51 protein-coding genes, 1 pseudogene and 1 riboswitch are annotated in these 57671 nt (G+C 63.2%); of the genes and pseudogenes, 30 read left to right on the forward strand and 22 right to left on the reverse strand.

Features of this window, described 5'->3' with window-relative positions:
• Positions 1–120: pseudogene (locus tag EET67_RS15900) on the forward strand (IS5 family transposase); the annotation flags it as partial.
• Here the strand turns inward: EET67_RS15900 and EET67_RS15905 are convergent.
• A complete protein-coding gene (locus tag EET67_RS15905) occupies positions 117–710 on the reverse strand; it encodes a D-glucuronyl C5-epimerase family protein (protein WP_165899925.1) in 594 nt (197 codons plus the stop codon). The pseudogene EET67_RS15900 and the gene EET67_RS15905 sit on opposite strands and share 4 nt — an antisense overlap.
• 558 nt (positions 711–1268) lie before the next feature.
• Here EET67_RS15905 and EET67_RS15910 point away from each other — a divergent pair.
• The 14 genes from EET67_RS15910 (at position 1269) to EET67_RS15975 (ending at position 13841) form a co-directional block, all read left to right on the forward strand.
• Positions 1269–3503, forward strand: a complete 2235-nt coding sequence (locus EET67_RS15910; RefSeq protein ID WP_128627186.1) for a transglycosylase domain-containing protein — start codon at positions 1269–1271, stop codon at positions 3501–3503.
• Positions 3504–3584: 81 nt separating this feature from the next.
• Entirely contained in the window at positions 3585–4334 is a 750-nt protein-coding gene (locus EET67_RS15915; RefSeq protein ID WP_128627187.1) for an SDR family NAD(P)-dependent oxidoreductase, read from the forward strand.
• A gap of 73 nt (positions 4335–4407) precedes the next feature.
• On the forward strand, positions 4408–5076 hold the full coding sequence (locus EET67_RS15920; protein WP_128627188.1) for a MarR family winged helix-turn-helix transcriptional regulator: 669 nt from the start codon (positions 4408–4410) through the stop codon (positions 5074–5076).
• 54 nt (positions 5077–5130) lie between these two features.
• Complete coding sequence (locus EET67_RS15925; RefSeq protein WP_128627189.1) at positions 5131–5376, forward strand: thioredoxin domain-containing protein; 246 nt, start codon at positions 5131–5133, stop codon at positions 5374–5376.
• Positions 5376–6125 carry a hypothetical protein gene (locus EET67_RS15930; RefSeq protein ID WP_128627190.1) on the forward strand — a complete coding sequence of 250 codons (750 nt, stop codon included), beginning with the start codon at positions 5376–5378 and terminating at the stop codon, positions 6123–6125. The genes EET67_RS15925 and EET67_RS15930 overlap by 1 nt, the downstream gene beginning before the upstream one ends.
• A gap of 318 nt (positions 6126–6443) precedes the next feature.
• A complete protein-coding gene (gene cysG, locus EET67_RS15935) occupies positions 6444–7871 on the forward strand; it encodes a siroheme synthase CysG (RefSeq protein WP_128627191.1) in 1428 nt (475 codons plus the stop codon).
• Positions 7868–8617, forward strand: a complete 750-nt coding sequence (locus tag EET67_RS15940) for a phosphoadenylyl-sulfate reductase (protein WP_128627192.1) — start codon at positions 7868–7870, stop codon at positions 8615–8617. Before cysG ends, EET67_RS15940 begins: the two co-directional genes overlap by 4 nt.
• A gap of 30 nt (positions 8618–8647) precedes the next feature.
• Complete coding sequence (locus EET67_RS25670) at positions 8648–8926, forward strand: hypothetical protein (protein WP_165899926.1); 279 nt, start codon at positions 8648–8650, stop codon at positions 8924–8926.
• Positions 8927–9079: 153 nt separating this feature from the next.
• Positions 9080–9718 (forward strand): nucleotide exchange factor GrpE, encoded by a 639-nt coding sequence (grpE, locus tag EET67_RS15950; protein ID WP_128627194.1) that lies wholly within the window; start codon positions 9080–9082, stop codon positions 9716–9718.
• Between the two features lie 116 nt (positions 9719–9834).
• On the forward strand, positions 9835–10467 hold the full coding sequence (locus tag EET67_RS15955) for a trimeric intracellular cation channel family protein (protein ID WP_128627195.1): 633 nt from the start codon (positions 9835–9837) through the stop codon (positions 10465–10467).
• A gap of 68 nt (positions 10468–10535) precedes the next feature.
• Positions 10536–10649, forward strand: a riboswitch (TPP riboswitch).
• On the forward strand, positions 10640–11248 hold the full coding sequence (locus EET67_RS15960; RefSeq protein WP_128627196.1) for a YkoF family thiamine/hydroxymethylpyrimidine-binding protein: 609 nt from the start codon (positions 10640–10642) through the stop codon (positions 11246–11248). (Overlaps the previous riboswitch by 10 nt.)
• A 30-nt stretch (positions 11249–11278) precedes the next feature.
• On the forward strand, positions 11279–12079 hold the full coding sequence (locus EET67_RS15965) for an ABC transporter permease (protein WP_165899927.1): 801 nt from the start codon (positions 11279–11281) through the stop codon (positions 12077–12079).
• Positions 12076–12825, forward strand: coding sequence for an ABC transporter ATP-binding protein (locus EET67_RS15970; RefSeq protein WP_128627197.1), 750 nt, complete (start codon positions 12076–12078; stop codon positions 12823–12825). Before EET67_RS15965 ends, EET67_RS15970 begins: the two co-directional genes overlap by 4 nt.
• Positions 12826–12833: 8 nt before the next feature.
• Entirely contained in the window at positions 12834–13841 is a 1008-nt protein-coding gene (locus EET67_RS15975; protein WP_128627198.1) for an ABC transporter substrate-binding protein, read from the forward strand.
• Positions 13842–13995: 154 nt separating this feature from the next.
• Here the strand turns inward: EET67_RS15975 and EET67_RS15980 are convergent, their stop codons facing one another.
• The 3 genes from EET67_RS15980 to EET67_RS15990 form a co-directional block, all read right to left on the reverse strand.
• Positions 13996–14598, reverse strand: coding sequence for a DUF922 domain-containing Zn-dependent protease (locus EET67_RS15980; RefSeq protein ID WP_128627199.1), 603 nt, complete (start codon positions 14596–14598; stop codon positions 13996–13998).
• Between the two features lie 232 nt (positions 14599–14830).
• Complete coding sequence (locus EET67_RS15985) at positions 14831–16156, reverse strand: MFS transporter (protein WP_245450948.1); 1326 nt, start codon at positions 16154–16156, stop codon at positions 14831–14833.
• A 300-nt stretch (positions 16157–16456) separates the two neighbouring features.
• Positions 16457–17389 carry a LysR family transcriptional regulator gene (locus EET67_RS15990; protein WP_128627201.1) on the reverse strand — a complete coding sequence of 311 codons (933 nt, stop codon included), beginning with the start codon at positions 17387–17389 and terminating at the stop codon, positions 16457–16459.
• A 257-nt stretch (positions 17390–17646) separates the two neighbouring features.
• Here EET67_RS15990 and EET67_RS15995 point away from each other — a divergent pair, with 257 nt between their 5' ends.
• The 10 genes from EET67_RS15995 (at position 17647) to EET67_RS16040 (ending at position 28415) form a co-directional block, all read left to right on the forward strand.
• Entirely contained in the window at positions 17647–18339 is a 693-nt protein-coding gene (locus EET67_RS15995) for a hypothetical protein (RefSeq protein WP_128627202.1), read from the forward strand.
• A gap of 83 nt (positions 18340–18422) precedes the next feature.
• The gene (locus EET67_RS16000) at positions 18423–19403 is read left to right on the forward strand and encodes a PDR/VanB family oxidoreductase (RefSeq protein WP_128627203.1); all 981 of its coding nucleotides are present in this window, start codon (positions 18423–18425) and stop codon (positions 19401–19403) included.
• Between the two features lie 167 nt (positions 19404–19570).
• Positions 19571–20563 (forward strand): Bug family tripartite tricarboxylate transporter substrate binding protein, encoded by a 993-nt coding sequence (locus tag EET67_RS16005; RefSeq protein WP_128627204.1) that lies wholly within the window; start codon positions 19571–19573, stop codon positions 20561–20563.
• 95 nt (positions 20564–20658) lie between these two features.
• Positions 20659–21675 carry a proline racemase family protein gene (locus EET67_RS16010; RefSeq protein WP_128627205.1) on the forward strand — a complete coding sequence of 339 codons (1017 nt, stop codon included), beginning with the start codon at positions 20659–20661 and terminating at the stop codon, positions 21673–21675.
• Between the two features lie 25 nt (positions 21676–21700).
• Positions 21701–22882 carry an alpha-hydroxy acid oxidase gene (locus EET67_RS16015; RefSeq protein WP_128627206.1) on the forward strand — a complete coding sequence of 394 codons (1182 nt, stop codon included), beginning with the start codon at positions 21701–21703 and terminating at the stop codon, positions 22880–22882.
• Positions 22852–23373 carry a tripartite tricarboxylate transporter TctB family protein gene (locus tag EET67_RS16020; protein WP_128627207.1) on the forward strand — a complete coding sequence of 174 codons (522 nt, stop codon included), beginning with the start codon at positions 22852–22854 and terminating at the stop codon, positions 23371–23373. The genes EET67_RS16015 and EET67_RS16020 overlap by 31 nt, the downstream gene beginning before the upstream one ends.
• A gap of 4 nt (positions 23374–23377) precedes the next feature.
• On the forward strand, positions 23378–24871 hold the full coding sequence (locus EET67_RS16025; RefSeq protein WP_128627208.1) for a tripartite tricarboxylate transporter permease: 1494 nt from the start codon (positions 23378–23380) through the stop codon (positions 24869–24871).
• Positions 24872–25199: 328 nt separating this feature from the next.
• The gene (locus EET67_RS16030; protein ID WP_128627209.1) at positions 25200–26303 is read left to right on the forward strand and encodes a TRAP transporter substrate-binding protein; all 1104 of its coding nucleotides are present in this window, start codon (positions 25200–25202) and stop codon (positions 26301–26303) included.
• Between the two features lie 188 nt (positions 26304–26491).
• Positions 26492–27040, forward strand: coding sequence for a TRAP transporter small permease subunit (locus EET67_RS16035; protein ID WP_128627210.1), 549 nt, complete (start codon positions 26492–26494; stop codon positions 27038–27040).
• Positions 27033–28415 carry a TRAP transporter large permease gene (locus tag EET67_RS16040; protein WP_210211131.1) on the forward strand — a complete coding sequence of 461 codons (1383 nt, stop codon included), beginning with the start codon at positions 27033–27035 and terminating at the stop codon, positions 28413–28415. The genes EET67_RS16035 and EET67_RS16040 overlap by 8 nt, the downstream gene beginning before the upstream one ends.
• A 92-nt stretch (positions 28416–28507) precedes the next feature.
• Here the strand turns inward: EET67_RS16040 and EET67_RS16045 are convergent, their stop codons facing one another.
• From EET67_RS16045 to EET67_RS16060, 4 genes are all read right to left on the reverse strand, one after another.
• Positions 28508–30883, reverse strand: a complete 2376-nt coding sequence (locus tag EET67_RS16045) for an aldehyde dehydrogenase family protein (protein WP_128627211.1) — start codon at positions 30881–30883, stop codon at positions 28508–28510.
• A 225-nt stretch (positions 30884–31108) separates the two neighbouring features.
• Complete coding sequence (deoC, locus tag EET67_RS16050) at positions 31109–32155, reverse strand: deoxyribose-phosphate aldolase (protein WP_128627212.1); 1047 nt, start codon at positions 32153–32155, stop codon at positions 31109–31111.
• A 116-nt stretch (positions 32156–32271) separates the two neighbouring features.
• Positions 32272–32559 carry a WYL domain-containing protein gene (locus EET67_RS16055; protein ID WP_128627213.1) on the reverse strand — a complete coding sequence of 96 codons (288 nt, stop codon included), beginning with the start codon at positions 32557–32559 and terminating at the stop codon, positions 32272–32274.
• Positions 32560–32661: 102 nt separating this feature from the next.
• Positions 32662–33489, reverse strand: coding sequence for a ferredoxin--NADP reductase (locus EET67_RS16060; RefSeq protein ID WP_128627214.1), 828 nt, complete (start codon positions 33487–33489; stop codon positions 32662–32664).
• Positions 33490–33676: 187 nt separating this feature from the next.
• On the opposite strand from EET67_RS16060, the gene EET67_RS16065 reads away from it, so the two are divergent.
• Positions 33677–35743 carry a hydantoinase/oxoprolinase family protein gene (locus EET67_RS16065; RefSeq protein ID WP_128627215.1) on the forward strand — a complete coding sequence of 689 codons (2067 nt, stop codon included), beginning with the start codon at positions 33677–33679 and terminating at the stop codon, positions 35741–35743.
• Entirely contained in the window at positions 35740–37485 is a 1746-nt protein-coding gene (locus EET67_RS16070) for a hydantoinase B/oxoprolinase family protein (RefSeq protein WP_128627216.1), read from the forward strand. The genes EET67_RS16065 and EET67_RS16070 overlap by 4 nt, the downstream gene beginning before the upstream one ends.
• Before the next feature lie 42 nt (positions 37486–37527).
• On the opposite strand, the gene EET67_RS16075 is transcribed toward EET67_RS16070, so the two are convergent.
• The 6 genes from EET67_RS16075 to EET67_RS16100 are packed head-to-tail and all read right to left on the reverse strand — an operon-like array spanning position 37528 to position 44613.
• Positions 37528–37992, reverse strand: a complete 465-nt coding sequence (locus EET67_RS16075) for a MarR family winged helix-turn-helix transcriptional regulator (protein ID WP_128627217.1) — start codon at positions 37990–37992, stop codon at positions 37528–37530.
• Positions 37989–38573 carry an amino acid synthesis family protein gene (locus EET67_RS16080; protein ID WP_128627218.1) on the reverse strand — a complete coding sequence of 195 codons (585 nt, stop codon included), beginning with the start codon at positions 38571–38573 and terminating at the stop codon, positions 37989–37991. The genes EET67_RS16075 and EET67_RS16080 overlap by 4 nt, the downstream gene beginning before the upstream one ends.
• Positions 38566–39477: a UPF0280 family protein gene (locus EET67_RS16085; RefSeq protein ID WP_128627219.1), complete on the reverse strand. Its 912-nt coding sequence runs from the start codon at positions 39475–39477 to the stop codon at positions 38566–38568. The genes EET67_RS16080 and EET67_RS16085 overlap by 8 nt, the downstream gene beginning before the upstream one ends.
• Positions 39474–41018: a 6-hydroxynicotinate reductase gene (locus EET67_RS16090; RefSeq protein WP_128627220.1), complete on the reverse strand. Its 1545-nt coding sequence runs from the start codon at positions 41016–41018 to the stop codon at positions 39474–39476. The genes EET67_RS16085 and EET67_RS16090 overlap by 4 nt, the downstream gene beginning before the upstream one ends.
• Positions 41015–43759 (reverse strand): molybdopterin-dependent oxidoreductase, encoded by a 2745-nt coding sequence (locus EET67_RS16095; RefSeq protein ID WP_128627221.1) that lies wholly within the window; start codon positions 43757–43759, stop codon positions 41015–41017. Before EET67_RS16095 ends, EET67_RS16090 begins: the two co-directional genes overlap by 4 nt.
• Positions 43756–44613 carry an FAD binding domain-containing protein gene (locus tag EET67_RS16100; protein ID WP_128627222.1) on the reverse strand — a complete coding sequence of 286 codons (858 nt, stop codon included), beginning with the start codon at positions 44611–44613 and terminating at the stop codon, positions 43756–43758. The genes EET67_RS16095 and EET67_RS16100 overlap by 4 nt, the downstream gene beginning before the upstream one ends.
• 277 nt (positions 44614–44890) lie before the next feature.
• On the opposite strand from EET67_RS16100, the gene pncA reads away from it, so the two are divergent.
• Positions 44891–45490, forward strand: a complete 600-nt coding sequence (pncA, locus tag EET67_RS16105) for a bifunctional nicotinamidase/pyrazinamidase (RefSeq protein ID WP_128627335.1) — start codon at positions 44891–44893, stop codon at positions 45488–45490.
• Between the two features lie 115 nt (positions 45491–45605).
• On the forward strand, positions 45606–47033 hold the full coding sequence (locus EET67_RS16110) for a sodium:proton antiporter (protein WP_128627223.1): 1428 nt from the start codon (positions 45606–45608) through the stop codon (positions 47031–47033).
• A gap of 13 nt (positions 47034–47046) precedes the next feature.
• On the opposite strand, the gene EET67_RS16115 is transcribed toward EET67_RS16110, so the two are convergent.
• The 8 genes from EET67_RS16115 to gcvA all read right to left on the reverse strand — a co-directional run bounded on the left by EET67_RS16115 (position 47047) and on the right by gcvA (position 56142).
• A complete protein-coding gene (locus EET67_RS16115) occupies positions 47047–47754 on the reverse strand; it encodes an ABC transporter ATP-binding protein (RefSeq protein ID WP_128627224.1) in 708 nt (235 codons plus the stop codon).
• Positions 47747–48478, reverse strand: a complete 732-nt coding sequence (locus EET67_RS16120) for an ABC transporter ATP-binding protein (RefSeq protein ID WP_128627225.1) — start codon at positions 48476–48478, stop codon at positions 47747–47749. Before EET67_RS16120 ends, EET67_RS16115 begins: the two co-directional genes overlap by 8 nt.
• Entirely contained in the window at positions 48475–49440 is a 966-nt protein-coding gene (locus EET67_RS16125; protein ID WP_128627226.1) for a branched-chain amino acid ABC transporter permease, read from the reverse strand. Before EET67_RS16125 ends, EET67_RS16120 begins: the two co-directional genes overlap by 4 nt.
• Entirely contained in the window at positions 49437–50318 is an 882-nt protein-coding gene (locus EET67_RS16130; RefSeq protein WP_128627227.1) for a branched-chain amino acid ABC transporter permease, read from the reverse strand. Before EET67_RS16130 ends, EET67_RS16125 begins: the two co-directional genes overlap by 4 nt.
• Before the next feature lie 182 nt (positions 50319–50500).
• Positions 50501–51805: an ABC transporter substrate-binding protein gene (locus EET67_RS16135; RefSeq protein WP_128627228.1), complete on the reverse strand. Its 1305-nt coding sequence runs from the start codon at positions 51803–51805 to the stop codon at positions 50501–50503.
• 137 nt (positions 51806–51942) lie between these two features.
• Entirely contained in the window at positions 51943–53385 is a 1443-nt protein-coding gene (locus EET67_RS16140) for a hypothetical protein (RefSeq protein ID WP_128627229.1), read from the reverse strand.
• Between the two features lie 298 nt (positions 53386–53683).
• Entirely contained in the window at positions 53684–54988 is a 1305-nt protein-coding gene (gene pncB, locus EET67_RS16145; protein ID WP_128627230.1) for a nicotinate phosphoribosyltransferase, read from the reverse strand.
• A 203-nt stretch (positions 54989–55191) separates the two neighbouring features.
• The gene (gene gcvA / locus EET67_RS16150; RefSeq protein ID WP_128627231.1) at positions 55192–56142 is read right to left on the reverse strand and encodes a transcriptional regulator GcvA; all 951 of its coding nucleotides are present in this window, start codon (positions 56140–56142) and stop codon (positions 55192–55194) included.
• 137 nt (positions 56143–56279) lie between these two features.
• Here gcvA and speB point away from each other — a divergent pair, with 137 nt between their 5' ends.
• The gene (gene speB / locus EET67_RS16155; protein ID WP_128627232.1) at positions 56280–57326 is read left to right on the forward strand and encodes an agmatinase; all 1047 of its coding nucleotides are present in this window, start codon (positions 56280–56282) and stop codon (positions 57324–57326) included.
• The last annotated feature ends 345 nt before the right edge of the window (positions 57327–57671 follow it).

Below are 57671 nucleotides of genomic sequence, written 5' to 3' on the forward strand. Positions count from 1 at the left end.
AACAAGCTCAAGAACTGGCGCCGTATAGCCACGCGCTACGACAAGACCAAGGAATCCTATCTCGGCTTCGTCGCCATCGCCGCAGTCAAATTATGGATACCCTTTGTCCACGAGCGCTAGAACGACAAAAATCCCGTATCAAACTTTTCAATATCGCGAGCGACGGCGGCCACGCCGGAATCGAAAACTGCCTTCCATTTTTTTTCACCTGTAATTTCAAAGTAGTCTAGAATCCCGCCTAGCGCGGTGACGTGCCCGTTAAGGACTTTGTAAGACGTGCCAGTCGGGTCTGCATACTCTTCGACCCACGTTACCTCGCCGTCTATGGTGGCGACGCCTCCATCCTTTGGCGAGTTGACATATGCTTCCATCGCCGCTTCGGCAGCTTCGTGGTATTTTGCTTCTCCGGTCAACGCTGAAGCTCTTTGCAGCACACCCGCAATTCGTGCTTGGCCGATACCAGAAATCCAGCCAGCTGGAATGCCATATTCCTCTATAGGAAACGGATAGGGCCACTCCGCCAATTGTCCGTGCCTTACTGCGGAGCTTAGCAGATAGTCGGCTTGCAACATAAACTGATGCAGCAGATCGACCTTGGAGCAATTCGTATCGAGATAGTCACGATAAAGCGCGTTTGCGTAATTCGTTATAAAATACGGGTTTCGAAACTTACCCACACCGCCGCCGTAGCGATTGCCGTAGTCGAACACGAGTATACCGTCCGAATCCAGACTAAACCCTTTGGAGGATGCATACTCAGCCGCCGGGGATGTTAGTGTTCTTGGAGCGGGTCCGATTTCAGGACAATTCGCAAACGCCGACGCACTGCCGAGGCCCCATGCCAAGGCCATCGTAAAGAATAATTTCATCACGCCCAGAAAACCCCATAGAAAAAGCCCAGCCTCGCCTTACTCGATCATTTTGGAATATTCAAATGATGGGAATAAAAGTGACAGTATGCCGCTGGCCGAGGCATTGCCTAAGTCTCAAACACCAACATTCCAAGGCATCGACACGATCTACCGGCCGCGAAGGCGGCCGGGGCGAGATTTGCTGGGCGGCTGGCTCGACTGATAGGATTAGTTGAAGCTTGCTGCCCGGCCTTGGGGCCGCTAGCCAGACCCAGCGAGACGCCGACCCGTGCAGAGGGCGTCCGTGGCTTAGGCGATTGATCTTCAACGCCTTTTATGAACGGGGTTTAAGCCCTCCTTAAATCGCCGTATTTACTGTCCAAGCGAGCCTTTCAAACGGGATCGACAGCGGGCGGCATGGCAAGGAAAGACAGGACACGCATCGAGCCAACCTTCGACGGGCCGGCCGACAAAAGAGAGGCGGCCGGGCTGTCGGTGACTGACGACGACCGCGTCGTGCCGTCGCGAAAGCGTGCTGTCTCCAAGCGAGCGCCGACCAAGGCGTCGCGGCAGGAGCGGCCGGCGCGCGGCCGGCAGCGGACCAGAAGCCGCGGACTGTTCAGCGGGCTGGGGCGTGTCGTCTACTGGGGTTTCGTGCTCGCGCTCTGGGCCGGCATCGCGGCCGCCGGCGTCGTGCTCTATTACGGCGCGCAGATGCCGAGCGCCACCACCTGGTCCATTCCGGACCGGCCGCCCAACGTCAAGATCGTCTCGGTTGACGGCAAGCTCCTCGCCAATCGCGGCATGACCGGCGGCGAGGCGGTGGGCTTGCACGAAATGTCGCCCTATATCCCGCAGGCGGTGATGGCGATCGAGGACCGGCGCTTCTATTCGCATTTCGGCATCGATCCGCTCGGGCTTGCCCGCGCCATGGTGGAGAATATCACCAGCGGCCGCTTCTCGCAGGGTGGCTCGACGCTCACCCAGCAGCTTGCCAAGAACCTGTTCCTCAAGCCCGACCGCACCATCGAGCGCAAGGTGCAGGAAGTGCTGCTCGCGCTTTGGCTCGAGCACAAGCACACCAAGGACCAGATCCTCGAAATGTATCTCAACCGAGTCTATTTCGGCTCGGGCGCCTATGGCGTGGAGGCGGCGTCGCGCCGCTATTTCGGCAAGTCCGCCCGCGACGTGACGCTCGCCGAGGCTGCGCTTCTGGCCGGGTTGCTCAAGGCGCCGTCGCGGCTGTCTCCGGCGCGCGACCCCAAGGCTGCGGAAGACCGCGCCCGACTCGTTCTTTCGGCCATGCGCCAGGAAGGAATGATCGGCGAAAAGGAGCTGGCCACGGCGATGAGCGCGCCGGCAACGCGCGCCGCCGCCTATTGGACCGGCTCGGAGCATTATGTCGCCGACCGCATCATGGAGGAACTGCCCGGGATCATCGGCGATGTGCGCAGCGATATCATCGTCGACGCCACGGTCGACCTGACCCTGCAGAAGCTTGCAGAAGAGTCCATCCGCCGCCTCATCGACGAGGAGGGGAAAAAGCTTGATGTCAGCCAGGGTGCGCTCGTGTCGATCGACAATTCCGGCGCGGTGCGCGCCATGGTGGGCGGCTATGACTATGCCAACAGCCAGTTCGACCGCGCTGCCGAGGCGCGCCGCCAGCCGGGTTCGGCCTTCAAGCCCTTCGTGTTCCTGGCCGCGCTCGAACAGGGCCGCACACCCGACAGCGTGCGCAACGATGCGCCGATCCGCATCGGCAAATGGAAGCCTGAAAATTATAACGGAAAATATTACGGCAAGGTCACGCTTTCGACCGCGCTTGCCAAATCGCTGAACTCGGTGGCGGCCCAACTGACCATGGAAGTCGGCCCCGCCGCGGTGATCGAGGTGGCGCAGCGCATGGGCATCGAATCGACCCTGCAGGCCAATGTCTCGCTCGCACTGGGCACCTCCGAGGTGACACCGCTGGAACTGACGGCGGCCTATGTGCCTTTCGCCAATGGCGGCTATCGCCCGGAAGTGCATTTCATCCAGCGCGTGACGACCACCTCCGGCGAAGTGCTCTATGAAAATAGCGGCGGTGCGACGCCGCGCGTGGTGCGCCCCGAAATCATCGGCATGATGAATGCGATGATGACCGGCACCGTGGAGACGGGAACCGCAAGGAAAGCGGCCTTCGCCTGGCCGGCGGCGGGCAAGACCGGTACAAGCCAGAATTCGCGCGATGCCTGGTTCGTCGGCTACACCGCCAACCTGACCACCGGTGTCTGGTTCGGCAATGATGACGGCAAGCCGATGAAGAAGGTGACAGGCGGTGCGCTGCCGGCGCAGGCTTGGCACGAATTCATGGTGGCCGCGCATGAGGGCGTGCCGGTGGCGCCGCTGCCGGGCACGTGGAAGTCCAATCCCGATGCCGAGCCTGAATATGATGATGGCGTGCCGATGGCCGGTGCCGACCGGCCCGCATTGCTTCCGGCCAATCCCGATAGGCCGACACAGGTCGATCCGGTCGATACCGCCGGCGGTTTCATGCCAGCCCCGCAGGAGGTTCCGACAGCCTCGATCAACCGTCCGGTGCCGCCGGCCGATGTCGGCGGACCGGCGGTGCGGCGCGAAACCTCGATCCTCGACGTGATCATGGGCAATTGAACCGCAGGCATAGATGCCCCTCGCAAGTACGGTCCGCATCCGCTACATAGCGCTCAAGATGAGGCGTCGGACCCCAAGATCATGACTGCGACAGATACGCGAAAGACGATTGTGCTCACCGGCGCCAGCCGGGGCATCGGCCATGCGACGGTGAAGCGCTTTTCGCGCGAGGGCTGGCGGGTGATCACCTGCTCGCGCCAGGCTTTTGCCGAGGATTGCCCCTGGCCGGCAGGACCTGAGGACCACATCAAGGTCGACCTCGCCGACCCCGAGGACGTCGGCATGGCCGTGTCCGAGATAAGGCGCCGGCTCGAGCCGCACAGCGGCCAGCTTCACGCGCTGGTCAACAATGCTGGCATCTCGCCCAAGCTGAAGGATGGCGGCCGGATGAATTCGATCGACACGCCGATGCATGTGTGGCGCGATGTCTTTCAGGTGAATTTCTTCGCCCCGATCATGCTGGCGCGCGGCTTGTTCAAGGAGCTTGCGGCCGGGCAGGGCTCGATCGTCAATGTCACCTCCATCGCCGGCACGCGCGTGCATCCTTTCGCCGGCACCTCCTACGCCACCTCCAAGGCGGCCCTTGGCTCGCTGACGCGGGAGATGGCGCATGATTTCGGCCCGCACGGCATTCGCGTCAATGCCATCGCGCCGGGCGAGATCGACACGGCGATCCTGTCGCCGGGCACGGAGAAGATGGTCGAGACGCTGCCGCTGCGCCGCCTCGGATCGACCTCGGAAGTGGCCGACATCATCTTCTTCCTGTGCTCCAGCCAGGCTTCCTATGTGACCGGCTCGGAAATCCACATCAATGGCGGCCAGCACGTCTGATCGTAGTCCAGTGCCCGGACTTTCTGGCGCGGCTTGGCTTGACTCATTTACATAGGAGTCCTATGAAAATGCAATGGAGATCGAACGAGACGATAACGCCCAGATAGCGGCGGGGCTTGTGCAACTGGTGTCCTTCCTGCGCATGTCGGGTTGGCGCGATGCCGCGCCGCTTGGCCTCACGCCGACACAAGGGGCCTGCCTGTCTCTGTTGGAAAACAGGGGGCCGAACCGGGTCACCGTGTTGGCCAAGCTTCTCGGCGTCACGCAGGCGACGGCGAGTGACGTTATCGCAGCTCTGGAGCGCAAGCGCCTCGTGATCAGGCAGGCCGATCCTGATGACGGCAGGGCAATACAAGTCCGGCTGACTCAGGAAGGCAGGGTTTTGGCCGCACGCATGTCGGCCCCGCCGGCGCCGCTTGCCAAGGCCGTGGAAGCGCTGGACGACAAGGAGAGCGCGGGGATGCGGCGCGCTTTGTCGAAGATCATCCTGGAATTGCAGGAGGCGGGCGCCATCGAGCCGCAGCGGCTGTGCCTGACCTGCCGCTTCTTCCAGCCCTACAAGCATTCCGATGCGGTGAGGCCGCATCACTGCGCCTTCGTGGACGCGGCTTTCGGGGACGCTTCGCTGCGCCTCGACTGCAACGACCACGCGGACGCCGGATCATCGGCAAGGTTGCGGGCAATCGCAACTGCGCCGAAACCGGTCCGGCGAAACGAACGAGTGCCCCGCCCACCGCAATGAGCGAGGCACTCTTTTTGCTCAAGCTCTCTTGGGAAAGAAAGGAGCCCTTCAACCATGCCACAAAAAGCTGTGTTTTACCATGCAGGCTGTTCGGTCTGCGTGGACGCCGAACAGCGTTTCGCTCACGCCCTCAACCCTTCGGCCTATAAGGTCGAGATCGTCCATCTCGGGCAATCGCCCGAGCGGATCGCCGAAGCTGCGGCTTCCGGTGTCAAATCCGTCCCAGCCTTCGTCGTAGACGGCCAGCCCTATCACATCAATTTCGGCGCGGCCTTGGCCGATCTCGGGGGAGGCGCCTGATGGCCCGGCTATCATTTGCGGCGACCGGGGCAGGCCTGTGCCTGCTCGCTGGCCTTTCTGTCCAGCCGGTTCTCGCCCATTCCGATGGGATCGAGGCCAAGGAAGGCAATGCCAAGGTGGCGGATTTCGATATCGTTCATGCGCGGATCACCACCGAGGGATCCGAGGCGGTGTTCCACATGGCGGTATCGGGCAAGGCGGGCGAGACCAAGCCGAGCGCGGTGGGAAAGCTCGCCGGTTCGGAAGTGTTCGCCTATGTCTGGCCGACCAGCATCGATCCGGCGCAGATCGGCTTCGACAAGGGGGCGGGCATTCTCGCCATGACCGTCACGGCGCATCCGGATTTCGACGACACGCCGCTCTACGACGAGAATGGCGATGGCGATCCGAAGAATGACGGCGATCTGTGGCACAGCCACTGGGTCGTGCTGGGGCCCGACGATGCCTGCGGTGCCGGCGCGCTCAAGGTGATCGACATTCCCGAAGGTGCCAAGCCGAACCTGCCGAAGACCTGGCCGGGCCTGCCGCTACTGATCGACAGTCCCGGCTGGGAGCCGGTGCTGGGCGAGGGCACGGTCGAGCTTCGCGTGAAGTTCGAGGACATGTCCGCGGTGAAGGCGACGAAATATGACGGCGTCACCGCAGGCCTGCGCGTGAATGCCGATGTCCACGCGCCGCTGCTTTGCGTGGCCGATGTCTTCGACGTGGCTTCCGGCGACCTCAGCCTGCCGGGCAAGGTCGGCGAATAGAGCATGGTGCCTCCCTGCTCGGCGCAGGGGAAGGGTGCAAGCATTGCGGACGGCGCTTCCTCTCCCCCGTCGAGCGGGGGAGAGGTGGTTTGCAAAGCAAACCGGAGTGGGGGTCGAAATATAGGCGATAGCCTTGCTGCTCGCATGGTGGGGAGGCATCGACTCGGCAGTCCGGGCAGGCATCAGAAATTATATTTTCGTGAGGCGGCAAGGGGCGCAAAAGCAATCGCCTCGCCCGGACGCAAGCGCGAGCGCATTGCTTCTGCAAGGCGTGGACACCGGCTAAAAATCAGGGACGATCTGGAAACAATGTCTGTGATGGCCGAGCCTGCCGTGAAACTCAATGCATTCCCTGTCTTCCTGCGTGTCGAGGGCCGCAAAATCGTCATCATTGGTGGCGGCGGCGAGGCCCTAGCCAAGGCGAGGCTGCTTGGCCAGTCGAGCGCCAGGCTGGTGGTCGTTTCCAACCGCATCGAGCCCGAACTGGCCGAATGGATTGCCGGCAATGGTGCCGTCCATCTCGACACAGCCTATGCGCCGGCGCATCTGGTGGGCGCGGTGATGGTGTTTGCCGCGACCGGCGATCCGGTTGCGGACCGGCAGGTTTCGGAAGATGCGCGCCGGCTGGGCATTGCCGTAAATGCGGTGGATCGCCCCGAGCTTTGCGATTTCTTCACCCCGGCACTCGTCAATCGCGCGCCGCTTGCCGTTGCCATCGGCACCGAGGGAGCGGGGCCGGTCCTGGCGCAGATGGTGCGCTCGAAGATCGACCGCATGCTTTCGCCTTCGCTCGGATCCCTTGCCTTGCTCGCAAATTCCTTCCGTGAGGCGGCGGAAAGGCTGGTTCCACGGGGTGATCCAAGGCGTCGGTTCTGGCGCGAATTCTTCACCGGGAGGCCGGCGCGCGCGATGGAAGCGGGAGATGCTGCCGCGGCTAGGAGTGCGGCCTCCGACCTTTTGTCGCGCGGTGCTTCAGGCAGGGGCCATGTCGTGCTGGTCGGCGCGGGACCGGGCGCCGAAGACCTGCTGACGCTGCGGGCCCATCGCCATCTGATGGAAGCGGATGTTATACTTTACGATGCGCTGGTGCCGGAAGCCGTGGTCACCATGGGGCGCCGCGATGCCGAACGAATTTCGGTCGGCAAGCGCAAGGGGTGCCATTCCAAGACCCAGGGTGAAATCAACGATTTGCTGGTCCGCCTCGGTCGCGAAGGCAAGCAGGTGGTGCGGCTGAAATCGGGCGATCCGCTGGTCTTCGGTCGGGCGGGCGAGGAGATGCAGGCGCTGCGCGACGCGGGAATTTCGTACGAGATCGTGCCGGGCATCAGCGCTGCCTTTGCCGCCGCCGCCGATTTCGAACTGCCGCTGACCCTGCGCGGCGTGACCTCCTCCATGGTGTTCACCACCGGCCACGACCTCAAGGGCCGCTCGCTGCCCGATTGGGCAAAGCTTGCCATTTCCGGCGCCACCGTCGCCGTCTATATGGGGCGCTCGGTTGCCGCCGATGTTGCCGGCCGCCTGATCGAGGCCGGCCTGCCATCGGATACGGCGGTGGCCGTGGTGGAGAATGCCAGCCTTGCAACCCGCCGTATGTTCCATGGCACGCTGGCCGACCTGCCTTCGCTGGAGCAGCGCACGGATATGAGCGGTCCGGTCATGACGATCATCGGCGATGCCGTTGCAGGCGCGAATTTCGACAGATCCGAGCCGCTTGCCCTGCAAAAGCGGGAGGCCGTGGCGGCATGACGCAAGTGGCGGACGCTGCAATCGAAAGGGAGACGCAGGCCGAGGCTGAGCGTCTGGATGCCCTCTATTGCGCCCTCCCGGCAGCCGAAATCATCGCGCGGACGCTGGGAGCACATGGCGAGGGCGAGATTGCCGCTGTTTCGTCTTTCGGCGCGGATTCGGCCGTGCTGCTGCATCTGATTGCCGAAATGGACCGGTCGCTTCCCATCATCTTCCTCGATACCGGCATGCATTTCGAGGAGACGCTTGCCTATCGCGATGCTCTCGCGAGCGATCTCGGCCTGAGCGACATCCGCATCGTCACGCCGGACGAGGCAGCCCTTGAGCGCGACGATCCCGATGGCAAGCTGCATCTGACCGACACCGATGCCTGCTGCGCCATTCGCAAGGTCGAGCCGATGGCGCGCGGCGTCGCGCCTTTCCGGGGCTGGTTTACCGGCCGCAAGCGCTTCCAGGCATCCACGCGCCAGGCCCTGCCGGTCTTCGAGGCCGTGGGGCCGCGTCTTCGCATCAATCCGCTCGCCCGCTGGACCACCGCCGATCAGGCCGACTATATGCGCCGGCACGAGTTGCGGGCAAATCCGCTGGTCGCCTATGGCTATCTGTCGATCGGCTGCTTTCCCTGTACCTCGGTCGTCAAACCCGGCGAGGATGCGCGCAGCGGCCGCTGGGCCGGGCAAGCCAAGACGGAATGCGGTATCCACCTGTCCGGGCTGGGCGAGACGCTGGACACTCTGACGCGTTAGGCGGTTTCAACCGCGCCGCCGCGACCCGGATTGCTGTTCCGCCTCGTCGATCCTACCAAGCAGGTCGACGAATCTCGGCGGAATCTGCGCGTCGGGCTGGAAGGCCGGCAAGGATCGGACGAAGCGTTTCAACTGCTCCAGTTCGGACTGACGCCTGACTTCATCTGCAAGTGCCCGAGAGACTATTTGATTTCTGCGGCTCATGATCCGGAAAACCTTCTTTCGGTTTCCAAACTCGTCTCAAACCCGAATGGTTCCGCCAAATGCCGCCTGCGACAACTGCTGCCGGCAAACAGGGTAAAGATTTAATTAAAGTTGAATCAATGCGATAGGCGGACCCACGGCACCCCCAAACGCGCCGCCAAGCTGCATCAGCCGCGCCTTGCCCCTTGATTTTTGCTGGTCGAAGCTCGATATCGGGCGCAACTTCCGAACCTTTTGCGAGAATAACGGTAGATGGTGATGAGCGACCAGGAAAAACACGAATACGCGCCCGAGGAGAATGAGACGGCCGAAGCGGCCGCCGATGTGAAGGAAACCGGCGCGGAAAGTGATTATGAGGTGCTGCAGCGCCTGATGAAGGAGAACGAGGAGCTCAAGGACAGGGCCCTTCGGATCGCCGCCGATATGGAGAATTTGCGCCGGCGCACCGCGCGCGACGTGCAGGATGCACGTGCCTATTCGGTGGCCAATTTCGCCCGCGACATGCTGGGCGTCGCCGACAATCTGCGCCGCGCGCTGGATGCTATCCCGGCCGAGGCCAAGGCCGGCGGCGATGCCGGCTTCAAGGCGCTGATCGAAGGCGTCGAGATGACCGAGCGAGACATGCATGTGGCGTTGGAGCGTCACGGAGTCAAAAAGCTCAATCCCGAAGGCGGCAAGTTCGACCCGCATTTCCATCAGGCGATGTTCGAAGTGCCTAATCCCGACGTGCCGGCCAATACGGTGGTGCAGGTGGTGCAGCAGGGCTATTCGATCGGCGACCGCGTGCTGCGGCCGGCAATGGTCGGCGTCGCCAAGGGCGGGCCGAAGCAAAGTGCTGCTCCTGAAACGCCGGTAGAACCCGGCCCCATCAACGAGCAGGCCGAAAAAGACGCCTGATTGCTTTCAGGCCGGCTGATCCGGCCTGAATTTCCTTCAAGCGCCGGATGTTGGGCGTTGCATGGCCCTTCGGGATCGACCATGCTCGTGCGCAAATCACCGGCGCGGCGGCTGACATGAATCCGATCCTGCTTCTCGATTATGCCGGCGTGGCGGTCTTTGCCGCCACCGGCGCGCTTGCCGCCTCGCGCAAGCAGCTCGACATCATCGGCTTCCTGTTCCTGGCCAGCGTGACCGGCATAGGCGGCGGCACCTTCCGTGATCTCATTCTCGGCGCGCCGGTGTTCTGGGTGCAAAATCCTGCTTATGTGCTGGTCTGTGCCGCCATTGCGGTGCTGGTGTTCTTCACAGCCCACAAGGTGGAATCGCGCTATAAGCTGCTTTTGTGGCTCGATGCGGTCGGGCTCTCGGCCTATTCGGTCATGGGCGCGGCCAAGGGCCTTGCCGCGACCGCCTCGCCAACGGTTGCCATCATCACCGGCATGCTGACGGCGACCTTCGGCGGCATATTGCGCGACCTGCTGGCCGGCGAGCCATCCGTATTGCTGCGACCCGAAATCTACGTCACCGCGGCGATGGCAGGTGCAGCCGCCTTCACGCTTGCCGATCTCGCCGGCCTGTCGGCAACCCTGTCGGCCGTACTTGCCTTCTCGACGGCATTCGTGGTTCGTGGCGGTGCGCTGAAATTCGGCTGGGCCTTTCCGGCCTATCGCAGCCGGCCCGGCCGCCGGCCTGAAGACATACCCTGAAGCAAAAATATATCCGCATGCCCGGCACAAAACGGCTTGCCCTTCCGATCCCGATCTGATTGATTGCGCCGCATCCACAGGGGTGCTCCGTATTGCCGGGGCTGAGACGCGGGCGCCAAGCCCTCAAACCCTAGAAGCTGATCTGGGTAATACCAGCGGAGCGAGGCGGGCGATGTTTTCCGGCGCACAGATATCCCTTTATCCCATGACCGACGATTTCGTCGGCGTCATCATGAGCGCTTTGGGCGCGCTCGACCCGTACCGCGACCGGTTGAGGATCGAGACCGACGATATCTCGACGCTTGTGGTAGGACCTCCTGAAGTGCTGTTTCCGGCGATGCGCGACCTCTTTGTCGCCGCGGCTCGTACCGGCAAGCACTGCGTGCTCTCGGCCGCGATCTCGCGCGGCTGTCCGGGCGAGCCTGACGACGCGATCTGCCAGTCGGTGCAGCTCTCCGGCCCGCGTGAGCCGTTGGGGGAGCGCAAGGCAGCCGCTCTCGCCGCAATTGCCGCCGCCCCCGACACGGCAACGCCGATCGCGGCGCAATTCTCGCTCTATGTGATGGGCACCGGCGATCACATGGACGAGATCTATGGCTGCATCGATTTTCTCAAGCGGTCAGGGGTCTTCGATCGCTCGAAGAATTTCTGCACCAAGCTGGGTGGCGACGCGGGCAAGGTATTCACTGCCGTCGAAGCCGCCTTCTGCCGCTTCGGCCCGTCAGAAGGCCATGTAACCATCGACCTGACGGTTTCCGCGAACAGCCCGACGCCGCGCTAGGCGGATTCCTCGCGTTCCGAAGGTTGCCCGATGTCCACAAGCCGCACTCGCGCGGGCGTGTTCGCGCCCGTTTTCAGCAAGATCGCTCCCGCCCTGCTGTCGGTCGGCACGCTGGTCGTGGCATGGGAACTCTATGCACGGTTTTCCGGCATATCGGCCATCATGCTGCCGGCACCCTCGCGCGTCATCGGCCAGGCGCTGGAGCACCGGCAGGCGTTGTTCGACAATACGCTGCCGACCATCCGCGCGACGGTGTTCGGCTTTGGCTGTTCGCTGACGGCCGCCTTCGTCTTCTCGGTGCTGGTCGACTTTTCCGGGCGGCTGCGTCGTGCGCTGTTTCCGGTGTTCATCATCAGCCAGACGCTACCGCTGGTGGCGATTGCTCCGCTGGTCGTGCTCTGGTTCGGTTTCGGCCTCGCGCCCAAGATCATGCTGGTGGCGCTTGTCACCTTCTTCCCGATGCTGGTGGCGCTGGTGCAGGGCTATGCGGCAACCGACGACGACATCCAGTCGCTGCTCGCCTCGATGGGGGCGTCGCGTGTGCGGGTGTTCCTGCTGGCACGGCTGCCCTCTTCGTTGCCCTATTTCTTCGCCGGCCTGCGCATCTCCATAACCTATGCCGTGGTCGGCGCGATCTTTGCCGAATATGCCGGGGCCGCCAAAGGGCTCGGCATCTATATCCTCAACGCCAAGAACAATTTCCGCCCGGGCCTGGTGCTCGCCGCCGTGCTGGTGTGCGCCACGCTGACGCTCGTGCTGTTCGGCATCACCGTGCTGATCCAGCGTGTTGCCATGCCCTGGGAGCGGCTTGATCAAGGGCGCCGGCGATGAGCGCCCCACGCCTTGAACTGCGGCAACTGCGCAAGCGCTTCGACGGGCTCGATGTTCTCGCCGATATCTCGCTCACCGTGCGGCCCGGCGAATTCGTTTCGATCCTCGGACCCTCCGGCTGCGGCAAATCCACGATCTTCAAGCTGCTGACGGGTGCGCTTCAGACCGACGGCGGCGAGGTGCTGTTCGACGGCACCCCGCTGGAGGACGGGCGGCGGCCCTTTGCCTTCATGCCGCAACGCGATGCGCTGATGCCATGGCGGCGGATCATCGACAATACGACGCTCGGCCTTGAAGTGCAGGGGCTTTCCCGCAGCCAGGCGCGCGAGAAAGTTGCGCCACTCTTCGCCGAATTCGGCCTTGATGGCTTCGAGCGCCATTATCCCGCCCAGCTTTCCGGCGGCATGCGCCAGCGCGCGGCCTTGCTTCGCACCGTGGTGCAGCAGCGCGACATGCTGCTGCTGGACGAGCCGTTTAGCGCGCTCGATGCGCTGACGCGTGCCGGCATGCAGCGCTGGCTGCAAGCGATGTGGGAACGTCACCGCTGGACGGCGCTGCTGATCACCCATGACGTGCGCGAAGCCGTGTTCCTGTCAGATCGTATCTATGTGCTGACCGAGCGCCCGGCACGTGTGCTCGATGAAATCACCGTCTCGCTGCCCCATCCGCGTACCGACCTTGCCTCGCCCGAGGCCAGCGCCATCGAGGCCCGCCTCCTCCAAACCCTCCTCAACCCGCAGCCCTAGGAAGGAAGATGACCATGCTGACCCGCCGCCAGATGATTGCCGCCACGCTTGCAACGACGCTTCTGCCGACAAGAAGTTTTGCCGGCTTAAAACCTGTGACCATCGCGCTCGACTGGACGCCCAACACCAACCATATCGGCCTGCATGTAGCGCAGGCCAAGGGCTTTTATGCCAATGCCGGCGTCGACGTGGAAATCCTGCCCTATAGCGACACCTCGGCCGGCGCGCTGGTGGCGAGCCGCGTTGCCGATTTCGGCATATTGAGTTCGCTCGGCCTGTTCACCCAGCGCACGGCAGGCGCCGATCTGGTGGCCACCTATGCCATCATGCAGACCGAGACCGGCCGCCTGGTCTTCAATGCCGACCGCACCGACATCAAGAGCCCCAGGGACCTCGACGGCCTCACCTATGGCGGCTTCGGCAGCGCCTGGGAAAATGCGCTCATCGGCAGCATCATTCGCCATGATGGCGGCAAGGGAGAATATGAGACCGTGACGCTGGGCACCTCCGCCTATGAGGCGCTGGCCAATGGCGCGGTGGATTTCACCCTGGAAGTCTACACCTGGGAGGGCGTCAAGGCCGAGCTTGACGGACGGCCGCAGCGCGCCTTCCGCTATGCCGATTTCGGCGTGCCCGACCAGCACAGCAATTTCATCGGGTCGAGCGAGGCCTATCTGAAGGAAAACCCTGAAGCGGCTTCCGGCTTCGTTACCGCGACGCGGCGCGGCTATGAGTTCGCTGTCGACCATCCCGACGAGGCCGCCGAGATTCTCATTGCCGCCAATAAAGACGTGCTGACCGACCACAAGCTTATCCGCGCCTCATTGCAGGCATTGATCGACGGTCACTATTTCCGCTCGAAGGAGGGCGCTGTCGGCCGCATCGATCCGGCCAAGATCGACGCCATCGGCACCTATCTGTTCGATGCCGGGGTGCTCAAGGACGGCGATGGCAAGAAGGTGGAGGAGCGGCCTGACTTCTCGACCTATTTTACCAACGATTTCCAGACGGCTTGACGCGATCAATAGGATTAGCGGTGGGCGCTCACCGCCCACCACATGAAATCGGCTAGAGCATGATCCCGAAAAGTTGCAGACTTTTCGGACAAGATCATGCTTCAAGAACAAAGGCTTAGATCGAGATGGCGATTCAAGGAAAAGACATCTCGATCTAATGCCCATTCACCAGCCGCAGGATGAGCTGGTGAATATTGCCGCCCTCGCTGAGCTCGTCGCGGTCGAAATCGCGGCTGCGCTGCCGCTGTTCCTGGGAGAGCCGGGACAGATGTCCGGTCAGCTCCTTTCTGATCTTCTGGCAATCGGGATCGCCGGCAACGGTGAGGCCGACGCTGACACGCTCGATCTCGCGGACCATGTCCTTGATGATGTCGCCATGCACCAGCTCGTGCCTGCGCACGCCGTCGATGAACACATCCCAGTTCTTCCGGGTGAGCGGCGGCAGCCGGTCGGCCGGTTTCGGCAGCGCATAGGTGATGATCAGTTTCGGTCGAGCCGACGCCAGCGTGCAGGTGTCGCCCTGCGCCTGGTAGTCGCGTGACCAGGTCAGCTTGAAATTGGTGTGGGCGATGGTGCGGTACTTGCTTTTGCCAACCTTAGGCCCATGCTCGCCGATGGAGGCATAGAGCTCGGCCCCCGATTTCCCCGAGATCGCATAGGCCTCGACCTTCTCGACCGCCTGCCAGTCTGCAAGGGCGGGCGTCGGCAACAAGACGAGACAGATGGTAAACAGCCTGCGCCAGCCTCTTGTCTTCATGCGATCCCCCTCCGGTCCATTTCCGAGGGGACAGACATAACGAACGAGCTCCGCCGGTAAAGTCCTTTCGGACTGCCGGGCAATCTCGCGCAATAAAAAGGGCCGCCCGGATGGTTCCGGACGGCTCGATTTCCATTCCTTCGCTGCAGCGAAGGCTACGCCAGCTATACTTGGCCTATTCTTATAAACGGACTGCGGAGGGGCAGCCTACACTTGCCGCCAGCCCCGCGTGTCAGTTGGCGGAAAAAGCGGCACGGGCGGTGCCGCCGGCTGCCGGAGACGTCTCCTCCGAACTGGCTTCCTCGCTGAAATCCTTCGGCATGCGGCGGCGCAGAATGGCCACGCAGACGATGCTGAGCAGAGCCATTGCGGCGAGATAGTAGCCGATCGAATGCGAGCCGAAATTCGCGGCAAGGTCGGTGGCGATGATCGGCGCCAGCGCACCGCCGAAGATGCCACCCAGGCTGTAGGCAAGCGCGGAACCGGTATAGCGCAGGCTCGGCTTGAACAGCTCCGGCAGGAAGGCGCCCATCGGTCCATAAATGCCGCCCATCACCGCAAGCGTGATCGACATGGCGGCGGCGATCATCAGCGAATCCTTCGTATCCAGCATCGGGAAGAAGAAGAACGACCAGATGATTGCGACGACGCCCGAGATCATGATAACGCGCGGGCGGCCGAAGCGGTCGCCGAGCATTCCGCAGATCAGGGTCGAAGCCGCCATTGCGATGACCGCCACCATGGTCAGCGAAAGCATGTGGGAGCGTTCCAGGCCGAGTGTCTTGACGCCGTAGGAGAGGCCGAAAGTGCCGGTGGTGAAGAACAGCACATAGGTGATGGCTGTCGACATGCCGCCAAGGATGACCTGCAGCGAATTGGTCTTGAGCACGCTGACGATCGGCGCGCTTGACTGGGCTTCCTTGTCGAGTACGCGCTGGAAGACCGGCGTTTCGGCGATGCTGAGCCGGATATACAGGCCGAAAATGATCAGGAGCGAACTGAGCAGGAACGGGATGCGCCAACCCCAGCTCAGGAACTGCTCGTCGCTGAGGAGCAGGCTGAGGCCGAGGAAGATGCCGTTGGACAGCAGGAAGCCCGGAGCGCTGCCGAGTTGCGGCAGGGCGCCGAACAATCCGCGTTTACCCTTGGGCGCAAATTCGGTGGCAACCAAGGCCGCGCCGCCCCACTCGCCGCCAAGGCCGATGCCCTGCATGAAGCGCAGCAGGCATAGAAGGATCGGTGCCGCAATGCCTATGGTCCCGTAGGTCGGCAGCAGGCCGATCAGCACGGTCGCCACGCCCATGGTGAGCAGCGAGGCAACCAGCATCGCCTTGCGGCCGATGCGGTCGCCGAAATGGCCGAACACGACTGCGCCGAGCGGCCGCGAGACGAAACCAACGGCAAATGTCGCGAAAGCGGCGATAGTTCCGATGACCGGGTCGAGGCTCGGAAAGAAAATACTATTGAAGACGAGAGCTGCAGCTATCCCGTAAATATAGAAATCGTAGAATTCAACAGTAGTGCCGATCAGGCTGGCGATAGCAACGCGCCTTTGCATTGCTTTTCCGATCTCTGCCATCATTTTCCTCCGATGATATGCGGTTGTCCGTTGAGCACGCCGCCGAGGTCCATTCCGCAATCGGCAGCTGCCGGAGACGTCTCCACCTGGACCCATTTCGCGCCCTTACATGCGAATTTTGGCGCATGCAATAATCAGAATTTTGTATGCAGGGTGCGGAATGCGTGTTACGCGGGCACGTGCGCGGCCGTGCAAAATTCCGGCGCCCCGTCTTGCAGGTTCAAATAAAATTTTCATGGTCGGTGGATTGTGATCCAGCCGCCTGGGGCCGGGGCCGGGTCACTGCACCGCCGGCAGAGGCTCCTTGTTCAGCGCCGCCTGACGACGCGAGATCTTGATGATCCATGCCCGCAATTCCGTGCCGAGAGGTTTTTCCAGCGCCGAGCGCTGCCATGCCAGGAAGTAGGTCTGCGACAGTTTGAGCCGCAGGTCGAAGGGCACGACCAGCCGCCCGGCGGCGAGATCGTCGTGAACCATGGCGAGCTGCGCCAGCACAAATCCGCGCCCGTTGATCGCCGCATCGATCGCCGCGCTGGAAATCGAAAACCGCAGGTCCCTTGGCGTGCTCGGCGGTGTCTCGCCGATGCTTGCCGCCCAATCGACCCAGCTTGGCGGCTGCTGGTAGCCGGAGTCCCATTCGATGCCCAGCAGCGAGCGGGTGAGGATGTCGGCCGGGCGCGCCACGGGGTTTGCGGCCAGAAAGGCCGGGGAGCAGGCTGGCACCACCCAGTCGGTAAAAAGTTCCGTGTAGTGCTCGAAGGATTTGACCCGGTCGCCGTAGGAGATGCGGAAGTCGACCGGCTCTTCCCCCTGGCGCGGCTCGGTGCCGGTGCCGACGAGGCGGACATGGGCTCCCGACTTGGCCTGCCAGTCGAAGAGCTGCGGCCCCACCCATTTGCTGGCGAGCGATGGCAGGCAGCTCACCACCAGGCTGCTTTCGGCCCGGATGGACAGCAATTCGTCCTGCGCCTCGCGAAGCTTGTCGAACGCCCGCGTGACCTTAGCGTGGTAGATGCGGCCCCAGGACGTCAGCGAGATGTTCTTGCCATGCCGCTCAAGCAGGCGCAGGCCAAGCATGTCCTCCGCCCGCTTGATCTGCTGGCTTACCGCCCCGCTGGTCACGCCGAGCTCGTCTGCGGTCGCTGCGACACTGCCATGGCGCCCGAAGGCCTCGAAGGTCTGTATCGCGCGCAAAGGCGGCAGCTTCCTCACATTCCGGCTCCAACTGAAATTTCCTTCTTTAGTAAAACTAAATCAGATCGCAATTTCAATGATTTTGATTGGGAAGGCATCGCGGCTATCATCCTGATGTCTGAAGCCGCCCGCCGGAGCGGGCCAGGAGGCGAGGTTCTCGCCCGGACAATCGAGCAAATCCGGATCTTGTGCGGATCGCGCCGGACATCGGCCGTCCGATGGCGAGGTCGTGCAAATTCATTGCCGCGGCACCGTAGCGGCCAAGGAGGAAGAAAATGGTAGACGTGCGTAGGGTCAGGGGCGGCGATGGTCTGGCGGAAATCAACGACGAACTGGATCAGATCCTCGACTCGGTGGTCGAGAATACGCGCCTTGCCACGGAGTCGTTCTTCGCCTCCTATGACAAGAACCCTGACCCGAAGGTCCTGGCTGCATGGCTGGCGCCGCGCGCCTGGCGCGAGATCGACTACGTCTTCCTGCTGAACGAACAGATCCGCCGTTATGGACTCGAGTTCGAGCGCAAGCACATCACGCTGCTTGCCAAGCAGTCCTTCCAGGAAGCCGAGCATTACGAAATCGTCGGCAGGGCGATCGAATCGCTCGGCGGCACGGTGCCGACCTCCGTTCCGCCGGAAGCCAAGCCGTGGAGCGACTTCCTGTGGGAGTGCCTCGAGCGGCACCCACTGGCAGCGATCGCAGCCTGGAACTGTTCGGAGACGTCGGCGTCCGGCAGCTTCGAGCCGACCTTCAAGGCCGGCGAACGGCATGATTTCGCCGAGGTCGTGCGGGTCTACAAGCAGATCGAGACGGACGAGAAGTTCCATGTCGGCCTCGGCCGCCAGGTTCTGGCGGCCTATGCCAAGACCGATCACGACCGCGACGAGATCCTGCGCGCCATGCGCGGCATGCGCGACATTGCGTGGAAGACCTTCACGCCCGAATCCGTCGCCCAGGCGCGCAGCGCCTGAGCATGGCTTGAAGTGACGCGGGTTCTTTCCGCGTCGCCTGCGGCAGACCGAACAAGTCGATGACACCGGCGTGGACTGAGAACATGACGACATTCGATTCCCGGTCGCTCGGACAGGCGAGCGAGTTGTTCGAACTGACCATCGCCGAACTGCGGCCTGTCGCGGAAGGTGTGGTCAGTCTCGAACTGCGCACTCCCGATGGGGCGGATCTGCCCGCATGGCAGCCCGGTGCACATATAGATGTGTTGCTGCCGAACGGCATCGTCAGGCAATACTCGCTGTGCGGGGACCCCGCGCAGCGCGACAACTGGCGGATCGGGGTGTTGCGCGAGCCCGCCAGCCGCGGCGGTTCAAGCTATGTCCACGAAGAATTGCGGCAGGGCGGCACGCTCTCGGTTGCCGGACCGCGCAACAATTTCAGCCTGGCTGAGGCGGATCGCTATCTCTTTATCGCTGGCGGTATCGGCATAACGCCGATCCTGCCGATGATCCGTGCGGTGGCGGCCCAAGGCAAGCCCTGGACTCTTCTATATGGCGGACGCAGCCGGCGCTCGATGGCCTTTCTTGAAGAGATTGGCGGACTCGCCGGCGGCGAAGCCCATATCGTGCCGCAGGACGAATTCGGCCTGCTCGATCTCCAGAAATTCCTGGGAGAGCACCTGCCTGACACACTTGTCTATTGCTGCGGCCCCGCCCCGCTGATCGATGCTGTGGAGGCCAAGTGCCAGATATGGCGCTCGGGCGCGCTGCATCTGGAGCGGTTCGCGCCGAGCGACAAGGCCGCCAATAAGGAAAAAGGCAGCTTCGAGGTCGAGCTTGCCCGGTCCGGTAAGCGTCTGGTCATTCCGCCCTATCGCAGCATCCTCGACATATTGGAGGAGAATGGCTGCAAGGTCACCAATTCCTGCCGTGCCGGCATTTGCGGCACCTGCCTGGTGAAGGTGCTTTCGGGCGTGCCCGACCATTTCGACGACGTGCTCAGCTACGAGGACCAGGAGGCGGGTGACGTCATGCTTGTCTGTGTATCACGCGCCAAGAGCGACCTGCTCGTGCTTGATTTGTGACGCGGCGAATCCGTGCGGGAGTTCGCGAGCAGAGCCAGACAAAAGGAGTTTTGAAGGGCCGCCCTGGCTGCTGAAGGCCAGGGCGGCTCAAGCCGCATTTTCCGGGAACGGGAGAGAGAAGTTCCGGAAAATCGAAAATCTGCATCAATGCAACACGGGAGGTACTCATGCATTTGAACGAACGCAAACGTGGCGCGGGCTTCTGGTCCGCAATCGCACTGGGTGTTGCGATGGTGTTCTCCGGAACGGCCGTCGCACAGGAATGGGCGCCGACCAAGCCGTTGCGCCTGATCGTTCCCTATCCGGCGGGCGGCACCAGCGACACCATTGCCCGGCTGATCGCGCCCGAACTCGGCGAGGCGCTGGGCCAGCCGGTCGTGGTTGAAAACAAGACCGGCGGCGGCGGTGTGACCGGAACCGAAGCGATCCTGCGCTCGCCAGCCGATGGACACACTTTCGGTATCATCGCCAGCTCCTACGCTTCCGCCGTCAATCTCGTTCCCGACCTGCCCTTCGATCCGATCAAGGACGCCCAGCCGCTGACCATGGTCACCCGTGTCGGCGTCGCGCTGATCACCAATCCGGATTTCCCGGCCAAGACGCTGCAGGAATTGCTGGCGATGGCCAAGGAGAAGCCGGGCACCATCCCCTATGGTTCGGCCGGCAACGGCCTGTCCGGGCATTTCTCCGGTGAGGCGATGAAGCTGTCTGCCAATGTGGACATGGTCCATGTGCCGTATCGCGGTGGCGCACCGGGTCTCAACGACGTGATTGCCGGGCAGATCCCGATGATGTTCAACGTCATCTCCTCGGTGAAATCCTCGATCGATGGCGGCAAGGTCCGTCCGCTGGTCGTCACCAGCGCCGAACGCTCCAAGGTGCTTCCCGATGTGCCGACGATGGCAGAAGCGGGTGTCGAGGACGTCGAGATCTATGAATGGTATGGCCTGGTCGCGCCTGCCGGCATTCCGCCCGAGGCCACCAAGCGCCTCCATGCCGAACTAGCAAAGGTGCTGAAGCAGCAGGCCTTTGTCGAGCGGATGGACGCGCAGGGCGTCGAAGTGGTGGCGAATTCGCCCGAGGACTTCACCGCCTTCATCTCCGGTGAGATCGAGCGCTTCGGCCAGCTCATCAAGTCGGCGAACATCACGCTCGATTGAGACCGTCCTCCCAAGGACGCGCCGCGGCTCTCGGTTCTCCGAGTGCTGCGGCGCTTACAAGACTATCCGGTAATCCGAAATTGGAGTGGAATTGCATGAAAAGAACGACGTTTGTGGACGCCGTCTACACCCAGACCGAAGGCGAGACGACCTGCATCATCAATGGTCAGTTCCTTTTTCCGGGAGGAACCACGCTTCTTGAGAAGCGCGAACATTTCAAGAAGCGCTTCGATTGGGTGCGCAAGGCCATTCTGAACGAGCCGCGCGGGCACAATGACCTCTTCGGCGCATTGCTGGTGCCGTCCTCCAGCCCCGAGGCCGATGTCGGCATCATCTGGCTGGACGGCGACGGCTATGGCGACATGTGCGGCCATGGCACCATCGCTACCTCGATGATCATGACCGCGTTCGACCTGACGCCGCAGTCGTCGAGCCCCAACCGCATCCGCATCGAAACGCCGGCCGGCATCGTCGTGTCGGAAGTCGAGGTCGAGGGTGATGAGGTAAAGTCGTGCCGCTTCGAAAACGTCCCGGCCTTCCTGGCCGAGCGTGACATTGCGGTGGAACTGCCGGAGCTCGGCACCGTCCAGGCCGACATCGCCTTTGGCGGCAATTACTTCATCACCATTCCGCTGCCGGAATCCTTCTGCCGCATCGCGCCTGAGAACGGCGCGATCCTGGCCAAGCTCGGCGTGCTCGCCAAGAAGCAGATCAACGAGAAGATAAAGCTCGTCCATCCGGAAAAGCCGCATATTACCGAAATCGACCTGGTGACCTTCTACCAGCCCTCGCAGCGGCCGGGCGCCTTCTATCGCTGCGTCCATACCTATCGCAATGGCAAGATGGACCGCTCGCCGGGCGGCACCGGCACCTCGGCCATGCTGGCCATGCTTGAAGGGCGCGGCCGCATCAAGGTGGGTGAACCGATCCAGGCGGAAGGCCTGCTCGGCTCCGGCACCTTCGAGGGCTGCATCGTGCGCGAGACGACGGTTGCCGGCAATCGCGCCGTGGTTCCCACCGTCAAGGGCCGCTCGACCATCGTCGGCTTCGCCAAATGGCACCTCGATCCCAATGACGAGAACGGCAAGGGCTACGTGATCAGCACCGTCTGATCGCAGGCGTCGGGGAGGATTGAAAATGGCAGGTGCAAGAGCCCTGGCAAGGGCGCGCAACATATCCGATCTGCGGGAACTCGCTCAAAGGCGGGTTCCACGCTTCTCGTTCGAATATGTCGATGGCGGCGCCGAGGACGAACTGACGATGGTGGCCAATCGCGCCGCCTTTGCCAACGCCCATATCCTGCCCCGGCAGCTTGCGGGCATCTCGACCGTCGATACCGGCGTCGAGGTGCTCGGCAAGCGCTCGCAATTGCCGATCGCCATCGCGCCGACCGGCTATAATGGAATGCTGGCCAGGGATGGCGACCTGGCACTTGCCAGGACCGCGCGCGCCTCCGGCTTTCCCTTCACCCAAAGCACCATGTCGAGCAGCACCATCGAGCAAGTCGCTGGTGTGATGAAGGGCGGCCGGCACTGGTTCCAGCTCTACATGCTCAAGGATATCGCCATCACCAGGCGCCTGGTCGAGCGCGCGCTTGACGCCGGCTGCGAGGCGCTGGTGCTAACCAGCGATGCGATCGTGCTCGGCAATCGCGAAGGCGACAAGCACAATTATGCCGGTCCCGGCAAGCTGACATGGCGCGCCAAGATGAATGTCGCCTCGCGCCTGTCATGGGTGCTGGATGTGGTGGTGCCAAACGGGCCGCCCGGCTTCGGCAACCTGGCTGAATTTCTTCCCAAGGGGCAGGGCAGCGCCATTGATGGCGCACGCTTCATCTCCGCGCAGATGGATGCGGCCCTGTCATGGGAAAGCGTGGAATGGCTGCGCTCGATCTGGCCGCGCAAGCTGGTGGTCAAGGGCATCATGCGGGCCGAAGACGCGGTAGCTGCAGTCGAGCGTGGCGTCGATGCGGTTGTGGTCTCGAACCATGGCGGGCGCCAGCTCGATGGCGCGGCAACCTCGCTCCATGCCCTTCCGGCCATAAGCGAGGCGCTGAACGGGCGCTGCGACATCCTTCTCGACAGCGGCATCCGGCGTGGAGGCGACGTCTTCAAGGCGCTGGCACTGGGAGCGAACGCCGTGCTGTGCGGCCGCGCGATGCTTTACGGCCTGGCGGCCGGGGGCGCGCCGGGCGCGGCGCGCTCGGTAGAGATTCTGCGAACGGAGCTGGAGCGCACCATGGTGCTCGCCGGCTGCAACTCGCTCTCACAAATCGACAGATCCGCACTTTGCGCAAGGTCGCCGATCCTTCGCTGCTGATCGGTCTGTCCCAAAGAAAAAGACACTGGAAGGGAGGTTCCATGCGCCTGGTCAAGAGTCCAAACGATATCGTCTTCGCAGCCGCGTTGTTATTGATGGCCGGCGTGCTTTACTGGCAGGTGTCCAGCCTCCGGGTCGGCACGATCCTGCGCATGGGCCCCGGCTATATGCCGACGATACTGTGCGGTCTCATTGCCCTGGCCGGGCTGGGAATCCTCGCCCGTGCGTTGTTTTTTGCCGGCGAAAAACTCCATTCATGGCCCTTTCGCCCGCTGACTTTCATATTTGCCGGCCTGCTGGCTTTCGGCCTGCTGGTGGAGAGGGGTGGTTTGCTCGTCGCAATGCCGGCGCTCGTCGTGCTGGTGAGCCTGGCCGATCGCGACAGTAGTCTGCGCGAGGTCGCGGCGCTTGCTGTCGCCCTCACTGTCTTCTCCGCACTGGTGTTCGTCACCGCGCTGCGCCTTCCCATTCCTCTCTGGCCGGCGGGTTGAGCCGATGTTCGATGCATTCTCCAATCTTTTTTCCGGCCTCTCGGTCGCGTTGCAGATCCAGAATCTGTTCTATTGCTTCAGCGGGGCGCTGATCGGAACCCTCATCGGCGTCCTGCCGGGTCTGGGGCCGGTCGCCACCATCGCGATCCTGCTGCCGGTCACCTTCTATCTGCCGCCGGTCGCGGCGCTGGTGATGCTGGCCGGCATCTATTACGGCGCCCAATATGGCGGCTCGACCACAGCCATCCTCGTCAATCTTCCCGGCGAGAGCTCGTCGGTGGTGACCTGTCTCGACGGCTACAAGATGGCCCGCAACGGGCGTGCCGGCCCGGCGCTGGCCATTGCCGCGCTGTCTTCGCTCTTTGCCGGCATCGTTGCGGTGGTGCTGATGGCGGTTTTTGCGACCGGCCTCAGTGAACTCACGATGTTCTTCGGGCCCGCCGAATATTTCTCCCTCATGATCTTCGGCCTGATCGCAGCGGTGATCCTGGCGCAGGGATCGGTGATCAGCGCGCTCGCCATGGTGTTTGTCGGTCTGCTTCTGTCGCTGGTCGGCACTGACGTTTCCAGCGGTGTCCAGCGCATGACCTTCGGCTTCTTCGATCTCAGCGACGGCATCGATTTCGTGCCTCTGGCCATGGGCCTGTTCGCTGTTGCCGAGATCCTGAAGAACCTCGAGGAGCCCGAGGAGCGCGTGGTGCTGAAGGGCAAGATCGGCCGCCTGATGCCCAGCCGCGAGGAATTCAGGAAGGTCATCCCGTCGGCCTTGCGCGGCACCTTCATCGGCTCCTTCCTCGGCCTTTTGCCCGGCGGCGGTCCGACGCTCGGCTCATTCGCCTCCTATACGGTGGAAAAGCGGATCTCGAAATACCCGCAGCGCTTCGGCACCGGCGTGGTCGAGGGCGTGGCGGGGCCGGAAGCTGCCAACAATGCGAGCGCCCAGACGGCATTCGTGCCGCTGCTCACACTCGGCATCCCCTCGAACCCGACGATCGCCATGATGGCGGGAGCCATGCTCATCCACGGTATCCAGCCTGGCCCCGAAGTCATGACCAAGAACCCTGACGTGTTCTGGGGCCTGATCGCCAGCATGGTGATCGGCAATCTGATGCTCGTCATCATCAACCTGCCGCTTATCGGCGTGTGGGTGTCGCTGCTGAAGATCCCCTACCGGCTGTTCTATCCGGCGATCCTCGTCTTCTGCTGCATTGGCGCCTACAGCGTGAACAATAATGTGTTCGACATCTATGTGATGATGTTCTTCGGCGTGCTTGGCTATGTGTTCATGAAGTGGAAGGCCGAGCCGGCCCCGTTGATTCTCGCTTTCGTGCTTGGCCCGCTGATCGAGGAACATTTCCGGCGCGCCATGCTGTTGTCGCTGGGTGACCCGACGACATTCGTCAGCCGCCCGATCAGCCTCGCATTGCTCGTCGCCGCTCTTGGCCTTATCGCGATCACCGTCGCACCGCGCCTGCGCAGCCAGCGCCAGGATGCGTGAGCGCGCCATACCTCGCCCCAGACAGGAGCATCGAACGCCGATGACGAAACAGAAGCGCTGATGTGAAGCCCCGCCCCGGGGCAAGCCCAAAGCGAAATCCAGGGCGCGCACCCAGGCAGCGCGAGCCGGTTCACCGACCCAGAATCCCGGTATGACTTCCACAATCAAGAATTGAGGAAGTCATACAGCGTATTTCCTGTGCATTCTGTATTCAATAAAACTATTACGAATACAAAACCAAATATATTGCATACACAATATTGACGTTTGTCTTAATTTGTGAGAGGTTTTTGCATTAGGGACATCTTGCTTTTAGGGAGGGAAAGGAATGGAGCGTCGTTCTTTCATCAAATCAATCGGGCTTGCGGGCGCGACGGTCGCCGGGGCTGCGCTGGCTGCGCCGGCAATCGCCCAGGATGTGCGCCATTGGCGCCTTTTGCATGCCTATCCCAAGGGCTATCCGGTCTATGGGACAGCGCCGAACGTCTTTGCCGAATTCGTCGGCAAGGCTTCGGGCGGGCGCCTGAAGGTCCAGGTCTATGGCGCGGGCGAGGTCGTGCCCGCCTTCGAGACCATGGATGCGGTCAGCAGCGGCGCTGCACAGGTGGGTTTCGGCACCTCCTATTTCTGGAAGGGCAAGGAGCCGGCGATGCAGTTCATCACCGGCCTTCCTTTCGGCATGACGGTGCAGGAGCAGAATGCCTGGTTCACGGCTGGCGGGCTTGAATTGTCGCAGAAGGTCTATGAGCGCCTCGGCTGCAAGTTCTTCGTTGCCGGTAACAGCGGCACGCAGATGGGCGGCTGGTTCAACCGCGAGATCGAATCGACGGCCAGCTTCTCCGGGCTGAAGATGCGCATGCCGGGCATGGGCGGCGAGGTGCTGAGCGCGCTCGGGGCGACCATCGTCAACCTTCCGGGCGGCGAGCTGCTGCCTTCGATGCAGTCCGGCGCCATCGATGCCTGCGAATGGATCGGGCCCTATCTCGACCAGGCCTTCGGCTTCCACAAGGTCGCCAAATACTACTACTATCCGGGCTGGCAGGAGCCGTCGGGCATCAACGACCTGTTCGTCAACATGGATGAGTGGAACAAGCTGCCCGAGGACCTGCAGGCCATCGTCGCGGCCGGTGCCGAACTGGCGAATGCCCATGTCATCAACGAGCTGACCGCCAGGAACCCGGTCGCGCAAAAGCAGCTTATGGACGAGAAGGTCGAATTCCGTCCGTTCAGCAACGAGACGCTGATCGATCTTGCCAACAAGTCCGGCGAGGTGATCAACGACCTGGCCTCCAAGGATCCGCTCAGCCGCGAAGTTGTGGATCATATCCTCAACTTCCGCGCTGCCGTCATGGGTGCCACGGCGCTCAGCGAGCAGGCGGTGCTGATGGCCAGGTCGCTGGACTACAAATATGCCAACCTGAACGGCGGTTGAGGTGGCTGCCCGGCGGGTCGGCAAAATCCGGTCCGCCGGTGCTTTCCAGATAACTGGTCAGCATTCGAGCCCGCTCCAATCATGGCAGCGGGCTCTTGTCCTCAACCTTATATCCAGCTCCCGGCAAACGCAGCTTTTGCTGCACTGCGCACCGTCTACTGGGAGCCCCTATTGCAAGGCCTCACGCCATGTCCTTCTTGATTTCCCTGGCCAACGGCATCGACCGGGTCAACAACCGGATCGGACAGGCGTTGTCCTGGCTGGTCCTCTTCACCGTCCTGGCGGCGGCTGCCGTCGCCATCCTGCGTTACGCCTTTTCTGTTGGCTGGGTGTGGATGCAGGATTCCTACGTCTGGGCAAATGCTGCCCTGATCATGCTCGGCGCCGCCTACACGCTGCTGCATGAAAAGCATGTGCGCGTAGACTTCTTCTACGCTTCCCGCGGGCCGAAATTTCGTGCCGCGGTCAATCTCTTCGGAACGCTATTTCTTCTGGTTCCGAGCGTGCTCGCCATCTTCTGGTACAGCTACCCCTATGTCCTGCATTCCTGGCAGCGGCTTGAATCCACTCAGGATGTCGGTGGCCTGCCCTGGGTCTATGCGCTCAAAACCATAATCCTTTTGTTCTGCATCCCGCTGCTGGCGCAGGGCCTGTCGCTGGCAATCCGGAACTATCTGGTGCTCGTGGGCGCCGCCGCAGAAACCGACAATACGAACGGAAACACTGACAATGATTGATGCGGCAGTCATAGGGGTACTCATGTTCCCGGCGGTGGTGGCCGCCCTGATGATGGGCTTTCCCGTCGCTTTCACCTTGAGCGGCGTGGCTCTGATATTTGCCGGCATCGGCGCGATATTCGGCCTGATCCAGTCCGAGATGCTGCCGGTCATACCGGGCCGCATCTATGGCATCATGACCAACCAGGTCTATGTCGCGATCCCGCTCTTCGTCTTCATGGGCGTGGTGCTGGAGCGCTCGCGCATCGCCGAAGATCTGCTCGAGACGCTCGGCCTTCTGTTCGGCCGCATGCGGGGCGGGCTTGGCCTGTCGGTGATCTTCGTCGGCGCGCTGCTGGCCGCCTCGACCGGGGTCGTCGGCGCAACCGTGGTGACGATGGGCCTGCTCAGCCTGCCCGCCATGATGCGAGCCGGCTATGATCCCAAGCTTGCAAGCGGCATCATCTGCGCCTCCGGCACGCTCGGCCAGATCATCCCGCCTTCGACGGTCCTCATCCTGCTGGCCGATATACTGCAGGGCGCCTATGCGCAGGCGCAGACCGCCAAGGGCAATTTCGCACCCGAGCCGGTGTCGGTGGTCGATTTGTTTGCCGGTGCCTTCTTCCCCGGCCTGGTTCTGGTGGGGCTTTATGCGTCCTGGGTGATCTTCCTTGCCGTAACACGCAAGGACGCCTGCCCGGCGCTGGTCAAGGAAGGCGAAGTGGTCAGCGGATTAGGGTTCAAGGTCGTCAAGGCCTTGATCCCGCCGCTGGCTCTTATCATTGCGGTGCTGGGCTCCATCATCGCCGGCCTTGCAACCCCAACGGAATCTGCTGCCATCGGCTCGCTCGGCGCCATGCTGCTTGCCGCTATGCAGGGCGGTCTCAATCTGAAGATCCTGCGCTCTGCCATGCGTTCGACCTTGCAGATCTCGTCGATGATCTTCCTCATCCTCATCGGCGCGACGCTGTTTTCGCTGGTGTTCCGCCTGTTCGAAGGCGACGTGCTGGTCGAACATTTCCTGACCAACATGCCCGGCGGCGTGTTCACCTCGATCCTGTTCGTTATGGTGGTGATCTTCCTGCTCGGTTTCGTGCTCGACTTCATCGAGATCATGTTCCTGGTGCTGCCGATCGTAGCCCCAATCATCCTCATGCACGATATTTCGCCAATCTGGTTCGGCGTGCTGATCGCGGTCAACCTGCAAACAAGCTTCCTGACGCCGCCCTTCGGGTTCTCGCTGTTCTACCTGCGCAGCGTGGCGCCGCCCTCGGTGACGACCGCCCATATCTACAAGGGCATTATTCCCTTCGTCTGCCTGCAGGTCATCGGGCTGGCGATCGTGTGGTACTTCACCGGACTCAGCACCTGGCTGCCACAGGTGTTGTTCAAATAGCAGCTCCTTCGGGAGCTTGATCAGGCGCCGTGCGGTCCGGTCGGGACGCACGGTGCCCGATTTCTTTGGAGCGCCTGAAAGCCGGTCTTGTATCAATCCCCGTAAGGCACCCAGACATTCTTGATCTCGACGGCGCGGCGCAGGAATGTATCGCCGGCGACGAGATCGGAGCGCCAATCGACCTTGCGCCCGCCGCTGGTCCAGACCCGCTTGAGATTGCCGGCCGATTCCGCTTCCGCCTGCTTGCAGCTGTCGGCATCGGCCACGCACCACAAGCCGTCGACGTCATCATGCCTGGCTAGAACGGCGGCCAGTTCGGCGGATTTGCCGGTGACGATGTTGATGGCGCCGGCCGGCAGGTCGGAGGTTTCGATAACCTGATAGAGATCGGTCGCCAGCAGCGGATGGCGTTCCGACGGCACCAGCACCACGCGATTGCCCATGGCAAGCGCCGGTGCGCAAAGCGAGATCAGCCCAAGCAGCGGGGCGTCGTCGCCACAAACAATGCCCAGCACGCCGACCGGTTCGTTCAATGCCAGCGTCACGGTGCGCGAAGGCGGGGCATGCACGCGGCCCTCATATTTGTCGGCCATGCCGGCAAAGTAGAACAGCCGCTCGATGGAAAGTTCCACCTCCTCAGCCGCCGCCTTGGCGTTGCTGCCGGTCAGACGCGCCAGCCGCCGGGTGAATTCGTCCGCGCGCGCCGCCAAATTCTCGGCAAGATAATAGAGCACCTGCGAGCGGTTGTAGCCGGTCGCTTCGCTCCAGGCAGTGCCCTTGCGGGCTGCCGCGACCGCATCGCGAATGTCCTTGCGGTTGCCCAGACCGACCTCGCCTGCAAGCCGGGCCTTGGCATCGGCGACGGCAAGCGAATAATTGCCGTCCGGCCGCACCTGCTTGCCGCCGATGAACAGCTTGGCCGTGCGGTCGATGGCCGGGCTTTCAGTGTCGCCGTCGCCAGCAATTTTCGGTCTGCTCGTCGGCTTGATCGTCGCGCCAAGCGGCAGGTCTTCGACCAGATATTCCAGCATGCCTTCGCGCCCGCCCTCGCGGCCAAAGCCACTTTCACGGAAGCCACCGAAGCCGCAGGCGGCGTCGAGCATGTTGGTGCCGTTGATCCACACCACGCCGGCCTTCAGTTGCGGGGCGACGTGAAGAGCAAGGTTGACGTTTTCGCTCCACACGGAGGCGGCAAGCCCGTAGCGGGTATTATTGGCAAGCTCGATCGCTTCCTCGGTCGAGCGGAAGCTCATGGCGGCAAGGACCGGGCCGAACACCTCTTCCTGCGCCAGGATGTTAGCCGGCGCAACGGAGGTTGCCAGCGTCGGCGGGTAGAAATGGCCTGAAGCCGGCAAGGCGCAATCGGGTTGCCAGCATTCGGCGCCCTGGCTCGCGCCTTCGGCCACCATGCCACGTACGCGCTCCAGCTGCACCCGGTTGACCAGCGGCCCGATATCGGTGTTTTTGTCGAGCGGATTGCCGACGCGCAGCCGGCTCATGCGGGTCTTGACCTTGGCGAAGAAAGCTTCGGCCACGCTTTCCTGCGCGAGCAGCCGCGACCCGGCGCAGCACACCTGGCCCTGGTTGAACCAGATGCCGTCGACCAGGCCCTCGACCGCGCTGTCGAGATCGGCATCCTCGAACACCAGGAAGGCCGACTTGCCGCCAAGTTCCAGCGACAGCTTCTTGCCCGTCCCGGCGGTCGCCTTGCGGATGATCTTGCCGACTTCCGAGGAACCCGTGAAGGCGATTTTCTGCACGCCCGGATGGTTGACGATTGCCTCGCCCGCGGCAGGGCCGCCGGGAACGATATTGACCACACCCTTGGGCACGCCCGCCCTTTGGCAGACCTCTGCAAACAGGATTGCTGTCAGCGGCGTATATTCGGCGGGCTTCAGCACCAATGTGCAGCCGGCGGCAAGTGCGGGCGCGATCTTCCAGGCCAGCATCAGCAGCGGGAAGTTCCAGGGGATGATCTGCCCGACGACGCCCACCGGCTTGCGGTCGGGAAACTCCCTTGTCAGCGCCTGCGCCCAGCCGGCGTGATGGATGAAATGCCGAATCGCCAGCGGCACGTCGATATCGCGGCTTTCGCGGATCGGCTTGCCATTGTCGATCGATTCCAGCACCGCGAAAAGGCGCTGGTGACGCTGCATGGCACGGCCGATGGCATAAAGCACCTTGGCCCGCTCATAGCCGGAGCGGGCGCGCCATTTCGGTAATGCCTTGGCGGCAGCGGAAACCGCCGCGTCGATGTCGGCTGTACTCGCATCCGAAACGCTGGCCAGAAGTTTTCCAGTCGCCGGCTCATGCGTGGCGAAGGTCGCCCCGCTTGCCGCCGCGCGCCACGCGCCGCCGATGAACAGCGATGTGGAGAAATCGCGCCCGGCAACCCAGGCATCGGCCTCGTTGCGCGCTTCGGGTGCTGCGTCGTAATCCATCGCCGCATAGCGTTCGAGAATGTTCATTGTATTTCTCCTCGCAGGATCGCGCTCTACGTTGCCCCCCTCTGCCCTGCCGGGCATCTCCCCCACAAGGGGGGAGATTACGCTCATGTTGCCCTTCGTACTCTACCTCCCAAAAGTGGTGCGCAGACGTAGGTGAAGGCTAATCTCCCCCCTTGTGGGGGAGATGCCCGGCAGGGCAGAGGGGGCGTGAAGGGACGCGACATCGAAAGCAAAAGCTCTCCGAACCTACGCCATTGCATGGCGATGGTTGGCGGAGTAGCGGCCGCCGCTGACATGGTGCTCGAGCTGGCGCTCGATGTCGGTGAGCAGGCTGGAGGCGCCGAAGCGGAACAGCTCCGGCTCCAGCCAGGGCCGGCCGAGTTCCTCCTTCATCAGGATCAGCCAGTCGAGCGCGGATTTCGCCGTCGAAATGCCGCCGGCCGGCTTGAAGCCGATCATCTGGCCGGTCTGCTCGAAATAGGCGCGGATGGCGCGCACCATGGCAAGCCCGACCGGCAGGGTGGCGTTGACGCTTTCCTTGCCGGTGGACGTCTTGACGAAATCGGCGCCGCCCATCATCGCCACCATGGCCGCCAGCATGACATTGCGCAGCGTGGCCAGATCGCCGGTGCCGAGGATCACCTTCAGATGTGCTTCCCCACAGGCGGCTCGGAAGGCAACGATCTCGTCATAGAGTTGCGGCCACCTTGCCTCGAAGACCAGCCCGCGCGGAATGACGACATCGATCTCATCGGCGCCGGCTGCGACCGACAATTCGATCTCGCGGATGCGGGTCTCAAGCGGTGCGAGCCCGTGCGGAAAAGAGGTCGAGACCGCGGCGACATGGACGCGGGACCCATGCAGCGCCTCGACCGCCGTGGCGACGAAGGGATGGTAGACGCAGACCGCGGCGGGGCGGATCACTGTTTCGCCAAGGCCAAGACCCGCGGCAATGTCCTTGCGTAGCGGATTGAGCGCCTTGGCGCACAGCCGGCGCACGCGCTCATCCGTGTCGTTGCTGTTGAGCGTGGTCAGGTCCATGCAGGAAAGTGCCCTGAGCAGCCAGGCGGCTTGGTTGTCGGCCTTGATCGAGCGGCGCTTGGCCAGCGTCGCCGCGCGCCGTTCAAGCGCGCTGCGATTGACGTTGCGCAGCGATTCCAGGAAGCCGAGATCGAGCTTCATGCCGGGATTGCGGGCAAGTCCGGGCTCTGTTGACGCAGTGTTGGCTGCCAGCCGCACCGGCAGGGCCGCCACGGGGGAGCCCGGTTTCACATCCGCGATGGCCTTGCTCATCTGCCTGCCTTTCCCAACCGAGCGCCCGATAGGTTATCCGGCTCGAAGCCTGCCTCATGCCATCTTTGAACGGGGCGCGGCATCAAGGCAAGATGATTGATCGTGCCGGCCCGGCTCTACACTTGGCAGACGATATGCGAAAAATAACGGTCGCGGGGGTTGTATTCGGGGCGTATGCCGTCAAAGCCGCGCTCCGTTATGGTCACGAAGGACATGCCCTCGACCGGAAAGGTGCGGAAGCCGGCGCCGCTGCCGCCGCTCACCTGGAAGGCCGACAGCGTCAGCGCGCCCTTTTCGTCGTAGCCGAGAATATAGGGCTCGGCCATGCGCGGGGCGGATTTGTAAATGAAGGACACGAGCCGGCGCTGGCCGATCGCCTCGCTGAGCGCTTGCTTGATGGACATTGGTCGTTCCCGGTCACAATGATCCTGGCGCCGATCATAGCGCCTCCCCAAGGAAAAATGGAGAAGGACGGCAGGAAGACAACCGCTTTTCGGGTTCGGCGGTCAGCCGACGAAGGCGCGTTCGACCAAGAAGCTGCCGGGATTGCTGAGCGAGCCTTCAACGAAACCCAGCCCTTCGGCCAGCGCACGCACGTCGCGCAACATATGCATCGAGCCGCAGATCATGATGCGGTCGGTGGCGGGATCGAGCTTGTCGATGCCGAGATCGGTGTAGAACGAGCCGGATTCGATGAGCGCGGTGATGCGGCCCATGCGCCCGGAGGCCTCGCGCGTGGTGCTGTTATAGAGGCGGACGCGGCCATGCGTCAGTTCGCCGATCAGCGGGTCATCGGCAAGCTGCGCGAAAAGCTCGCGGCCATAGCGCAACTCGGCGGTGTCGCGGCAGGTGTGGGTGAGGATGAGCTGGTCGAATTTCTCATAGGTATCGGGATCGCGCAGCAGGCTGGCGAAGGGCGCGATGCCGGTGCCGGTGGAGATCATCACCAGCCGCTTTGCCAGCGTCAGTGCATCGATCACCAGCGTGCCGGTCGCCTTGGGGCGCATCAGCACGATGTCGCCGGGCTCGATCTTCTGCAGATGCGAGGTGAGCGGGCCGTCCGGCACCTTGATGGAGAAGAATTCCAGTTCCTCGTCCCAGTTCGGGCTGGCAATGGAATAGGCACGAAACACCGGCTTTTCGGCATTGGGCAAGCCGATCATGACGAATTCGCCCGAGCGGAAGCGCAGCGATTGCGGCCGTGTGATGCGAAACGAGAACAGCCGGTCGGTGTAGTGCTTCACCGAGACGACGGTCTGCGCATGGACATTGGCCGGAATCGGGAAATCGAGCGGCTTGGCGCCGGTCGGATCAGCCGCTGCCAGGGAATTCATCCAGCCGGACCTTTCATGCGTTGAAGCGGCAAATCATCCTGCTTCGCCAGGACCTTGCGGTTCGGCGTGCTGCCGGATTGCCCAAAATGGTAAACTCTTGCGTGGGCGATTGATTAGTATACAAACGATCTTTGCGTCAAGATAACGATGGGACACGCGCGGGTGCGCTGCATTTCGGAAACGGCGCATGGCTGAGACTGTTTCGGCAAGGGCAGGCGGCGTGGTCGCCGGGATCGATGTCGGCGGCACCTTCACCGACCTGTTGCTGTTCGATGCGGACACGGGCGGCGTGCGTGTTGCCAAGACGCTGACCACCCCCGACAACCAGGCTTTCGGCGTCGTGGCGGCGCTGTCCGAATGCGGTTTCCCGGTCGAGGCGATCGATCTCATCGTGCATGGCACGACCACCACCACCAACGCCGTGCTGGAGCGGCGGCTGGCGAAAACCGGCATGATCACCACCCGGGGTTTTCGCGACGTGATCGAACTTGGCCGGCGCACGCGGCCGCAGGCCTATGGCATGACCGGTGGTTTCACTCCCGTCATTCCGCGCGACCTCAGGTTGGAAGTGGCCGAACGCGTCGAGGCCTCAGGCGCGGTGCGCACGCCGCTGGACGAGGAAGAATTGCGCCAGGCAGTTCGCCTTCTGCTTGCAGCCGGCTGCGAGGCGCTGGTGATCCATTTCCTGCATTCCTACGCCAATCCGACGCATGAAGAGCGTGCGGCCGAGATAGTCGCCGAACTCTGGCCGAACGACTACATCACCGTCGGTCACCGGCTGCTTTCGGAGGCGCGCGAGTTCGAGCGCGGCGTTACGGCTTCGGTGAATGCCGCGGTACAGCCGATCCTGGAGCGCTATATCAGCCGGCTGCGCGGCGAGTTGCAAACGCGTGGCTATCGCCGCGAATTCCTGATCATGAATGGCAATGGCGGCATGATCTCGGCCGGCAATGTCACCCGCGAATCCGCCAAGACGGTGATGTCCGGCCCGGCCTCGGGCGTGATTGCTGCCGCCTATACCGGGCGGCGCGCCGGCTACGGCAATCTCGTCACCTATGACATGGGCGGCACTTCCACCGATGTCGCGCTCGTGCGCGGCGCCGAACCGGCGGTCTCCAACGAGATCGAGATCGAATATGCCATGCCGATCCATGTGCCGATGATCGCGGTGCATACGATCGGGGCCGGCGGCGGCTCGATTGCCAGGGTGGATGCCTCCGGCCTGATCCAGGTCGGGCCGCAAAGCGCGGGCGCCGATCCTGGTCCGATCTGCTACGGGCGCGGCGGTGCCGAGCCGACGCTGACCGACGCCAATCTGGTGCTGGGCCGGCTCGATCCGCGCCGGCTGCTTTCGGTCGACCGGCCGGTGAGCGTCGATGTCGTGCGCGACATCTTTGCCCGGAAGATCGGCGGCGCGGCCGGACTTGACGGGGTCGGGGCGGCGGGCGCGGTGCTGAAGCTGGGCAATATGAAGATGGCGGGTGCTGTCCGCATGGTTTCGGTGGCGCGCGGCAACGACCCGCGCGATTTCGTGCTGTTTGCCTTCGGTGGCGCGGGGCCGCTGCATGCGACGGCCCTTGCCCGCGAGCTTGGCTTGCCCAAGGTGCTGGTGCCGGCCCGTCCGGGCATCACCAATGCGCTCGGCTGCGTGGTGGCCGACCTGCGCCATGATTTCGTCAATACGATCAACCAGCCGGTGGCGCTGCTAGACGAGGAAAAGATGCGGGCCGTGCTGGAGCGGCACCGTCTTCAGGGCGAGGAATTGATCACCAAGGAATCCGTACAGCCGGACGCGATCAGGGTGACGCATTCGGCCGATATGCAGTTCGTCGGCCAGACCCATATCATCAACGTGCCGCTGCCTTCGGCCGATGTGAGCCGCGCCATGCTGCAGGAACTGTTCGAGAAGGCCTATTTCGCTCGCTTCAAGGTGCAGCTTCCGGAAATTCGCGCCAATCTGGTCAATCTCAACACGTCGGTCACCGGGTTGCGGCCGCAGATCGACCTGTCGATCCTGATAGACCCGGCCGGGAGGGCAGCGACGCTTGCCGAGGCTCTGCGCGAGCGGCGGCCGGTATGGTTCGACGGCACCTGGCATGACACGCCGGTCTATCGACGTGAACGGCTTCCGCTGGATGCCGAGTTGCAGGGGCCAGCGATCATCGAGCAGATGGATGCAACCACGGTTCTGGAACCGGGCGATCACGCGCGGCTGGACGGCGATGGCAATATCATCATCGAGGTGGGCGCATGACCGCCCTCGACGCCATCACGCTTTCGGTCATCCAGGCGGCGCTGCAGCAGACCTGCGACGAGATGGACCTGACCTTCAGCCGCGCCGCCTTCTCGCCGGTGATCTCGGAGGCCAATGACCGCTCCGACGGTATTTATTCGGCCGAGGATGGGTCGCTGATCGCGCAAGGGTCGCAGGGCCTGCCGGTCTTCGTTGGCGTCATGCAGCATTCGACCGCCACCATAATCGAGATGATCCGCGACGGGCGCTGCCAGTCGCCGCTGGAGGGCGACATCTACATCGTCAACGATCCCTATCTGGGCGGCACGCATCTGATGGATGTGCGCTTCGCCATGCCGGTCTGGCGCGGCGGAAAAATCTTCTGCTGGCTGTCCAACACCGGCCATTGGCCCGATATTGGCGGCGCGGTGCCGGGCGGCTTTTCGGCCTCGGCGACGGCTGTCGAGCAGGAGGGGCTACGGTTGCCGCCGGTGAAACTGTTCAAGGGCGGAAAGCTCGACCCGGAAATCTATGCAATCATCTGTTCGAATATCCGCGTCGCCGACCAGCGCATCGGTGACATCTCCGCGCAGGCGGCAGCACTGCGCGTCGGCGAGGAGCGTCTATGCGCCGTCCTCGACCGTTACGGTGACGAAACGGTGCTTGCGGCCATTGCCGAATTGCGCAAGCGTGCGGCCGCCCAAATGCGCGCTCATATCGCCGCCATTCCGGACGGGACCTACCGCGCCAAGGCCTTCGTCGATTCGGACGGCGTGGTTGACCTGCCGCTGACCATCGCGTTTGCGGTGGAGAAGGTCGGCGATACGCTCACTTTCGACTTTGCCGGTTCGAGCCCGCCCTGTGCCGGCCCGATGAACAGCGTGCTCGCCACCACGCTGTCCTCGGTCTATCTGGCCATGCGCCATATCTTCCCTGACGTGCCGATGAGCGCCGGCGCCTTCGAGCCTCTGCTGGTGAAGCGGCCGGAAGGGACCTTCCTCGACGCGCGCTATCCGCGGCCGGTGTCGGGCTGCGCGGCGGAGGTGTCGCAGCGCATCGCCGAGGCCGTGTTCGCCGCACTCGTGCAGGCTCTACCGGACAGGGTGACGGCTGCTCCTGCCGGCTCCAGCGGCAATTTTGCGCTCGGCGGTCACGACCCGGCGCGCGGCCGCGATTATGTCATGTACCAGATTTCGGGCGGCGGCTATGGCGGCAATGCCGGCCATGACGGGCTGTCCAATGGCTGCTCGACCATCGGCATCTCGAAATCGCCGCCGGTGGAAATCATGGAACAGGCCTATCCGGTGCTTTACCGGCACTATGCGTTGCGCGAGGGTTCTGGTGGGGCAGGTGAAAGGCGCGGCGGCTTCGGCCTTGCCTATGAGGTGGAACTGTTGCGGGGCGAGGCGCGCGCCTCCTTCGTCATGGATCACGGCCGGGTCGGGCCACAGGGCGTGCGCGGCGGCAGGGATGGCGCGGTCAACACCGTGACGGTGTACCGGGACGGGCAGGCGCATGTGCCGCCGCATCTTTCCAAGGAACAGGACATTGCGCTGAAGGCGGGCGACCGGGTTGCGGTCGGCACACCGGGCGGCGGCGGCTATGGCGATCCGCTCCGCCGCGACCCGGCGCTGGTGATGAACGATGTAAGCCTCGGCTACTACACGTGCGAACAGGCGGCGGAACTGTTCGGCGTGGTGTTGGATGAGGCCGGTGCGGTGGATGGAGCGGCGACGGCGACACGGCGGGCTGGCGGAAAGTGACGAACGGATATACCGCCGGTGCGAGAAAACGGCGGCGCGCGTCTATGCCAGCCTGGCGAGCAGCTTGAGGAATGTGGCCACCTCCTTGGGCGACAGCGGCGACAGCGTCTCCTCGGTGATGCGTGTGGCGAGCGGGATCAGCGCATCGACCGTGCGGCGGCCTTCGACTGTCAGGCTGACCAGCAGGCGGCGCCTGTCCCCGTCATGGCGGGAAAGCTCCACCAGCCCGCGCGCCCGCAGCCGGTCGATGACGCCCTTGACGGTTGCGGCATCCATGGCGACCAGCGCGCCAAGCTGGTTCTGCGAGGTGTCGCCGCCGACATCGCGCAGCTTGGCGAGTGCCGCAAATTGCGGCGGCGTCAGGTCGCTGATGTAGGAGGAGAAAATGGCGACGTGGCGCTGCTGCGCGCGCCGCAGGATGAAGCCGACCTGATCCTGGAGGTGATATTCTCCCGATTCCGACTCCTCAGCATCGACAAGCTTGAGGATATTGTCTTCGCCGGTCACCGCAACCCGTCCCAGGCCTTGATGTCTTCCGCCTTCAGGCCGCCCATGCGGTTATGGATGCGCGGGCCGCAGGCCATTGCGAGACAGAACACGATCTCGTCCGCGCGCGGTCCGTCGCTCAGCCCCACCTCCATCGCGTCGAAATGGCTGCGCACATAGGCGGCGTTGATATGGCCGAGCGGCACGTCGATGCGCGCGCCGAAGGCCCCGACCTTCTTGGCTGAAGGCACGATCGCCTTGGCTTCGCCCAGTCGCTCGCGCATGGCATAACCCCCCGGCACATGCCACAGTGCGCCATGCTCCAACTCGCCGGCGGTTCCGACGATTGCACCCTTGCCGTAACCGTCGATCGCCTTGATGTCGTCGCCCAGAGCCGCAATCAGCCGGTCTGTGAGCATCAGGCCGAGCGGCTTCAAATCCTCCATGGCGCTTTCGAGATCGGCTTCATGGCGCCCGGCGAAGGGGTTCTTCACCACCGCAAGCGCTGCGGCACGCCGGCGCGGCGTGGCCGGGGCCGGACCGCCATCGTGGATGATCTCTTCGGTCAATACCGCGATTTTGCGGATGGGGAATCTAGGCATTGGGCAACTCCTTGGAAATCTCTGTGTGCGCGGTGATAGGCCGAGACCTTTTGAGGGGGGTATCGTCGAGCGCAACCGTGCCGAAGAATCGCATATCACCACCCAGAAACAGCGCGGCCGCCTCGATCAGGCCACGCCGCCAAAATTCCTCGGCAAGGGCGAACCCGCTACCGAGTGCGGAGGCGATCTCGCCGGGTTTGAGCGGGCCGACATCGACGGTGACCGGCCTGTCGCCGAGGTCGCTGTCCGGGGCGAGGTCACAGGCGGGCACACGCCGCACGGTTGGATGACCGGGCAAGTCGACCGCATTGGCGATCAGCGTTGCGGCGGCGTCAGCTTCCGCCGCCGTTTTCGCCAGCACGGTGACGGCGTCGGCAATGCCGAGCGAATAGCTGCGGCCGCGCCAGCCGCTGGTGGCGATGCCGCGCACCGGGTCGGCGAAGCCGATCATGATGCGGTCGGCAAATCCATGACCGGTGCCGGCAATGGCAGCTTTCATGACAGCGCCCTCGGCAAGATGAATGGCAATGTCACCGCCATCATTGACATAGGCTTTTTCAAGTCGCCGGCCGGTGCACATGGCGGCGAGCATCTCATCGGCCACCGCGCCTGCGACCGCCGCCATCGGCGTGATGAATGCGGGCGCATGGCGGCAGACGGCACGTTCCATGCGCTGTGCTATCACCCCATGGAAGGCGCGCGTCGTGGCGGTGGCCGGGCGGCGCAACTCGGCAAGTTCCTCCACCAGTCCCGTCAGCACCGTGTCGAAACGCGCTATCGCCTGTTCATAGGCGGCGCGGCGTTCGGCTTCCTCACCAAACGCTTCGATAATGAGGTCGATCGGCCCATGATTGAGGTGGAGGCGCCTGCCGTCGGCCAGCCATGCGATCTGCGGGCCGGTCATTTGCCGTGCCCTCCAGGGTCGGAGAGACGCAGGCCATGCAGCGGCGGCCATGGGTTGTCGCCGGGGGCAAGGCGGCGTTCGTGCCGATTGAAATAGGCGCCGCCGCCAGCCTCCACATCCTCGATCGTGCGGATTTCGTCGGCATAGCCGCCAAGCCGGAGATAATCGTCGCGGCGCAGCGTGAATTCGAGTGGCGCCACCAGCGCCGGTGTCGGTACATAGCCGAAGGCGTTGTCGGGCACGCGGCTGACATCGACCATCAGCGTGATGCCGCCGCCCGGCCAGACATAGACGGGCGCACCGCCAACGGTGACATAGGTCTGGAGCCCATGGACGGAGCGGGTGAGATTGACCGGGTTCTCCACCACACCGGCTCGCAGCGATCCGCCTGCACCGCCGACGAACAGCACCGTGCACAGCGCCGGCTCGCAATTCTGCTCGATCAGGTCGACGGATTTGCGCAGCCGTTCAGGAAAAGGTTTTTCCACCGGTCGCAGGTCGTCATCGAGTTCGAAATAGGCGAATTGCTCGCCTGTGGTGGAAACCATCAGCAGCGACAGGCCGGGGTGTGCGCCCTTTTTCGGGTTCCACTCGCCGAGGATCGACAACGGGTCGGAGATCGTCGTGCCGCCCCAGCCAAGCCCGGGCTCGGAGACCTTGAAATAGCGACCGGGCGTGGAGCGGTGGCCGATCACCTTGATGCCGGTGTCCTGCCAGCCGAGCACCTTGCCGGCCTGGTGCTCGGAAACAACGCCGGTGATGTGGTCGTCGACCACCACCACCTCGTCCACCAGGCCGCGCCATTGTGTGGCAAACATGCCGATGGCGGCCGAGCCGCAGCCGACGCGCATGCGCTTTTCCGTCACGCCGTCGATGATGGGCGCGTTGCCGGCCTGGACGACGACACTGGCACCACCGTCGATCGACAGTTCCACCTTCTGCTTGTTGCACAGCGCAAGCAGTGTGGCGCAGGTGACGTGGCCCTCCGCTTTGGAACCGCCTGTCAGATGATTGACGCCGCCCAGCGACAGCATCTGCGAGCCATATTCGCCGGTGGTGACATGGCCGACCGCTTCGCCTTCGGCACGCACGGTGGCGGTTTCGGGCCCCAGGAAACGGTCTGTGTCGATCTTCATTTTGGCGCCGCAATAGGAAAATATACCCTCCGTCACCACGGTGACGAGATCGACGCCCGCGACCTCCTGGCTGACGATGAAGGGCGCGGGTTTGTAGTCGGGGTAGGTGGTGCCGGCGCCGATGGCGGAAACGAAGCGGCGGCCGGTATTGACCAGTTCTCCGCTCCAGGCCTCGCCCTCTCCGGCAAATGGGACGGAACTGCCGCCGGTTTCGGTGTGGTATTCGAGGATCGTCACCGGATCGAGCCTCACGATCCTGCCATCTACATTGCCATAGCGGTCGCAGGCTCCGGTGCGGCCTTCGGCGATGTAGCACATGACCGGGCAGGCGTCGCAGCGGAGCTTTTCGCCGACCTGTTTGGCGCCGGGATCATGCGTCTCGAAGCGTTCGGATATCTCGCTCATCGTCCCGCCTCCCTTATCGCGGCGCGGATGCGCGATGGCGTTGCCGGGATTTTCGTGACCGGAACGCCGGTGGCATGGCGGATCGCGTTGAGGATGGCGGGCGCGGTCGGGATCAGCACATGCTCGCCCAACCCTTTGGCACCGAAGGGTCCTTCCGGGTCCGGAACTTCTATCAGGATGGTTTCGATCGGTGGAACGTCGCCGATGGTGGGAATGAGGTAGTCGTGCAGGTTCTCGGTGCGGCCGGGGATATATTCCTCCATCAGCGCCATGCCGATGCCTTGCGCGATGCCGCCTTCGATCTGGCCTTGTGCCAACAGGGGATTGATCGCGCGGCCGACATCATGCGCGGCGGTGATCTTGACGAGCTTCACCGTGCCGAGCTTGAGATCGACTTCCAGTTCGGCAATTTGCGCGCCATAGCCGAACACGGCATAGGGCGTGCCCTGGCCCTTCGCGTCGAGCGGCGCCGTCGGCGGATCGTAAGTTTCCTCGGCGGTGAAGACGAGACCATCGGCATCGGGGGTTAGAGCGGAAAGGCCGATGCGGCGGGTAGCGTCGCCCTCGCGGATGATGAGCAGGCAACCTTCAAGGCTCAGCGCGGCATGATCGGAGACATTGGCGAAGCGGAGTATTTTTTCACGCAGGCTTTTCGCCGCCTTCTCGGCCGCCTTGCCGGAAACGAAGGTCTGGCGCGAAGCGGACGTCTTGCCGGCATCCGGCGTGATTGCCGTATCGGCGCTCCTCAGAGCGATCAGGGTCAGGGGCACGCCGAGCGCATCGGCGGCGATCTGGGCAATCACCGTATTGGAGCCCTGGCCGATATCGACAGCACCCTGATGTAGCACGACTTGTCCCTCGGGCGAGATGCCGAGCTTGATGGTCGAGGGATTGGGCAGCGAGGTGTTGCCGCAGCCATACCAGCAGGAGGCCACGCCGACCCCGCGTTTCATGTGCCCGTTTTCGGCATCGAAGCGCCCGGCATCGGCGAGCGCGCGTTGCCAGTGCGGCTTGAGCGCCTCCAGGCAATCGGCGATGCCGACACCTTCCTCAAGCAGTTGTCCCGTAACCGTTTCGGAGCCGTTCCGAAGCGCATTCTTCAGCCGGAATTCGAGCCGGTCGATGCCGGCCTTTATGGCGAGCGCGTCGTAAAGCGTCTCCTGGCAGATGGTGGCTTGCGGCACGCCGAAGCCACGAAACGCGCCGGAGATCGGTCCGTTGGTGTGGATAGCACGGCCAAGCGCCCGGTAATTTGGCGTCACATAGGGCCCTGACGCATGCACCGGCACGCGGTTCGCCACCGTCGGGCCCCAGCTTGCATAGGCGCCGGTGTCGAAATCGCCGGAAAAGACCATGCCGCAAATCCGGCCCTGCGCGTCGGCGCCGATGGTCGCCCGCATCGCGGCGGGATGGCGCTTGGTGGTCGATGTCATGGATTCGTCACGAGTGAAGCAGAGCGCCGCCGGGCGGCCGGTCTTCAGCGCCACCAGTCCGACCAGCGGCTGCACCGAGAGATCGAGCTTGGAGCCGAAGCCGCCGCCGGTCGCGGTCGGCACGATGCGGACCTTTTCAGGTGGCAGGCCAAGCAGGCGGGCGGTGTCGGCGCGGTCCATATAGGGCGCCTGCGTGCAGGCAGTGACGACCAGCGTATCGCCATCCATATGGGCAAAGCCCGCCTCCGGCTCGATATAGGCATGCTCGACATATGAAGTTTCGATCATATCCGAAACGATATGGGCGGCTGCGGCAAGCGCGGCTTCAGGATCGCCGTGCTCGACGAAACCCTGGGTGAGCAGGTTTCCGGGTCGGCCGGCATGCAGCAGCGCGGCATCGCCGGTCTGTGCGGTCTCGGTGTCCAGCAATGCGGGCAGTTCAGTCCAGGCGATCGGGAAGGCGGAAAGATCGAGAGATGCGATGGCGTCTGGCTCGCCGGCAATCACCGCCACCGCCTCACCGCGAAAGCGCGTACTGCCTTCTGCAAGCGCCGGTTGGTCGGCAAAGGGCGGAATGACGCCGAAGCGATTTTCGCCCGGAATATCCGCTGCGGTGTAGATGTCGACGATGCCGGGATGTTCGGCCTGATACGCCTCCAGATCGCCGAAGGCAAAGCGCGCATGGTGATGCGGCGAGCGGATGACGGCCAAGGCAAGCGCATCGGCCGGGAAGCTGTCGCCGCCGAATTTTTCGGTGCCGTTGATTTTGGCAATACCGTCAAGCCGGATCGGCGAGGCACCGACGGCATGGCCGGCGGGGGGCAGGCCGAGATCGAGTCCGCTGCCGGGGCGAGCACTATCCATCACCGCAGCGATAATCTTGCGATAGCCGGTGCAGCGGCACAACACGCCGCCGAGCGCGTCCCTGACCTCGTCTTCGGCCGGGTGCGGATTGCGCTCCAGCAGCGCGGTTGCCGCCATCAGCATGCCCGGCGTGCAGATGCCGCATTGGGCTGCGCCGTGCCGCAGGAACGAGGCTTGCAGCGCCGAGAGTCTGCCATTGCCAAGGCCCTCGACCGTGCGCACATGCGCGCCCGCGACGGAAGCGGCGGGCACGAGGCAGGCGCAGACCGGCTCGCCATCGAGCAGCACGGTGCAGGCGCCGCAATCGCCGGCATCGCAGCCGACCTTGGTGCCGGTGAGCCGCAATTCGTCGCGCAGCACCGAGGACAGGCGCTGGACCGGTGCGGCACTGACGGTGACGGCGCTGCCGTTGACGGTGAAGACGATTTCGCCGCGCGCGCTCATGCCGCCACCGCATTGGCGCTGGGTGGATCGGCGGCGGCCAGCACGGCCCGTGTGACGATCTCGCGCGCCGCTTCGCGCCTGTAGCCGGCGCTGGCACGGACATCGTCGATCGGTGCGAGCTCGCTCAGTTCGGCTGTCGCGATTGCCGTGGCGATGTCGGCTACAGCGATGCCGCGCAGCGCGGTTTCGACGCCGGTAAGGCGCTTCGCGACCGCCGAGCAGGAGCCCACCGCGATGGCGGCCTGTTTGACGATACCATCCGCGATGACAAGGCGGGCCGCGGCCATGGCGATGGATATGACCAGATAGCGGCGCGCGCCGAGCTTGAAGAAGGCGGAAGTGCCGGCAGTTGACGGCTTGGGGATGCGGATTGCGGTGACCATTTCGCCCGGCTGCAATGCGGTGCGCCGATTGCCGAGGATGAAGCGGTCGAGCGGCAGAAAGCGGGACGATGCCGTTGAGCGGATCTCTACCGCCGCATCGAGGGTGAGCAACGGCGGCACCCCATCCGCCGCCGGCGAGGCATTGCACAGATTGCCGGCGATCGAGGCCATGTTCTGGATCTGCACCGAGCCGACTTCGCGCGCGGCAAGCTTCAGTCCGTCGAAGGCGGCGGGCAGGTCATGGCAGATGAGATCGGTCCAGGTGGTGCGCGCGCCTATGATGACTTGGTCAGGCGTTTCGGCGATGCCGCGAAGTTCGCCAAGGCCGTTGATGTCCAATATGTCTTCGCGCGGTGGCCGGTTGCCCAGCGCCGGGTAGAAATCGGTGCCGCCCGCCAGAATCCGCCACGACCCCTCGCCGAGCAGCGCAAGCGCCGCTTCGATCGAGGTGGGTTTTGCGTAACGGATCACGCACTGCCTCCCGGTCGCGACGAATTCGGCAGGTCGCGGCAAATCCGCTCGAAGCAACCACTTTGCGCGTTCTTTGCCTGTGCGGGTGAGCACATGCGCGCTTGGTGGCGACCGCCAAATTCATTCGTACACAAATGATACCAGTGCCTTGGGGGAATTCAAGGCGCCGTTTCCTGTCGGATTGCGGCCATAACAGGCCGTTTTTGGCCGATTGGCGGTTGACGTGGGAGGCCTTCTGGACGACTTTCCGGCTTCAAAAATGACGGGTGGTGGTTACATGGCCGACGAGGCGCTGATCGTCATAGATGTACAGAACGATTTTTGTCCCGGCGGCAGTCTCGCCGTTGCGGGTGGCGACCAGATCGTGCCGCTGATCAACGAGATGATCGGCCGTTTCGAGCATGTGATCCTGACGCAGGACTGGCATCCGGCCGACCATTCGAGCTTTGCCTCCAGGCATCCCGGAAAACAGCCCTTCGAGACGATCGCCATGCCCTATGGCGAACAGACGCTGTGGCCCGACCATTGCATCCAGGGCTCAGGCGGCGCGGCGTTTCATCCGGCGCTGAAATGGGCGAAGGCCGAACTGGTGCTGCGCAAGGGTTATCACCGCAAGATCGACAGCTATTCGGCCTTCTTCGAGAACGACCGCACGACGCCGACAGGGCTGGCGGGCTATTTGCGCGAGCGCGGCATCGGTCGGCTCACGCTCGCCGGTCTGGCAACAGATTTCTGCGTCGCCTATTCGGCGCTCGATGCGGTCGCGCAAGGCTTCAATGTGACCGTGCGGCTTGATGCCTGTCGCGGCATTGACCTTGCCGGGTCGCTGGACCGGATGATCGGCCAAATGAAAGCGGCGGGCGTGACGCTCGCCTGAGGCAGATCGATCCAGAGACAGGAATTTCCATCAAAGCATGATCCCGAAAAGCGGGCAGCCGATTTTCGGGAACGATCATGCTCCGACAGACACGTGATGTAAGGGGGATAATTTCATGCGGCCATCAAACGCTGCGGCGGCGGGCCTTGCCGGTGCCGTGCTTCTGGGGACGACAAGCCTTGCGCTGGCGGCGGAAGAACATGGGTTGCCGGGTGCGACGATGTCGCTGTGGTGGGCGCTTCCCTTCATCGGCCTGCTCCTGTCGATCGCAACCGGGCCGCTGTTTTATCCGCATCTGTGGGAGCATCATTACGGCAAGATCACCGCTGCGTGGTCGGCATTGGCAGTGGTGCCGATGGCCTTTTTCTATGGCCTGCCGGTTTCCGCCGAGGCCGTGCTGCATGCGGTTCTGCTGGAATATATGTCCTTCATCATCCTGCTGTTTGCGCTGTTCACCATTGCCGGCGGCATATTGGTGGCCGGAAACATCCATGGCACGCCGCTGGTCAATGCGTCGCTCCTGGTCATCGGTGCGCTGATGGCCTCGGTGGTGGGAACGACCGGTGCCTCGATGATCATGATCCGGCCGATCATCCGCGCCAATGACAATCGTCCCTTCAATGCGCATGTCATTGTCTTCTTCATCTTCCTTGTCTCCAATATCGGCGGCTCGCTGACGCCGCTGGGCGACCCGCCGCTATTCGTCGGTTTCCTGCGCGGCGTCGAGTTCTTCTGGACGACGACGCATATCTTCAAGGAGACGCTGCTGGTCGGCGGTATCGTGCTGGCGGCCTTCGTCGTGCTGGATGTTGTCCTGCATCTGCGCGAGGGCGGCATGCCGAAGATCAAGGATCCGACGCCGGATTCGAAGGTGCGTATCCGCGGTCTGGCCAATCTGCCGCTGCTGGCCGGCGTGATCGGCGCCATCCTCATGTCGGCTGCCTGGAAACCCGGAATTTCCTTTTCGGTACAGGGTGTCGAAGTCGAGCTGCAGAACCTCGTGCGCGACGGCATTATCGTAGCGCTGGCACTGATCTCGCTGGTGGTGACCCGCAAGGAATATCGCTCGGCCAACGGCTTTGCCTGGGAGCCGATCAAGGAGGTCGCCAAGATATTTGCCGGCATCTTCATCTGCATCGTGCCGGTGGTGGCGATCCTGCGCGCCGGAATGGAAGGCGCCTTCTCACCGCTGGTGGAAATGGTGACTCTGCCTTCCGGTGAGCCCAACGACCTCGCCTATTTCTGGATGACCGGCCTACTCTCGTCCTTCCTCGACAATGCGCCGACCTATCTCGTCTTCTTCGAACTGGCGGGCGGCAATCCGCAGGAGCTGATGACGACGCTGGCTTCCACGCTGGTGGCCATCTCGGCCGGTGCCGTGTTCATGGGTGCCAATACCTATATCGGTAATGCGCCCAACTTCATGGTCTATGCAATCGCCAAGAACCAGGGCATCCGCATGCCGAGCTTCTTCGGCTACATGGCCTGGTCGGGCATTGTGCTGATCCCGACCTTTGTGCTGGTCAGCCTCGTGTTCTTCTGAGGCTGAAGGCCGGTCAGCCGACGCCGACATAGCGCTTGATCAGCGACGGGTCGCCGCGCAGCCGTTCGACTTCGACGGTTTCGCGGCTGCGGCCGTTCTCGATGAAGGTGACGCGGTCGGCAAGTGACAGCACCGCATCGACCCGCTGTTCGACCAGTATGGTGGAGACGCCGGTCGAGCGTAGGCTTGCCACCGTCTCGCGGATACGTGCGATCATCGAGGGCATCAGCCCTTCGGTCGGCTCGTCTAGCAAAAGCACCTCCGGCTCAAGGCAAAGGGCGCGCGCCATGGCAAGCATCTGCTGCTCGCCGCCCGACAGCGTGCCGGAGCGCTGCCTGAACCGCTCGCGCAGCACCGGGAACAGTTCCAGCACCCTTTCCCTTGTCGCTTGCCCCTTCCTCCGGGTCATCAGGCCGATCTCGATGTTCTCGGCGACGGTCATTTCGGCAAACAGCCGCCGGCCCTGCGGCACATAGGCGACGCCGGCTTTCGGCACCTCATGGGCCGGCAGCACCGTCAGTTCGGTGCCGCCGAGCCGGATCGAGCCGGCGCGGGCGGGAACCAGCCCCATGATCGCCTTCAAGGTCGTCGTCTTGCCGGCGCCGTTGCGGCCGAGCAGGCAATGCACTTCGCCCTGTTTCAGGGTAAGGCCAAGCCCGTGCAGCACCTGCACTTCGCCATAGAAGCAGTCGACCCCGGCGATGGCGAGCACGTCAGCCATGGTTTTCGGTCCCAAGATAGGCGCGCTGGACGGCCTCATCGGCGCGGATTTCCTCCGGCATGCCTTCGGCCAGGATCTTGCCGGCATTCATGACGGTGATGCGCCGGGCAAGCTCCATGACGACATCCATATTGTGCTCGATCAGAAGCACGGTGGCGGAACTGGCAATGTCGCGCACCAGCCCCATGAAGCCGTCGATCTCGCTGTCTGAGAGCCCCTGCGTCGGCTCGTCGAGAATGAGCAGGCGCGGCTTGAGCGCGAGACCCATCGCCACTTCCAGCAGGCGCTGATGGCCGTAAGAGAGAGCACCGGCTTGTATGTTGGCGCGGTCGGCAAGGCCGGTGTGCTCCAAGGCGCTCATGATCGCCGCGTGCAGGTGGGTTTTGGCACGGCCATCTTCCAAGGTGCGCTGCGCCGGCAGCGCGACATTGTCGTAGGCGCTGAGATTGGGAAAGACGCTGGTGATCTGGAACGTATAGGCAATACCGCGTCGGACCCGCAGATGCGCGGGCATATGGGTGATGTCCTCGCCGTCGAAGACGATGGTGCCGGAGGTCGGCGGAACCCGGCCGCATACCAGGCTGACAAAGGTGGTCTTGCCGGCGCCGTTGGGCCCGATGATGGCGCGGATTTCGCCGGTCGCCAGCGAGAAATCGACGCCATCCACCGCGCGCAGTCCGTCATAGGCTTTCGTGAGCCCGCGCGTGGTCAGGAGCGGCGTCATGGCAGCCACCCTGCCCAGCGCGCGCGTATGGTGCCCAGTATGCCTTTCGGGAAGAAAAGCACGAGCAGGATGAGTGCGATGCCGACGATGAGCAGATAGGCCGAGGTGTAGCTCGAAGTGATGTCGATGACATAATACATGAACAGCGTGCCGATGAACGGGCCGAGCGTGGTGGCGGCACCGCCGAGCAGCACCCAGAGCAGGGGCAGGATCGAATATTGTACGCCGGCAAAGGTTGAGCCGGCATAGCCGAAGAGCAAGGCATAGGCGGCGCCTGCCGTGGCGCAGATCGTGCCCGACAGCACGACCGCGGCTAGCTTGTTGGCGAAGGTGTCGTAGCCAAGCATGCGCGCACGGTCCTCGTTTTCGCGGATCGCCACCAGCACCCGGCCGAAGGAGGAGCGCACGGCAATAAGCGTGGCGAAAAGCACGATCGCGAATATCGCCAGCGCCAGCAGGTAGCGCGTCGTCGGGTCGGTGAGGTTGAGATAGAAATCGCCGACAAAGAAGCGGCGTATCTCCTGGCTAAGCACGATGCCATCGTCGCCGCCGGTCCATTCGGCGAAGTAGAAGGTCAGCAGATAGAATACCTGCGCGAACATCATGGTGACGATCATGAAGGCGACACCGGTGGTGCGCAGTGCCAGAAGCCCGATGGCGGTGGATAGGGCAGCCCCACAGGCAATGCCGGCTGCAAGCCCGGCGGGAATGCTCCAGCCGAGATGGTAGACGCTGAGGCCGGCGCCATAGAGGCCGGCGGCAAAGAACATGGCGTGGCCGAGGCTGAGCAGCCCGGTATAGCCGAACAGGATGTTGTAGCCCATGGCGAAGACGGAAAGCAGCATCACGCGGGCAAGCACGGCGTGATGATATTCCGGCAGGACGAAATTCAGCGCAAACAGCAGCGCGACCACACCCGCGTGCAGGACGAGGATTCGAGGAGGAAGGGCGGAACTCCTCATTTTGCGGCCGACCCGAACAGACCCTGCGGCCGGAACACCAGCACCATGGCAACCGCCAGCGTGGCGATGATCTTGGCAAGCGTCGGCGAGAAGAAGGCGGAGATGACGCCGTCCGATACGCCGATCAGCAGGGCGGCCACCACCGTGCCGCGCAGCGAGCCGAGCCCGCCGATGATGACGACGATGAAGGACAACAGCAGCGGGTTGAGGCCCATGAGATAATGCGCCTGGGTGATGGGTACGATGAGCACAGCAGCGATGGCCGCCAGCATCGCGCCGAGCGCGAAGACGCCGGCATAGACGCGCCCGACCGGAATGCCGAAGGCCTGCGCCGTCTCGCGGTCATATTGGGTAGCACGCATGACGAGGCCGATGCGCGTGCGGGTGAGCACGAACCAGGTGAAAATTAGCAGCAACGCCGAAGTGGCGATTATCGAAAGCTTGTAACCGGAATAGCCGAACCACGGGAACAGGATGCGATAGGTGAAGGGCGCATCGACGGGGCGCGCCTGCGGGCCATAGAAGGTCAGCGCCAACTGCTGGATGATGTAGAGCAGGCCGATCGTGGCGACGATGGTCGCCTCGGGCTCATAGTTCAGTCGCCGCAGCACCAGCCGGTCGGCGGCAAAGGCCACCGCGCCGACGATGAGCGGGCTGATCGCCAGTGCGGCCAGGAAGCCGATGGCCGGATGGCCGCTGACCAGCGAGGCAATCCACCAGGCAAGCACCGCGCCCAACATGAAGAACTCGCCATGGGCGACATTGACCACGCGCATGACGCCGAACACCAGCGACAGGCCCAGCGCCATCAGCGCCAGCACGGCGCTGGTGACGAGGCCTTCGAGCGTGGCCAGCAGGAGATGCGGTCCGAAAGCCATTCAGAATGTCTTCGTGTCACGCCGGCAGACTCTGCGCCGCCCTTCACGCTTACCCTCTCCCCGTAAACGGGGCGAGGGCGATGTTGACGTTGCGGCCATCCATCTTCCCCCCGCTTGCGGGGAGAAGACGCCGGCAGGCAGATGAGGGGCGGCAAAAAACGTCGACGGCGTTTCGTAGCTGCTCACAGCGGCTGCGTCGTGTAGTCGGCTTCGACCTCGTAGTGCCCGTCCTCGATCGAGGTGCGGTGCACGACATTCAGCTTGCCGCCTTCGAGTTTGGAAATGTTCTGGTGGCCATAGCACTGGTGGTTCTTGCCGTTGAAGACCTTGTCGCCCTGAGGATGCTCATTGCCTTCCTTGAATTCGGTCAGCGCCTCGGTCGCCTCGATCAGCTTGGCGCGATCTTCAGGACCCTTGTAGCCGCTGTCCTCCATCGCCTTCTTGATGACATAGAGCGTTTCCCAGCAGCCGAACATATGGGCGGCGGTTGAGACGTCCTTGGGATCACCTACGGCGGCACCGTTGTCGTCGATGCCGACGGCAGCGCGATAGACCTTCTGCGCGTCTGAATCATTCGGCTGGGCATAGCGCGGCGAGCCTTCCCAGAAATGGCTGCCGTCGAGGAATTCCAGGCCGGGGCTGTTGATGTCGACGGCTTCGAGCGAGTCGATGAAGCCGAAAAGCTGTGGCCGGTTGGAGCCGTAGAACTCGCCGAGTTCCTTGACGAAGGTAAGCACCGCCGGCCCGACCATGACGTGATAGATGACTTCGGTCTCAGCCGGAATCTGCGGAAAATAGCGGGTAAACGAGCTCTCCGTGGGTGGGATCGCGATCTGGGCGATGACCTCGGCACCCTGCGCTTTCAAGGCCGGCGGCAGATAGTCGCGATGGTCGTAGCCGAAAGCGTAATCGGGGAAGATCATCGTGACCTTCTTGCCGGCATTGGCGGCGATCCAGGGAGCGACCGAGGTAACCTGGCTGCGCACATCGGTGATGCCCGGCTGGAGGCAATAGCGGTTCATCTTGCCGGAGGCGACGTGATAGCCCTCGCTGACCACATAATAGGGGATCTTCAACTCGCCTGCCGTCGGGGCCGATCCGGTGACGACATGGGAGAACAGCGTGCCATAGACGATATCGGTCTTGTGCTGGCTGGCGAATTTGGCGACCACTTCGGCGCCGCGCTTGGCGTCGGTGCCGTCATCCTCGACGATGATCTCCACCGGGCGGCCATTGATGCCGCCGGCATCGTTGATCAACTTGACGGCGGCATTGGTCGTCTTTTCATACCAGCGGCCATAGGCGGCGCCGATCCCGGTGCGGTGGCACTGGAAGCCTATTCTGATGGGGGCGGCGCTTTGCGCCTGCGAATAGCGCACGAAACCGGGCGCGGCGGCAAGGCCTGCCGAAGCGGCCACGCCTTTCAGCACGGTACGACGATCGAGGCGCAGGCGCGCCGGGCCTGGGTTGGAGATTGTGTCAGTCATGCCGGCTCCCCTTGTCCTGGCGGTTGCGTTGTCGGTTCGTTATTTCAAAACGACGACTGCATAGATGTTCGGTAGAATTACCGGATTTCTGACATGGCCATCGGGCTTCCGCAAGGGAAATGGCCTCCGGCTTCCCGTCAGCCGGCGGTCGGCGTCGAAAGCAGCCAGAGGCCGAAGACGGTATAGAAGATCATCAGGACGGTCAGCGGAAATTGGCTCATCGTCGCACGCCGCGCATCTTCATGCAGGCGAAACGCCAGAGCATGGGCGATGAGGACGGCAAGCGCATGGCCGGCGATGATGGCCACCGCCTGTGCATTCCACAAAGCCCAGGCGGAATCGTGGCCGGCGACGATGCCGGCCTCGACATGGAAATGCGCCGTGCCCAGCAGGTTCCAGCCGAGTGAGAACGGATCGGACAGTGCGACCAGCGCATATTGGCCATCGACCAGCAGAGCGGTGAGATAGTGCGAGAAATGATAAACCAGCGCGATCGGCGCGATCGACCAGACCATCAGGCCGGCGACATCCGCCAAGGAATTTCCGCTTGCCGCCAAGCGCTCGCCAAGCCGAACAGCGGCCAGATAGGCGCAGGACAGCGCGGCAAATGTCAGCATCAGGCCGAGCGTGTTAACGGCCATGACTGCTGAGCGGCCCGGAAATTCGAGCGGGTTGATGCCGATCAGGCCAAGCCAGAAGAATGTCTTCGACAGGCCGTCGAAGGAGACCGAACTCAGCACCAGCAGCAGGAAGGCGATGCCGCTGACCGGCAGCGGCTTGGCGTGCCACAGCCTGGCGCCTGGCCAGCAGAGCGAAAGACGGACACGTCGATTGCCGGCCGCCGCCTCGGTGACGGCGAACCGCGATATCATGCCGAAGAAGACTGACAGGAATTCGCTGCGGCGGCTCCAATCATTGTAACCGAACGCGATCATCAGGACGAAGCTTGCGAGCCAGTAGAGGCCGGCGGCCGAAGCAAGCCGCGCCGGATCGTCGGGGGCGGGGTCGATCAGCTCGAACCAGGCAAAGGCGAGAAACAGCAGGACCGCGGGCCAATAGCCTGGCCGCTCCGGCATGGTGCGATGCTTGATGGCGGGAAAAAGGGCCGCGAGAAGCCGCCATGGTCCGTACCACGGGTTGATCCATGACCAGAGATTGCCGAACACGCCCTGGACAAGCGTCATCCCGACCCAGAGCAGCGTCCAGATCGTCAGCGGCAGCGGGTTCGACAGCGGATCACGGCTGCCGAACAGACCGGCCGCGACAAGGGTTGCGAACAGGGCGAAGGCACAGAGGCTGGCGAGGACGCGTAAATCCTTGCTGATCGAAAAAAGTGCAAGCCGCTGTGCGGCCAGGCGTTCGAGCAGCTTCGGCGGCAGGATAGCAAGCACGAGGAAGCTTGCCGCGACCGCGATCGCCCCGCCGGCAATATAGTAGTCGGTGGGCAGGAGCAGCACATGGCCACGCTCGGAAGCATGCGCGAATGCGGGGCCTGTCCATAGGGCGCAGAGGAGGGCAGCTGGTAAAGCCGCGATCGGAAGCCTTGAGCTCGATGCACCCCCCTCTGTCCTGCCGGACATTTCTCCCTTTGAGAGCAGGGGAGTTGCATGTGGAATTCGACCCCCACGCCGGTTTGCTTTGCAAACCACCTCTCCCCCGCTCGACGGGGGAGAGGAAATGCCGGCCGCAACGCTGCCACTCTTCCTCTCCCCTTTTGAGGGGGGTGAGGAGCGGTCGGCGGAGCCGATCAATCGACAACGATTTGTCGATTGAAGCGACGAACGCCCGGAGCCATAGCGAAGGGCAGGGTCCGGCAGGACAGAGGGGGGTGAGATGGAAAGCCGGGGCGTCAAAGATATGCTCCCGTTCAGGCCGGCTTCACACCTTCACCAGATGCTCGACGCGGTCCTTCTCGCCGAAAATCTGCAGATAGCGCTCGATGGTCTTGCGGTCGCCGGTTGCCTTGGCCGGGTTGTCGGAAAGCTTCACCGCATTGCGGCTATTGACCTTGGTGACCTTGCAGACAAGCGAAATGGCGTTGAGGCCCTTGACCTCCTTTGGCGCGCAGCCCTCGAAATCGTTGGTGAGATTGGTGCCCCAGCCGAAGGCCATACGCACCTTGCCGTGGAAATGCCGGTGGGCTTCCTCGATGGTGTCCACCTCCAGACCGTCGGAGAAGATGAGCAGCTTCTTCCTGGGGTCGACCCCCTTCTCGCGCCACCAGGCCATGATCTTCTCGCCGGCCTCGACAGGCGGTGCGCTGTCAGGGCGAAAGCCGGTCCATTTCGCAACCCAGTCGGGCGCGTCGCGCAGGAAGGCGGTGGTGCCGAAGGCATCCGGCAGCACGATGAGCAGGTTGCCGCCATAATAGCGCTGCCAGTCCTGCAGCACCTGGTAGGGCGACTGCTTGAGCTCTTCCACAGTGTCGGTCAGCGCGGCAAGCACCATGGGCAGTTCATGCGCATTGGTGCCAAGCGCTTCCAGGTCGGTATCCATGGCAAGCAGCACGTTCGACGTGCCGGTGAAGGCGGCGCCGATGCCTTCCTTCAGCGCCTCAACGCACCAGCGCTGCCACAGGAAGCTGTGGCGGCGGCGGGTGCCGAAGTCGGAAATGTTGAGATCCGGCAGCCGCCGCAGCCGCTCGGTCTTGGCCCACAGCTTGGCCTTGGCGCGCGCATAAAGCACGTCGAGCGCGAATGGTCCGAACGGCTTCATGGCTGCGCGCGAACGCAGCTCGTTGATGATGGCAAGGGCAGGAATTTCCCACAGCGTCGTGTACATCCACGGCCCGTGGAATTCGAGTTCGTACTGACCGTCACGCTTCGACAGCTCATATTCCGGCAGTTGGAAATCCTCCAGCCAGGCAAGGAATTCCGGCTCGAATATCTGCTTGTGGCCGTAGAACGTGTTGCCGCCCAGCCAGATCATCTCCTTCTTGGTGAAACGCAGCGTGCGCGCATGGTCTAGCTGCTCGCGCAGTTCCTGCTCGTCGATCTCCTCGGCGATCCTGACGGAACTGGTGCGATTGATCAGCGAAAAGGTCACATCGACCTTGGGATACATGCCCCAGATCATCTGCAGCATCAAAAGCTTGTAGAAGTCCGTGTCGAGCAGGCTGCGCACGATCGGGTCGAGCTTCCAGGCATGGTTGTAGACGCGCCGGGCGATATCGGTTCTGGGCATGCGCCGGACCTTTGTGCTGTTTCCTGCTTCAGCCTCTTAGAGCATGATCCCGAAAGCGGAAACCGTCTCCGAAAAATCATGCGCCAGCAAAGAGATGCAGCATGATGAGGATTCCAGAAAAAGTCACCATGTTCCAGCTTCGAAATTACATTGAGGCTGCATGGATTGCCGCACCCGCTTGGCAAAACCTGGCTTATCCACGCTCAGCCTTTTTGTGGGCGCCGCTTGCGGATGCTGATCTGGCCCGCGACTGTCGTCTCGACCCGGCCCAGCGCTTCTTCGCGCTCTGCAAACAGCCAGTCGATGAAGAGCTGGACGATGGGCGTCGCCCGCGCTTCGGTCCGGCAGACGACATAGAAGGCATCGACCGCCGGAACCGAAAGATTGAACGGCGACACCAGTTGCCCCCTGGCCAGCAGGCCGCTGGCGGTGACCGTATCGCCCAGGGCGACGCCATTGCCGTGGACGGCTGCCTCCGTGGACAGCTGCGCGTCGCTCAGGCGCAGTTCGCGTGCCGGCTTGAGGCCGAGCGCATCAGCCGCCGCCAGCCAGATGTGCCATTCGCGGCCGTCATCGCCGTGCAGCCTGGTGTGGTCGGCAAGATCGCGGATGGTGCGGATCGGACGGTTGTTTATCAGCGTCGGGCTGACTACCGGGAACAGCTCGATGCTCGACCACTTCTTGAACCAGCAATCGGTCCAGCCGCCATCGCCATAATGGACGCAGATGTCGATGTCGGCAGCGCGGACATCTTGCGGATCGTTCGAGGCGATGAGCCGCAACGCGACGTCGGGGTAGCGCGCGGTGAAGTTGCCGAGGCGGGGAATGAGCCACAGCGAAAGCAGCGCCGGCACGCAACTAACCACCAGCGAGCCCGAACTGCTGGGCCGCGTCATGCGCGCGGTTGCAGCCGCTATGCCGTCAAAGGCGCTGGATACGGCCGGCAGCAGTTCAGCACCCTGCGCGGTCAGCTTCAGCCGCTGCCCGACCCGTTCGAATAGCTTGACGCCGAGCGACAGTTCCAGCGCGCGGATCTGATGGCTGATGGCGCCGTGGGTGACGTGCAACTCGCCGGCCGCCTTGGAAAGCGAACCATGCCTTGCCGTTGCCTCGAAGGCGCGCAGCGGGTTGAGCGGAGGCAAGCGCTTGGTCATCGATTGCCATGTCCTGGCAGATTAGCTGTGAGAAATTCTCACATATGAGGCTATAACAATATCAATTGATTTTTCAATGAGCCTATCCAAGAATCCGCTGCGGCTGGATGATGTCCGAACGCATAAGGGAGGTGGCTATGGGTTTCGACGCAAGCAAGCTCGAGGCGCTGCGCCGCAAATATGGCGAGAGCCATGGCGGTGAATTGTTCAATCCGCAGTTCCGGCGGGTAGCTGACAAGATATTCTCCAAAAGCGGCACACGGCTGGCGCCCTATTCCGGGATACCGACCTTTCTCACCGCACCTTACAGGCAGGTAGACAACGACAATCCCGATTTCGGCGATCTTCAGGTCGCCATGATCGGCGTACCGATGGACCTTGGCGTCACCAACCGTACCGGTTCGCGCTTCGGCCCGCGCGCCTTGCGAACCATCGAGCGCATCGGTCCTTACAACCATGTGCTGGACTGCGCGCCGGTGCAGGATTTGCGTGTCGCCGACATCGGCGATGTCAGCTTCCAGAGCCGCTACCGGCTCGAACTCAGCCATGAAGACATCGAGCGGCGCATCGGCCAGATCGTCGAGGCCGGCGTGCTGCCGCTATCGGTCGGCGGCGACCACTCGATCACTCATCCCATCCTCAGGGCGGTGGGCGGCAAGCGTCCGGTCGGCATGATCCATATCGATGCGCATTGCGATACCGGCGGCGCGTACGACCTGACCAAGTTCCACCATGGCGGCCCCTTTCGCAACGCCGTGCTCGACGGCGTGCTTGATCCGACGCGCACCATCCAGATCGGCATCCGCGGATCGGCCGAATATCTGTGGGAGTTCACCTATGAATCCGGCATGACGGTGATCCACGCCGAGGAGGTGAGCGGCATGGGCATTCCGGCAGTGATCGAGAAGGCAAGGCAGATCGTCGGCGATGGCCCGACCTATCTGTCCTTCGACATCGACAGTCTCGACCCGGCCTTCGCACCCGGCACCGGCACGCCGGAGGTCGGCGGGCTGACGACGCGCGAGGTGCTGGAAATCCTGCGCGGCCTCAAGGGGCTGAACCTCGTCGGTGGCGATGTGGTGGAGGTTGCGCCGCAATATGATTCCACCACCAACACGGCTCATGCCGGTGCGCAGGTGCTGTTCGAGATATTGAGCCTGATGGTGTTCAGCCCGGCAATCTAGGGTCAGGATCTATTAATATGATCGAAATGGCGCCTGAAACGGCAAGGAAATGCAAGGAGAAGGCCGATGGTCGATGTGGTTCCATCGGCCGAGGACTTCGACGCGGCAGTTCGAAGCCGTTTCGGCGTCCTGCGGATGTGGTCCATCTGGCCGGCAACGTCGTCGCGAAAGGACTTGAAAGCCCCCAGGCTTCCTGCGCCTTCGCTCCTCGTATCCGGCCAGATGGCCTCACACCATTTCGACCAGATTAATAGATCCTGACCCTAGAACAGGACGGCCTGAACGAAAAAGCGTTATAACGACAGGGAACGTGCCGGCAGGGCCGGCGATGAACGGAGGAGACCG

This window comes from Borborobacter arsenicus (assembly GCF_003934165.1).
Lineage (GTDB): Bacteria > Pseudomonadota > Alphaproteobacteria > Rhizobiales > Rhizobiaceae > Pseudaminobacter > Pseudaminobacter arsenicus.

Bases quoted from the DNA above. Each gene is read 5' to 3' on its own strand.
- EET67_RS15910 (WP_128627186.1), top strand. From the start codon at position 1,269: ATGGCAAGGAAAGACAGGACACGCATCGAGCCAACCTTCGACGGGCCG.
- EET67_RS15915 (WP_128627187.1), top strand. From the start codon at position 3,585: ATGACTGCGACAGATACGCGAAAGACGATTGTGCTCACCGGCGCCAGC.
- EET67_RS15920 (WP_128627188.1), top strand. From the start codon at position 4,408: ATGGAGATCGAACGAGACGATAACGCCCAGATAGCGGCGGGGCTTGTG.
- EET67_RS15925 (WP_128627189.1), top strand. From the start codon at position 5,131: ATGCCACAAAAAGCTGTGTTTTACCATGCAGGCTGTTCGGTCTGCGTG.
- EET67_RS15930 (WP_128627190.1), top strand. From the start codon at position 5,376: ATGGCCCGGCTATCATTTGCGGCGACCGGGGCAGGCCTGTGCCTGCTC.
- cysG (WP_128627191.1), top strand. From the start codon at position 6,444: ATGGCCGAGCCTGCCGTGAAACTCAATGCATTCCCTGTCTTCCTGCGT.
- EET67_RS15940 (WP_128627192.1), top strand. From the start codon at position 7,868: ATGACGCAAGTGGCGGACGCTGCAATCGAAAGGGAGACGCAGGCCGAG.
- grpE (WP_128627194.1), top strand. From the start codon at position 9,080: ATGAGCGACCAGGAAAAACACGAATACGCGCCCGAGGAGAATGAGACG.
- EET67_RS15955 (WP_128627195.1), top strand. From the start codon at position 9,835: ATGAATCCGATCCTGCTTCTCGATTATGCCGGCGTGGCGGTCTTTGCC.
- EET67_RS15960 (WP_128627196.1), top strand. From the start codon at position 10,640: ATGTTTTCCGGCGCACAGATATCCCTTTATCCCATGACCGACGATTTC.
- EET67_RS15965 (WP_165899927.1), top strand. From the start codon at position 11,279: ATGTCCACAAGCCGCACTCGCGCGGGCGTGTTCGCGCCCGTTTTCAGC.
- EET67_RS15970 (WP_128627197.1), top strand. From the start codon at position 12,076: ATGAGCGCCCCACGCCTTGAACTGCGGCAACTGCGCAAGCGCTTCGAC.
- EET67_RS15975 (WP_128627198.1), top strand. From the start codon at position 12,834: ATGACCATGCTGACCCGCCGCCAGATGATTGCCGCCACGCTTGCAACG.
- EET67_RS15980 (WP_128627199.1), bottom strand. From the start codon at position 14,598: ATGAAGACAAGAGGCTGGCGCAGGCTGTTTACCATCTGTCTCGTCTTG.
- EET67_RS15985 (WP_245450948.1), bottom strand. From the start codon at position 16,156: ATGCAAAGGCGCGTTGCTATCGCCAGCCTGATCGGCACTACTGTTGAA.
- EET67_RS15995 (WP_128627202.1), top strand. From the start codon at position 17,647: ATGGTAGACGTGCGTAGGGTCAGGGGCGGCGATGGTCTGGCGGAAATC.
- EET67_RS16000 (WP_128627203.1), top strand. From the start codon at position 18,423: ATGACGACATTCGATTCCCGGTCGCTCGGACAGGCGAGCGAGTTGTTC.
- EET67_RS16005 (WP_128627204.1), top strand. From the start codon at position 19,571: ATGCATTTGAACGAACGCAAACGTGGCGCGGGCTTCTGGTCCGCAATC.
- EET67_RS16010 (WP_128627205.1), top strand. From the start codon at position 20,659: ATGAAAAGAACGACGTTTGTGGACGCCGTCTACACCCAGACCGAAGGC.
- EET67_RS16015 (WP_128627206.1), top strand. From the start codon at position 21,701: ATGGCAGGTGCAAGAGCCCTGGCAAGGGCGCGCAACATATCCGATCTG.
- EET67_RS16025 (WP_128627208.1), top strand. From the start codon at position 23,378: ATGTTCGATGCATTCTCCAATCTTTTTTCCGGCCTCTCGGTCGCGTTG.
- EET67_RS16030 (WP_128627209.1), top strand. From the start codon at position 25,200: ATGGAGCGTCGTTCTTTCATCAAATCAATCGGGCTTGCGGGCGCGACG.
- EET67_RS16035 (WP_128627210.1), top strand. From the start codon at position 26,492: ATGTCCTTCTTGATTTCCCTGGCCAACGGCATCGACCGGGTCAACAAC.
- EET67_RS16040 (WP_210211131.1), top strand. From the start codon at position 27,033: ATGATTGATGCGGCAGTCATAGGGGTACTCATGTTCCCGGCGGTGGTG.
- EET67_RS16045 (WP_128627211.1), bottom strand. From the start codon at position 30,883: ATGAACATTCTCGAACGCTATGCGGCGATGGATTACGACGCAGCACCC.
- deoC (WP_128627212.1), bottom strand. From the start codon at position 32,155: ATGAGCAAGGCCATCGCGGATGTGAAACCGGGCTCCCCCGTGGCGGCC.
- EET67_RS16055 (WP_128627213.1), bottom strand. From the start codon at position 32,559: ATGTCCATCAAGCAAGCGCTCAGCGAGGCGATCGGCCAGCGCCGGCTC.
- EET67_RS16060 (WP_128627214.1), bottom strand. From the start codon at position 33,489: ATGAATTCCCTGGCAGCGGCTGATCCGACCGGCGCCAAGCCGCTCGAT.
- EET67_RS16065 (WP_128627215.1), top strand. From the start codon at position 33,677: ATGGCTGAGACTGTTTCGGCAAGGGCAGGCGGCGTGGTCGCCGGGATC.
- EET67_RS16070 (WP_128627216.1), top strand. From the start codon at position 35,740: ATGACCGCCCTCGACGCCATCACGCTTTCGGTCATCCAGGCGGCGCTG.
- EET67_RS16080 (WP_128627218.1), bottom strand. From the start codon at position 38,573: ATGCCTAGATTCCCCATCCGCAAAATCGCGGTATTGACCGAAGAGATC.
- EET67_RS16085 (WP_128627219.1), bottom strand. From the start codon at position 39,477: ATGACCGGCCCGCAGATCGCATGGCTGGCCGACGGCAGGCGCCTCCAC.
- EET67_RS16090 (WP_128627220.1), bottom strand. From the start codon at position 41,018: ATGAGCGAGATATCCGAACGCTTCGAGACGCATGATCCCGGCGCCAAA.
- EET67_RS16095 (WP_128627221.1), bottom strand. From the start codon at position 43,759: ATGAGCGCGCGCGGCGAAATCGTCTTCACCGTCAACGGCAGCGCCGTC.
- pncA (WP_128627335.1), top strand. From the start codon at position 44,891: ATGGCCGACGAGGCGCTGATCGTCATAGATGTACAGAACGATTTTTGT.
- EET67_RS16110 (WP_128627223.1), top strand. From the start codon at position 45,606: ATGCGGCCATCAAACGCTGCGGCGGCGGGCCTTGCCGGTGCCGTGCTT.
- EET67_RS16115 (WP_128627224.1), bottom strand. From the start codon at position 47,754: ATGGCTGACGTGCTCGCCATCGCCGGGGTCGACTGCTTCTATGGCGAA.
- EET67_RS16120 (WP_128627225.1), bottom strand. From the start codon at position 48,478: ATGACGCCGCTCCTGACCACGCGCGGGCTCACGAAAGCCTATGACGGA.
- EET67_RS16125 (WP_128627226.1), bottom strand. From the start codon at position 49,440: ATGAGGAGTTCCGCCCTTCCTCCTCGAATCCTCGTCCTGCACGCGGGT.
- EET67_RS16130 (WP_128627227.1), bottom strand. From the start codon at position 50,318: ATGGCTTTCGGACCGCATCTCCTGCTGGCCACGCTCGAAGGCCTCGTC.
- EET67_RS16135 (WP_128627228.1), bottom strand. From the start codon at position 51,805: ATGACTGACACAATCTCCAACCCAGGCCCGGCGCGCCTGCGCCTCGAT.
- EET67_RS16140 (WP_128627229.1), bottom strand. From the start codon at position 53,385: ATGTCCGGCAGGACAGAGGGGGGTGCATCGAGCTCAAGGCTTCCGATC.
- pncB (WP_128627230.1), bottom strand. From the start codon at position 54,988: ATGCCCAGAACCGATATCGCCCGGCGCGTCTACAACCATGCCTGGAAG.
- gcvA (WP_128627231.1), bottom strand. From the start codon at position 56,142: ATGACCAAGCGCTTGCCTCCGCTCAACCCGCTGCGCGCCTTCGAGGCA.
- speB (WP_128627232.1), top strand. From the start codon at position 56,280: ATGGGTTTCGACGCAAGCAAGCTCGAGGCGCTGCGCCGCAAATATGGC.